The sequence below is a fragment of the Streptomyces sp. NPDC002144 genome (genome assembly GCF_053593695.1).
Window position 1 is genome coordinate 1 of the sequence record NZ_JBSFDB010000043.1, and the last position, 57,671, is coordinate 57,671.

General features: G+C 70.0%; 52 protein-coding genes and 1 pseudogene (1 of these 53 running past the window's edge). 42 read left to right on the top strand and 11 right to left on the bottom strand.

The features are described from left to right. The first annotated feature begins 947 nt into the window (after positions 1 to 947). From ACWCQ1_RS40585 to ACWCQ1_RS40670, 18 genes are all read left to right on the top strand, one after another. Positions 948 to 1,493: a hypothetical protein gene (locus ACWCQ1_RS40585; RefSeq protein ID WP_451028672.1), complete on the top strand. Its 546-nt coding sequence runs from the start codon at positions 948 to 950 to the stop codon at positions 1,491 to 1,493. Positions 1,494 to 2,002: 509 nt separating this feature from the next. Next, complete coding sequence (locus tag ACWCQ1_RS40590) at positions 2,003 to 2,410, top strand: DUF2958 domain-containing protein (RefSeq protein ID WP_451028673.1); 408 nt, start codon at positions 2,003 to 2,005, stop codon at positions 2,408 to 2,410. A gap of 66 nt (positions 2,411 to 2,476) precedes the next feature. After that, positions 2,477 to 2,842: a hypothetical protein gene (locus ACWCQ1_RS40595; protein WP_451028674.1), complete on the top strand. Its 366-nt coding sequence runs from the start codon at positions 2,477 to 2,479 to the stop codon at positions 2,840 to 2,842. Positions 2,843 to 2,868: 26 nt separating this feature from the next. Further along, the gene (locus ACWCQ1_RS40600; protein WP_451028675.1) at positions 2,869 to 3,156 is read left to right on the top strand and encodes a hypothetical protein; all 288 of its coding nucleotides are present in this window, start codon (positions 2,869 to 2,871) and stop codon (positions 3,154 to 3,156) included. Between the two features lie 192 nt (positions 3,157 to 3,348). Then, positions 3,349 to 4,041: a hypothetical protein gene (locus tag ACWCQ1_RS40605; RefSeq protein WP_451028676.1), complete on the top strand. Its 693-nt coding sequence runs from the start codon at positions 3,349 to 3,351 to the stop codon at positions 4,039 to 4,041. Continuing rightward, positions 4,034 to 4,486: a hypothetical protein gene (locus ACWCQ1_RS40610; RefSeq protein WP_451028677.1), complete on the top strand. Its 453-nt coding sequence runs from the start codon at positions 4,034 to 4,036 to the stop codon at positions 4,484 to 4,486. Before ACWCQ1_RS40605 ends, ACWCQ1_RS40610 begins: the two co-directional genes overlap by 8 nt. 36 nt (positions 4,487 to 4,522) lie before the next feature. Beyond that, positions 4,523 to 5,896 (top strand): DNA polymerase III subunit beta family protein, encoded by a 1,374-nt coding sequence (locus ACWCQ1_RS40615; protein ID WP_451028678.1) that lies wholly within the window; start codon positions 4,523 to 4,525, stop codon positions 5,894 to 5,896. Between the two features lie 103 nt (positions 5,897 to 5,999). After that, the gene (locus tag ACWCQ1_RS40620) at positions 6,000 to 6,803 is read left to right on the top strand and encodes a hypothetical protein (RefSeq protein ID WP_451028679.1); all 804 of its coding nucleotides are present in this window, start codon (positions 6,000 to 6,002) and stop codon (positions 6,801 to 6,803) included. A 64-nt stretch (positions 6,804 to 6,867) separates the two neighbouring features. After that, positions 6,868 to 7,314, top strand: a complete 447-nt coding sequence (locus ACWCQ1_RS40625; protein WP_451028680.1) for a hypothetical protein — start codon at positions 6,868 to 6,870, stop codon at positions 7,312 to 7,314. A 127-nt stretch (positions 7,315 to 7,441) separates the two neighbouring features. Continuing rightward, a complete protein-coding gene (locus ACWCQ1_RS40630) occupies positions 7,442 to 7,678 on the top strand; it encodes a hypothetical protein (RefSeq protein WP_451028681.1) in 237 nt (78 codons plus the stop codon). Between the two features lie 105 nt (positions 7,679 to 7,783). Further along, positions 7,784 to 8,152 (top strand): hypothetical protein, encoded by a 369-nt coding sequence (locus tag ACWCQ1_RS40635; protein WP_451028682.1) that lies wholly within the window; start codon positions 7,784 to 7,786, stop codon positions 8,150 to 8,152. A 130-nt stretch (positions 8,153 to 8,282) separates the two neighbouring features. Further along, complete coding sequence (locus ACWCQ1_RS40640; protein ID WP_451028683.1) at positions 8,283 to 9,953, top strand: ParB/RepB/Spo0J family partition protein; 1,671 nt, start codon at positions 8,283 to 8,285, stop codon at positions 9,951 to 9,953. Between the two features lie 185 nt (positions 9,954 to 10,138). Continuing rightward, positions 10,139 to 10,981, top strand: a complete 843-nt coding sequence (locus ACWCQ1_RS40645) for a hypothetical protein (RefSeq protein WP_451028684.1) — start codon at positions 10,139 to 10,141, stop codon at positions 10,979 to 10,981. 82 nt (positions 10,982 to 11,063) lie between these two features. Beyond that, on the top strand, positions 11,064 to 12,218 hold the full coding sequence (locus tag ACWCQ1_RS40650) for a DNA-processing protein DprA (RefSeq protein ID WP_451028685.1): 1,155 nt from the start codon (positions 11,064 to 11,066) through the stop codon (positions 12,216 to 12,218). A 289-nt stretch (positions 12,219 to 12,507) separates the two neighbouring features. Continuing rightward, positions 12,508 to 13,194, top strand: a complete 687-nt coding sequence (locus ACWCQ1_RS40655) for a hypothetical protein (protein WP_451028686.1) — start codon at positions 12,508 to 12,510, stop codon at positions 13,192 to 13,194. Further along, positions 13,194 to 13,319 carry a hypothetical protein gene (locus tag ACWCQ1_RS40660; protein ID WP_451028687.1) on the top strand — a complete coding sequence of 42 codons (126 nt, stop codon included), beginning with the start codon at positions 13,194 to 13,196 and terminating at the stop codon, positions 13,317 to 13,319. Before ACWCQ1_RS40655 ends, ACWCQ1_RS40660 begins: the two co-directional genes overlap by 1 nt. A gap of 81 nt (positions 13,320 to 13,400) precedes the next feature. Next, positions 13,401 to 14,021, top strand: a complete 621-nt coding sequence (locus tag ACWCQ1_RS40665; protein WP_451028688.1) for a hypothetical protein — start codon at positions 13,401 to 13,403, stop codon at positions 14,019 to 14,021. 270 nt (positions 14,022 to 14,291) lie between these two features. Next, positions 14,292 to 15,005: a hypothetical protein gene (locus ACWCQ1_RS40670; protein ID WP_451028689.1), complete on the top strand. Its 714-nt coding sequence runs from the start codon at positions 14,292 to 14,294 to the stop codon at positions 15,003 to 15,005. A gap of 149 nt (positions 15,006 to 15,154) precedes the next feature. Here the strand turns inward: ACWCQ1_RS40670 and ACWCQ1_RS40675 are convergent. Both ACWCQ1_RS40675 and ACWCQ1_RS40680 read right to left on the bottom strand, forming a co-directional pair. Then, positions 15,155 to 15,652 (bottom strand): annotated as a pseudogene (locus tag ACWCQ1_RS40675) (SigE family RNA polymerase sigma factor); the annotation flags it as partial. Between the two features lie 282 nt (positions 15,653 to 15,934). Then, positions 15,935 to 16,459: a hypothetical protein gene (locus tag ACWCQ1_RS40680; protein WP_451028690.1), complete on the bottom strand. Its 525-nt coding sequence runs from the start codon at positions 16,457 to 16,459 to the stop codon at positions 15,935 to 15,937. 286 nt (positions 16,460 to 16,745) lie between these two features. Here ACWCQ1_RS40680 and ACWCQ1_RS40685 point away from each other — a divergent pair, with 286 nt between their 5' ends. After that, on the top strand, positions 16,746 to 20,558 hold the full coding sequence (locus ACWCQ1_RS40685) for an nSTAND1 domain-containing NTPase (RefSeq protein ID WP_451028691.1): 3,813 nt from the start codon (positions 16,746 to 16,748) through the stop codon (positions 20,556 to 20,558). A gap of 857 nt (positions 20,559 to 21,415) precedes the next feature. Here ACWCQ1_RS40685 and ACWCQ1_RS40690 read toward each other — a convergent pair. The 4 genes from ACWCQ1_RS40690 to ACWCQ1_RS40705 form a co-directional block, all read right to left on the bottom strand. Continuing rightward, on the bottom strand, positions 21,416 to 22,738 hold the full coding sequence (locus tag ACWCQ1_RS40690) for a caspase family protein (RefSeq protein ID WP_451028692.1): 1,323 nt from the start codon (positions 22,736 to 22,738) through the stop codon (positions 21,416 to 21,418). Next, complete coding sequence (locus ACWCQ1_RS40695) at positions 22,735 to 23,139, bottom strand: effector-associated constant component EACC1 (RefSeq protein ID WP_451028693.1); 405 nt, start codon at positions 23,137 to 23,139, stop codon at positions 22,735 to 22,737. The genes ACWCQ1_RS40690 and ACWCQ1_RS40695 overlap by 4 nt, the downstream gene beginning before the upstream one ends. Positions 23,140 to 23,216: 77 nt before the next feature. Then, positions 23,217 to 23,783 carry a SigE family RNA polymerase sigma factor gene (locus tag ACWCQ1_RS40700; protein ID WP_451028694.1) on the bottom strand — a complete coding sequence of 189 codons (567 nt, stop codon included), beginning with the start codon at positions 23,781 to 23,783 and terminating at the stop codon, positions 23,217 to 23,219. 303 nt (positions 23,784 to 24,086) lie between these two features. Further along, positions 24,087 to 24,554 (bottom strand): DUF2690 domain-containing protein, encoded by a 468-nt coding sequence (locus tag ACWCQ1_RS40705; protein WP_451028695.1) that lies wholly within the window; start codon positions 24,552 to 24,554, stop codon positions 24,087 to 24,089. Positions 24,555 to 24,885: 331 nt separating this feature from the next. Between ACWCQ1_RS40705 and ACWCQ1_RS40710 the strand changes: the two genes are divergently transcribed. After that, positions 24,886 to 28,635, top strand: a complete 3,750-nt coding sequence (locus ACWCQ1_RS40710; protein ID WP_451028696.1) for an nSTAND1 domain-containing NTPase — start codon at positions 24,886 to 24,888, stop codon at positions 28,633 to 28,635. Positions 28,636 to 28,797: 162 nt separating this feature from the next. On the opposite strand, the gene ACWCQ1_RS40715 is transcribed toward ACWCQ1_RS40710, so the two are convergent. Continuing rightward, a complete protein-coding gene (locus ACWCQ1_RS40715) occupies positions 28,798 to 30,240 on the bottom strand; it encodes a hypothetical protein (RefSeq protein WP_451028697.1) in 1,443 nt (480 codons plus the stop codon). After that, a complete protein-coding gene (locus ACWCQ1_RS40720) occupies positions 30,237 to 30,833 on the bottom strand; it encodes a hypothetical protein (protein WP_451028698.1) in 597 nt (198 codons plus the stop codon). The genes ACWCQ1_RS40715 and ACWCQ1_RS40720 overlap by 4 nt, the downstream gene beginning before the upstream one ends. Positions 30,834 to 31,357: 524 nt before the next feature. Between ACWCQ1_RS40720 and ACWCQ1_RS40725 the strand changes: the two genes are divergently transcribed. From ACWCQ1_RS40725 to ACWCQ1_RS40830, 22 genes are all read left to right on the top strand, one after another. After that, the gene (locus ACWCQ1_RS40725; protein WP_451028699.1) at positions 31,358 to 32,275 is read left to right on the top strand and encodes a conjugal transfer protein; all 918 of its coding nucleotides are present in this window, start codon (positions 31,358 to 31,360) and stop codon (positions 32,273 to 32,275) included. Continuing rightward, the gene (locus ACWCQ1_RS40730; RefSeq protein WP_451028700.1) at positions 32,272 to 32,613 is read left to right on the top strand and encodes a hypothetical protein; all 342 of its coding nucleotides are present in this window, start codon (positions 32,272 to 32,274) and stop codon (positions 32,611 to 32,613) included. Before ACWCQ1_RS40725 ends, ACWCQ1_RS40730 begins: the two co-directional genes overlap by 4 nt. Then, positions 32,610 to 33,194, top strand: coding sequence for a hypothetical protein (locus ACWCQ1_RS40735; RefSeq protein WP_451028701.1), 585 nt, complete (start codon positions 32,610 to 32,612; stop codon positions 33,192 to 33,194). The genes ACWCQ1_RS40730 and ACWCQ1_RS40735 overlap by 4 nt, the downstream gene beginning before the upstream one ends. Beyond that, a complete protein-coding gene (locus tag ACWCQ1_RS40740) occupies positions 33,191 to 35,884 on the top strand; it encodes an ATP-binding protein (RefSeq protein ID WP_451028702.1) in 2,694 nt (897 codons plus the stop codon). Before ACWCQ1_RS40735 ends, ACWCQ1_RS40740 begins: the two co-directional genes overlap by 4 nt. Beyond that, on the top strand, positions 35,881 to 36,231 hold the full coding sequence (locus tag ACWCQ1_RS40745; protein WP_451028703.1) for a hypothetical protein: 351 nt from the start codon (positions 35,881 to 35,883) through the stop codon (positions 36,229 to 36,231). Before ACWCQ1_RS40740 ends, ACWCQ1_RS40745 begins: the two co-directional genes overlap by 4 nt. Before the next feature lies 1 nt (position 36,232). Beyond that, on the top strand, positions 36,233 to 39,013 hold the full coding sequence (locus ACWCQ1_RS40750; RefSeq protein WP_451028704.1) for a hypothetical protein: 2,781 nt from the start codon (positions 36,233 to 36,235) through the stop codon (positions 39,011 to 39,013). 41 nt (positions 39,014 to 39,054) lie between these two features. Beyond that, complete coding sequence (locus tag ACWCQ1_RS40755; protein WP_451028705.1) at positions 39,055 to 40,161, top strand: C40 family peptidase; 1,107 nt, start codon at positions 39,055 to 39,057, stop codon at positions 40,159 to 40,161. Further along, on the top strand, positions 40,158 to 40,796 hold the full coding sequence (locus ACWCQ1_RS40760) for a hypothetical protein (protein ID WP_451028706.1): 639 nt from the start codon (positions 40,158 to 40,160) through the stop codon (positions 40,794 to 40,796). The genes ACWCQ1_RS40755 and ACWCQ1_RS40760 overlap by 4 nt, the downstream gene beginning before the upstream one ends. Then, entirely contained in the window at positions 40,772 to 43,414 is a 2,643-nt protein-coding gene (locus tag ACWCQ1_RS40765) for an ATP/GTP-binding protein (RefSeq protein WP_451028707.1), read from the top strand. The genes ACWCQ1_RS40760 and ACWCQ1_RS40765 overlap by 25 nt, the downstream gene beginning before the upstream one ends. After that, entirely contained in the window at positions 43,414 to 44,334 is a 921-nt protein-coding gene (locus ACWCQ1_RS40770; RefSeq protein WP_451028708.1) for a replication-relaxation family protein, read from the top strand. The genes ACWCQ1_RS40765 and ACWCQ1_RS40770 overlap by 1 nt, the downstream gene beginning before the upstream one ends. Positions 44,335 to 44,697: 363 nt before the next feature. Continuing rightward, positions 44,698 to 45,297: a hypothetical protein gene (locus ACWCQ1_RS40775; RefSeq protein WP_451028709.1), complete on the top strand. Its 600-nt coding sequence runs from the start codon at positions 44,698 to 44,700 to the stop codon at positions 45,295 to 45,297. After that, positions 45,255 to 46,145, top strand: coding sequence for an ATP/GTP-binding protein (locus ACWCQ1_RS40780; RefSeq protein WP_451028710.1), 891 nt, complete (start codon positions 45,255 to 45,257; stop codon positions 46,143 to 46,145). Before ACWCQ1_RS40775 ends, ACWCQ1_RS40780 begins: the two co-directional genes overlap by 43 nt. A gap of 32 nt (positions 46,146 to 46,177) precedes the next feature. Beyond that, the gene (locus tag ACWCQ1_RS40785; protein WP_451028711.1) at positions 46,178 to 46,885 is read left to right on the top strand and encodes an SAF domain-containing protein; all 708 of its coding nucleotides are present in this window, start codon (positions 46,178 to 46,180) and stop codon (positions 46,883 to 46,885) included. A 2-nt stretch (positions 46,886 to 46,887) separates the two neighbouring features. Then, positions 46,888 to 47,790 (top strand): hypothetical protein, encoded by a 903-nt coding sequence (locus tag ACWCQ1_RS40790; protein WP_451028712.1) that lies wholly within the window; start codon positions 46,888 to 46,890, stop codon positions 47,788 to 47,790. A gap of 235 nt (positions 47,791 to 48,025) precedes the next feature. After that, a complete protein-coding gene (locus tag ACWCQ1_RS40795; RefSeq protein ID WP_451028713.1) occupies positions 48,026 to 49,387 on the top strand; it encodes a CpaF family protein in 1,362 nt (453 codons plus the stop codon). Next, the gene (locus ACWCQ1_RS40800) at positions 49,384 to 50,301 is read left to right on the top strand and encodes a type II secretion system F family protein (RefSeq protein ID WP_451028714.1); all 918 of its coding nucleotides are present in this window, start codon (positions 49,384 to 49,386) and stop codon (positions 50,299 to 50,301) included. Before ACWCQ1_RS40795 ends, ACWCQ1_RS40800 begins: the two co-directional genes overlap by 4 nt. Then, a complete protein-coding gene (locus tag ACWCQ1_RS40805; RefSeq protein WP_451028715.1) occupies positions 50,298 to 51,197 on the top strand; it encodes a type II secretion system F family protein in 900 nt (299 codons plus the stop codon). The genes ACWCQ1_RS40800 and ACWCQ1_RS40805 overlap by 4 nt, the downstream gene beginning before the upstream one ends. Positions 51,198 to 51,249: 52 nt before the next feature. Further along, the gene (locus ACWCQ1_RS40810) at positions 51,250 to 51,456 is read left to right on the top strand and encodes a hypothetical protein (protein ID WP_451028716.1); all 207 of its coding nucleotides are present in this window, start codon (positions 51,250 to 51,252) and stop codon (positions 51,454 to 51,456) included. A 2-nt stretch (positions 51,457 to 51,458) separates the two neighbouring features. After that, positions 51,459 to 51,875, top strand: coding sequence for a TadE family protein (locus ACWCQ1_RS40815; protein WP_451028717.1), 417 nt, complete (start codon positions 51,459 to 51,461; stop codon positions 51,873 to 51,875). Continuing rightward, on the top strand, positions 51,872 to 52,324 hold the full coding sequence (locus tag ACWCQ1_RS40820; protein ID WP_451028718.1) for a TadE/TadG family type IV pilus assembly protein: 453 nt from the start codon (positions 51,872 to 51,874) through the stop codon (positions 52,322 to 52,324). Before ACWCQ1_RS40815 ends, ACWCQ1_RS40820 begins: the two co-directional genes overlap by 4 nt. 53 nt (positions 52,325 to 52,377) lie before the next feature. Next, positions 52,378 to 52,764, top strand: coding sequence for a hypothetical protein (locus tag ACWCQ1_RS40825; protein WP_451028719.1), 387 nt, complete (start codon positions 52,378 to 52,380; stop codon positions 52,762 to 52,764). Positions 52,765 to 52,768: 4 nt separating this feature from the next. Continuing rightward, positions 52,769 to 56,203: a LysM peptidoglycan-binding domain-containing protein gene (locus tag ACWCQ1_RS40830; protein WP_451028720.1), complete on the top strand. Its 3,435-nt coding sequence runs from the start codon at positions 52,769 to 52,771 to the stop codon at positions 56,201 to 56,203. Between the two features lie 18 nt (positions 56,204 to 56,221). On the opposite strand, the gene ACWCQ1_RS40835 is transcribed toward ACWCQ1_RS40830, so the two are convergent. From ACWCQ1_RS40835 to ACWCQ1_RS40845, 3 genes are all read right to left on the bottom strand, one after another. Further along, on the bottom strand, positions 56,222 to 56,395 hold the full coding sequence (locus ACWCQ1_RS40835) for a hypothetical protein (RefSeq protein WP_451028721.1): 174 nt from the start codon (positions 56,393 to 56,395) through the stop codon (positions 56,222 to 56,224). Between the two features lie 295 nt (positions 56,396 to 56,690). After that, complete coding sequence (locus ACWCQ1_RS40840) at positions 56,691 to 56,855, bottom strand: hypothetical protein (RefSeq protein WP_451028722.1); 165 nt, start codon at positions 56,853 to 56,855, stop codon at positions 56,691 to 56,693. Between the two features lie 246 nt (positions 56,856 to 57,101). Next, a protein-coding gene (locus ACWCQ1_RS40845; protein ID WP_451028723.1) for a sporulation protein crosses the window boundary here: on the bottom strand, positions 57,102 to 57,671 show its 3' end. Its footprint extends 822 nt past the window's final position; the window shows 570 of its 1,392 coding nt (coding positions 823–1,392); its start codon lies off the right edge, out of view; its stop codon occupies positions 57,102 to 57,104.

Here is a 57,671-nt window from a genome sequence, read left to right on the forward strand (position 1 = left end):
CTGGCCCGGAGGATTCAAGGGAAGACTCGGAGACTGACACGCATGCACCAGGACGGCCGAATCCGCCATGGCGACAAACCGTGCGCGCGGTCTGCTCCGCAGACACGACGCGCCGTCGCTACGCGACGGGAACTCCCTTGCTCCGCAAGTGAGTTGATGGATCGTCACTCCGTGACGATCCATGGGAATTGCTCCGCAATTCCGAGAAATTCGCTCCGCGAATTTCTCAAAGGCACCGGCTAGGAGGCGGGGCGTCGGTTTCGCAGAACCTCGAAAAGAGAACTGACACATGCTCAGAAAGCTTCGCTCTGGTGACAGAGGGAGAATTCAGGGACCCCGGAGATCTCTGAAATCTACATGATGCCAGGGGTTGGAAGGAGCCTCTAATTTCCATTTCTGGCGCATTGAATTCACTGGTACTCCGTGGAAATAAACCACGAAGCACGTTGCTGAAGGGAAAGCCGGGCCCCGCAAAGCCCGGTATCCCGATCCACGGGTCAGCGCTGCGACTGCTTTGCCTCTACCCCAGACCCATGAGAGGCAGGACAACGGACAGGAGGGCGAGGGAGGGCCGTTGAGGGCCCATCAGCCGCCTTTCCTGCCGTATCTCCTCCCGTCAGTTACACGGCCAGCGCGGAGGCACCAGCCGACGCGCAACCACACCAGCCCAGCCCCCATCCCCGAGGCTCGCAGCTCACTACCCGCCTCCATTCCTCACTCATTCATCAACCAGCCAGGGACAGGCAGCAGCAGAGGGGATGTCAGCAACCCGACCAGCCATGCCAATGCACTGTTGACCAGGCACAACGCTGAGGCCGGCCAGCGCCCTTTCGTGACTGTTGAGGAGCCTGTTTTTGTGACGGTTGGGGTGACGGTTGTTGTGACGGTTGCTGTGAGAGCGTAGAATTAGCAATGTTGCTAACCGACGACCCGAAGGGACCCGAGGCATGTCAACTCCGTTGGAGCAGGCGCGCGGTGGACGCGCGGCGTTGGCTGCATTTGCAGCGCTGCGAGCCGAGCGTGAACCGTTCAGCATCGAGGGGTGGATAGCCCTAGCGCTGGCTGCCGTTGATGCGTACGCCAGTCACCACCAGGACCCGCCGTTTCAGGCCCAAGCGGAAAGGAACATGGCGGATGCTCTGTCCACTCTCGGAGAAACGGCAACTGACGTTCTCCATTACATGGACGGAAAGGCAAAGGTAGTCGATCTCTACAATGAGGCGGCGCGAATTGCCGCTACGGGGATTTGGGAGACCCTTCCATTCGGCGCTGAAGAAGCCGATGAGGAAGCTAACGCGGCAGCATTGCTTGCCGCGTTGTCGCTCGCATGCTCGGCCATGTGGGACGACACGCACAGCGTTGAAATGCTTGACGGGGTCTATCAGCGATTCACGACCGAGGCGGAAGAAACCCGGCTTGTGTTCGCCCGACGCGTCAGGCGACTGGTGGAAGCGGATGACCGCACGCGCCTGACAAGCCGTCAGCTCACCTGACACATAGCCGCTGCCGAAGAAGGGAGTGATCACCATGCGTAGTGCTTATCCGGACTTCCCCTCACAGCCCGGGGTGCCGCTCGGTTCGTACACGTGGTACGCCGTGACAGCCCGTTTCCCGAACGGGCGCGAGGTCGAGGTGGGCGAGTGGCTTGGGGACGCTGAGAGGGCCGGACGGGAGGCTTTGAAGGCGTACGAGCGCTATCACCGGGGCGCGTACGTCGAAGTGCTCTTGGACGGCTGCGCGTTCGCCTATGTGACGCACAACCCGCGTACGCACGAGAAGAGCCCGTTCCTGTGCCAGTCGGGGTTTTGCTGGCACCACGCGTGCGGTGAGGTTTCCCCGGAGGAGTGCGGGTGCGGTGACCGGATCCAGCGAAGTGGTGGAGTTCACCCCCGCAAGAGCGTATAGTTATCAACGTCGGGAACGGCGGCAACCGGTCCCGACGCAACCCACCAGTCGGGGCGGCCGACCAGCCGCCCCGCACCGACCGAAGGAGAACTCTCCTATGGGGCACAACCGTCCGACGCCCGTGACCTTGCCCAACGGCGTCGAGTGGTCCGTTCCGGCCGACACCCAGCGCACTCGGCGCGGCCACGACTTCTACCCCGCGCTCGCCCAGCGGGCAGCGATCCCGGCGCTGTACAGCACCGAGGACACCCCGACCCCGGAAAAGATCGTCCACCTGCACTACTTCGGGGGTGCCTGCATGAACTGGTTCGTGACCGAGCTCGACCCTTCCTGCGGTCTGGCGTTCGGATGGGCCCACATCGTCGAGGGTGAATGGGGCTACTTCCACCTGCCCGAGCTGGAGTCGATCAGGTACGGCCTCGGATTCGTCATCGAGCGCGACGTGTACTGGGAGCCCAAGCCGGTCCGTGAGGTCCCGCAGATCGCCCGGGCCGCCCGCTTCTGACCCGCACGGGCGGGGGGTGCCCGGCAAGGCATCCCCCGCCCCTCCAGCCCACCGCAGGGAGCATGTGTGTTCTACGAGGACGAGACCACGGCCGACGCGTTGCAGGCCGACCGCGAAGCTCAATGGGATGTCGACCTGATCCAGGCCGAGATGGAGGCCGCCGCCCGTCGTCTGGCCGCCCATGAGGAGGCAGGGTTTTGCACCCATCAGAGCGCCGTGGGATGCATCCCGGATCCGGTCTACGAGGAGCAGATCGGTTTGACGCCAGGTCAGCTCCGCTGCACCGCCGGTTGCGGCACGGTGTTCGAGTCGGACGAGGCTTGGGAAGCCGCTTCATCCGATCCGGAGTCACACCCCCTCCGCCGCACCGGCCACCGTGGCACCACACCGCTTAGCCCGTCGGACGGCGCCGGACAGCGCGGGGGCGCATGATGCGCGAGACGCCGTTTCCCCGTCCGATGACCAGTGCCGAGGCCCGCGAACTGTGGCAGATCATCGGTCGCGTCCTGGGCGACAGCGCCCGCGACGTCGCCAGCCGCATCGGAATCCCCCCTCAGCGCCTGCTCAAGACCGTCGCGCGTGACCTCGTCCTGCGGGATGTGACCGAAGTGTTCTTACGCGCCAACGAGCGCGGAGCGCTCCCGATGCAGTCCCGCGCCGAGGCCCACGCGTACCTGACGCACGCACTGCTCACCTTCGTTGAGCGAGGCCGCGCCACCGTCCATACGGCGCCACCCCACCCGTAGGCGAGCCGGAGCTCCACCGGCCGCCCACGAAAAGCGCGGAGCGCTTCTCGCCGCCTCCCCCGAGCGCGGAGCGCTCCGCGCCCCCTCTGCCGCGTAGCGGCAGCGCGACGCGTCTGCGGAGCAGACCGCGCGCACGCCAAACGTCACCGCGCCGCGCCCGCAGGCCGGCGCGCACATCCGAAGGGCCCTGTCATGCACTACTGGTGGAAGATCAAAGGAATCAGCGACGACCGTACCCAGTGCGACTGCTGCGGACTGAGCGGACTCAAACGCACGGTCGCCCTCATGCCATTGGACGCCGACGGAAACGAGAACGGCACCGCCGAAGACGTCGTCTATTACGGCACGTCCTGCGCCGCCAAAGCGCTCGGCTGGAGGCAAGGCCAGGTCACCTCAGCCGCCCTCACCGCCCAGCACCAGCGCAACGAACTCGACCACTACGCGCGCCGGATCATCAGTATCTATGCGCCGATAGAGTCCGCCCCCGCAGCCGTTCAGGCCCGCGTCTTCCACCAGCGCAACCGCTACCACCACCGCCCCCGAGCGGTGAGCCCCACGGAGGAGGTGGCGAAGCTTCTGGCCGAGGCGCGCGCCCAGCTCGGCGACACGCTGACCGCCCCCGCCCGCCCCGCGCGGATCGAGGACTTCCAGCGCTTCACCGTCGTTCTCAGCAGCACCGGCAGTGTCGACGGCGTACACCGCGTGCCGGACGAGGAGGACAGGCGCCAGGTGCACATCGCCGCCGCCAAGAAGCGCGCGGCCCAGATCCGCGGCAGCGTCCTCGTCGTGGCCGCACTGGACGTGGCCAGTGCTGGCGACGTGGCTATGGCCGACGAGCTGACTCGCGAATGGAACGAGAAGGCCTGGCAGGCCGCCCATGTCTGAGTCCACACCGCCGCTGTACGTCGGAAGCTACGTCACCTACACCGGGCCCTTTACCCGCATGCACGATCGCGTCCTGCTGGTCCTGCCCTGCGCGTGTGAAAGCCGCTGCGAGCCCTGCAATGAGTGGGCCCTGATCACCGACGACCCCGAAGCGGACCGTGAGCACTTCCTCATTGCCGACGAGGTGACGGGTGAGGCCGTCAAGCACGTCGCACGGGCACAGCTGAAGGTCCTTGCGTGGGACTGGCCCGAGGACGCGGTCGAGTTCAACATCAACGGCTACTGGTTCGCCGCCGCGTACACCGCGCCAGGAGGCAGCAGCAGGGCCCGCACCGTGCACTTTTACACCGCAGGCGCCCTCATGGGGCGCACTTGGTGCCACTTCCGCGAAGTGACCCCAGAAGTGCGCCGCCTGGACGAGCAGGCCCGCCGCCGCGCCCTGTGAGCGCGTCCTTTCCCTCTCCCAAGGAGTGATCCGCCCATGCCCGCACAGCCTCAGCCCTCATCTGCCGACGCCGCCATGCACACCGTGGCCGCTGCTGGACCCGAGAGCCCCACCGCCGCCCCGGAACCCGTCGAGGAGGCAACGCCCGATGTCCACGCGCGGGTTGCAGCCGGCCCCCTGCGCCGCGCCCTGAACCTTGCCTCCCTGGCTGTCCGCGCCCGTACCGAGCAGCCCGCTCACGCCGGAGTCACCCTCACCGCCCGGGGCAGCACACTCACCCTCGCCGCCTACCGCCCCTACGCGGACGGCGGAACCGACATCGCCGTCACGGTGTCCCTCGAGGCCGACCCCGGCGGTACCGGCCGCAGCACGCTCGACCAGCGCGAACTGACCCGTGTGCTGGACGCAGCCGTCAAGGGCGACGGTCCGGCGCAGGCCGCGCGCACGCCCGTCGATCTCCACGGCGCGAGCGTGGCCACGCCGGACGTCTGCGTTCCCGTCCGCTCGTACGTCACACCGGTGACCGCTGCGCCGCCCGTGGCACCCATTGTCGCCACCGTCGACGGCCGCGAGTTCTTCCGTCAGCTCACCCGCGTACTGCCGGTGGCTGCGAAGGACGAAACCTTGCCGGTCCTGACCGGCGTGGAACTGCGTGTGTCAGCGGGGACGCTGCGGCTGAGGGCGACAGACCGGCACCGCGCAGCCGAAACCGTCATGCCCGCCCAGCCCTGGGACCACCATGAGGACACCGCCGCGTACCGCGCGCTCATCCCCGGTGACGTTCTACGCCAGGTGGTGAAGTCCAGCGGCCCCTACGACGGGCCGGTGGCTATCGGCCTGCCCGACGAGACCGTGACGCGGGCCGATGTGCTCCAGAATCCGCACCTGTGTGTGGCCACCCTGGAGTTCGGGCCCGCCGCACTCACGGTGTGGCGGCTGGACGGAGTCGCGCCTCCCTCGGTGTTCGCCCCGGTCGGCGACGGCGGAACCCTCACCGTCGGCCGCAAGGACCTCATCCGGGCCGTCCGCAAGGCACGGGCGGTGGCTACGGCGAAGGGTGCCGCCGAGCAGTGGGCTCAAGTCAGCCTCACCCACAGCGCCGGGGAAGCAGGGGTGTTGCACGTCGCCCCGCGGCTGCCCCAGAAGGACGAGCAGGACCGGACGACCGGTACGGCCGTGCCCGCACAATGCGGAGAGCAGCCCGCACCGCTGGGTGGCGCGCCCCTGATCACCACGGGCGGCTATCTGCTGGAGGCTTTGAACGCGTTCGACAGCGAATCGGTCACCTTCCATCTGCCGCCCCAGCGTGACGGCCGCAACCACGCACCGTTCGCGATCAGCGCGCCCGGAGAGCAGTCCGAGGAAGGCCACCGCCAGCTGCTTGCACCCGTGCGGCTCTCCCAGGACTGACCAGGTTGCCTGCCCCTCTCGGAAGGGCGTAGAATTATCACTGTCGAAATCGGGCGGCAACCCGCTTCCGTCGCCGACCCACCACACCTCAGAAGGAGCCTGCATGGACCCGCAATACCTGATCATCGAGACCCCTTCGGGCCGCGTGCACGCCCATGCCGAGCCCCGGGGCGACGACGCCGTCATCTACACGCTCGGTGGCGCCCTGCGCGGCACCGTCCACGTCACCGGCACCCATCACCCGCACCACTGGGACCAGTTCACCGCCTTGCGTGCCACCTTCGGAGCTGCCGACGCCATGGCCAAGCTCCCGCCCGCCGACTCCCTGCCGCGACTGCGCAACAGCACCGCCCGGCACACCGGATACCTGCTCGCGTGGGAGGGCCCGGCCGGACCCCAGTGGGAGCAGAGCCGGATCGAGTCGACGTCGGGCAGGCCGCCTGCCCCCAAGACCGGTGACACGCTCAGGACCGTTCTGCATGCCGTCACCGAGGACGCCGCCCGCCGCCCGGACCGGCCCCGCATCCTCGACGCCTCACGCGCCCGCCAGACCCCCGCCCTTCTGGACTTCTTCGCTGCCTCCCGCCGCAACTCGGAAGCCGACATCGCCCGCTACGGGGGTCGCGCCGCCAGCGACCGGCGCCAGGCCCGGATCGTCACAGCCGCCTGGTGGACCGCAGCACGGTGGCTCACCGGACACCCCCACCCCGTCCTCGCCCTGCTGCTGTCCAACCGTCCCGGTTCACTCGCCCGCGAAGCCCACAGCCTCGCGCAGGCAGCCGCCGCAAACGAGGACGCCGCCGCAACGGAAGCCCGCCGCATGGAGCGCTTCGAGGCCGAAGCCGCCTCCCTGCGCTCCCAAATGCAGCCGCGCCGACGGACCACCCCCGCCAGTCCCACCCGCTGACCCCCAAGGCGGAGGTCCGCCAGCCCCTCACCGGGCCCCCGCCCGCTCACGGAAGGAAACACCCGTGCCCGAAGCGATCGGCGCCCCGCGCCGCGAACCCAGTGCCGACGAGGTCACCGTGACCACGGACAAGGGGGGACGCCCCATCGTGCTGCTGCCCGACGACATCGTCGCCGCCCTCAACACCTCATCACGTACGGACGTCAGGGACTACGGGATCGAAGGGTCCGAGTCCCGCCACTACGCCGCCGACTCCTGGGAGGCCCGCACCGTCCGGACGATCTACAGCGCCGTCACGGCCAGCATGGGCGTCGACGAGGACGACAAGCGCGGAATCCAGTGCGGCTACTTCTACGGCGCCGTGGCCGCCCACCGCCACTGGGACCGCGAGGCCCGCTGGTGGGCCGACTACGCCGGACAGCGGCACGAGATGCCGCGCAGAGGCCTGATCACCCAGCTGCGCTACCCCGGCCACCCCGAGCACCTGAGCGTCTACTTCGGCAACTCCTGATGCCCGCCGGGGCAGCCCGCCCACGTGCGTGCCGCTCCGGCCCCGCACTGCCACCGCCCACCTTCCCCTGCCGTCCGGCCGCGCCGGCCGATGACGCCGGATCGCGGCACCCCTCCGAAGGAGACCCGTGTTCCTCGTTATCCCAGATCCCGCCCACGGCCTCGTCGCCGCACCCGAGTCCCAGTCAGACCTCGATCCCGTAACCCGGCAGGCTCTCACCGCGGAGGGGTTCGCCTGGCACAGCGGCATCGAGGCCTACACGCGAACCCCCAGCAGCCGCGCAGGCGTCGACCGCACGGCCCGCATCCTCCGGGACCTGGGGCACTACGTGTTCGCTTCGTGGACGCCCCTCCCCGGAAAGTGACCCGGTCCCGTACACACCGCCTCACCCCTCCCACCCCCAGTCCGCCGATACCTGTTGCCACCGGCCGCACGCCGACACGCCACCGACCAGGAAAGAGCAGCCTCCATGACCGCGCACACCCCGCCACTCCCCAACGCGCGCCCATCCCGCGGCTTTCTCGTCACCCTCTCACTGCCGCCGACCGTCCCCGCCGCCCGCCTGCAGGACTGCGACGTCTTCGCCCTCCCCGAGCAGCAGGACCACCCGCTCACCGTCGCCGCCGTGCGCCAGCACCCCGACTTCACCGCCCGCCTCCTGATCGACCTGCACGGCACGCAGGAGCCGATCACCCTCAAAGCCAGCGAAGCGGTCCGGCCCCTGTCCATGCCCCGCCAGGTGGAAGTCTCCTGCCAGCTGTGCCGGGTCACGACGTCGACCGCCCTCGATCTCGTCGCGCACGGCGAACCGCAGACCTGGGTGTGCTCCGTGCACTGACAGCCCGTCAGGATCCCTTCCAGGTCAGCGGTTTGACACCACTCCATGAGCGCGTAGAATTATCACTGTCGATTCGGGCGGCAACCCGAATCCGGCACAACCCACCAAGTGATCAAGGAGCAATCCTCACGTGAGCACCACACCCCAGGTGACCGCAGCCCTGCTGCGCACCGATCAGATCCACGCCAACCCGCGCAACGTCCGTCACAGCCTCAATCTGGACGACGAATTCCTCACCTCCATCGCGGAGAACGGCGTCCTGGTCCCCGTCGTGGTCGTGCAGCTGAACGCTGACACCCCGGACACAGAACCCGTCTACGAGCTCAAGATGGGCCACCGCCGGCACGCGGGCGCCCGGTCGGGCGGGATCGAGTCCATTCCCGCGCTCATCCTGGACCCCTCGCTGCGCGAGGCGGGCCAGGACTACATCGAGCAGCTGATCGAGAACGATGCCGCATTCCGCCGCGCCCTCAGCCCGCTGGAACAGGCCGACGCCCTGTTCGGGGCGCTGGAGGAGGGGGCGAGCGTCGCCACCGTCGCCCGCCGTACCGGCCGCAGCAAGGAACAGGTCGCCCAGGCCGCCGAAGCAGCCAAGAACCTGGGCCCAGGTACCCGCACCGTGCTGGAGGCCAGCGACGCCTACGACCTCGACCTCGAAGTCCTCGCAGCCCTGGGCGAGTTCGACGACGACCCCGACGCCGTGGTCCGCCTGATCGAGGCCCACCAGAACGGCACCTTCACCTACCAGCTCAGCCAGCAGCGCGCCGAACGCACCGAACGGACGGCGCGCGAGGCCCGCCGCGCCGAACTCAAGCGCGACGGCATCCGGCTGTGGGAGGACGCCAGCAATCTCCCGCCGCGAGCGCAGTGGCTTGAGGACCTGGTCGACGCCGCCGGTGAGGACCTGGACGAGAGCGACCACGTCCGCTGCCCCGGACACGCCGTGGTGTGGGACGACACCGGCAGCGCCGACCCGGCCGCCGTCGCCGCCCTGTGCCTCAACCCCGCCGCCTACAGCCACTACATCCCCGGCACCGAACCCGCCGCCCAGACTGCGCCCGCCGCAGCGCACGCCACCAGCGACGAGGACGGCGCGGACGAGGAGGAGGCGCAGGAGCCGGGCGAGGACGACCAGGACGACGAGGAAGCGAGGCGCGCGGCCGCCGAGGAGGCCGAGCGGGCCCGCGCCGAAGCCGAGGCCAAGGCGGCTGCCGAGACCGAGCAGCGCAGGCGGGATCACCATCTCAAGCTCGCTGGGAACAAGGCCTACCGGGCCGCCATCGACGCCCGGCGCGCCTTCCTGCGGCAGCTGATCACGCGCAAGAGTGCGCCCAAGCCGCTCGCCGCATGGGTGACGCGCACACTGCTGGCCTGCCCCAAGCCCGTGCAGTCCTGGACCGGTGACACCGGCCGGTCGGCGATCCTGGCCGACCTGCTCGGCCTCAGCGCCGACGACGGCAAGGCGGCCAGCGCCGAGGACCGGGCCACGTGGATCGGCAGCAGCGCCACACCCACCCGTCTGCTCTTCGTCAACTTCGCGGTGATCGCCGCCAGTTACGAGAAGCGGATCGAGCGGGCGAACACCTGGCGCCAGGACCAGCCCGAGTGGGACACCGAGGAGATCCGGGCCGACGCGCGCGTGTACCTGAAGTTCCTCGCCGAACTCGGCCACCAGCTCTCCCCCGTCGAGCGCAACGTCATCGACGACACACCGTTCGAGATCGAGGAGGAGCCCTCCGCGACGCCCCTCGACAACGCGGACGGCGACGAGAACGACCAGTCCGCCGACACTCAGGACTGAGCAACCCACCCGGGGCGCCCCTACGGGCGCCCCGGCCCCTCCCTTGGCCGTCCGGCCGCCCGCAATGGCGGCGGCCGAGGCGGCGCCACGCTCGCGCGGCCGGCACCTGTCCGCAGCCCGCGCCCCCCTCGTCTTCCGCCGCGCGCCCCGTGTGCTGCGGTGCCCTGCCCGAAAGAGGAACTGCCGTGTACGACGACCTGTCCCTGATTCCCGCCGAGCTGCTGATTCTGGTCCGCGAGATTGCCGCCGACCTCGGCGGCGAGTGGACGGTCCAGGCCATCCTGAGCAGTCCTGTCGTGGTCCACCCCACCGGCATGCGCGTCATGGTCCACCAGGAGGCCGGTCACGTGCAGCTCACCGCCCGCATCAGCGTCAGCGCCGATCCGCGCAGGCCGCTGGAGAAGGTCACCGCCCGCCTCCCCGTTGCCGGACACTCCACCACGGCCCGCCGGGTCGCCGACGCGATCCGCACCCGCTTCCTGCCCCGCTTCGGCTGCATGAACGCCGTCGCAGCGCTGCACGTGCTCGCCCTGCCACTGCGCGACGCCGGTATCCCCGCCATCGCCCACGGCACCACCGAACGCACCATCGTCGAGTACCGGCGCGGGGACTTCGGCAGTACCGCCGTCGAGTTCCAGCCCGGGGAGCGGCGACCGCTCCACGTGGTGATCCGTTCCGCGCGCGAAGGCCACACCCGCGCGGAGGTCACCATCGCGCACCTGAGCCTGCCGGACGCCGTCAGGATCACCGCTGCGGTGCTCCCCCGTGTCTGCACACCGGTCCCGGTACCCGGCCACCTTCCTGCCGAGGTCCACGAACTGGCCGCCCGGCTGCCCGGGCTGACGGCACGGCATGTCGTCAGCGACGTGCCACGGCTCACCGACCTGACCGACATCAGCGGCCACCTCAAGGTGCGGCACTTCCTGTCCGTCAAGGACACCGGCACTCGCTCATGGACCGCCGTCGCACTGCATGACGCGCCCATCGCCACCGCCTACGCCCTGCTGTGCGCATACGCAGCCAGCTGACCCCACCGCACCCAGCCCGGGGCACCCTCCGCCCCCGCGACTCCGCGCCCTGGCCCGCACACGCACCGAAGGAGCACCGTCCGTGAACACCTCCGCCGACCAGCGGCTGAATGAGCGCGCCGCACGCGCCGCTCTGGCCGCCCACACCACCCCCGCCGAAGTCGGCGCCCATCTGCCCGGATTCGACGCCGCCGACGCCTGGGCCCAGCTCACCGGCCACGGCCGTCTGCGGCACGTCCATCCCGTCCCCGCGCTCAAGGCCGCACAAGAGACCGCCCGGTTCGTCATCCCCGGAGACGAGGACTGGCCCGAACAACTCCGCGATCTCGGCCCCGCCTGCCCGTTCGGCGTGTGGGTGCGGGGCACAGCCCCGCTGCGGCCTCTGCTGGAACGCGCCGTCGCCCTCGTCGGCAGCCGGGCCGCCACCCCCGCAGCCGTCCGAGAGGCCCAAGCCTGCGGCTACGACGTGAGCGCCGGCGGCGCCACCGTCCTCGCCTCCCTCGCCTACGGCGTCGAATCCGCCGCGCACCGAGGAGCCGGGATCGACAGCGCGCGCCTGGCCGTCATCCCGCGCGGACTGGACGGCTGTTTTCCCCGCGCCCAGGAGGGGCTCATGCGCACCATCCTCACCGGCCCGGGCGGCGGAGCCGTCGTCAGCCTGTACCCGCCGGGCACCGAGCCCACCGCCGTCACCCTCAAGGCCAGTGCGGAGGCCACCGCAGCCCTGGCCCGCGCGGTCGTTCTGGTGGAGGGCATACACCGCTCCGCGAACATGCAGGCCGCCGAAGCCGCCCAACGGATGCAGCGTCCCCTGTTCGCCCTGCTCCCCCGCGACGACGGGTACAGCAGCGGCAACACGCGCCTGATCGTCACCGGCCGGGCAACACCCTGCCAGGACGCCCGCGCAGCGATCGCCGCTCTGGAGGAAGCCCCGCACGCCGCCACCGAGCTGGTCACAGCCCTGCGCGCCCAGCAGGTGGCGGCCTGGCCCGACGCCTCCCCTCTCGCCCAGTGGATCACCGTTCAGGCCGACTCCCACCGGCGACTTCGTATCACCGCAGGTCACCCCACCACACAGCGAACCAACTACCCGCCCGCCGAGCACTCCGGCTGGCACGCCGCCGAGCTCGCACCGGGCGGCACCAGCAGGACCGTCTACCGCTCCGCCTCCACCGACCTCACCACCGACACCACAGCCCTGGTCTCGGTCGTACAGCAATGGGCCGCCCAGACCTGACCCGCAACCGGGCCCGGGCCCACCCGGGCCCGGGGCCGCCGGCGAACCGACAGCGGCCCTACACAACGCGCCCGCATCCCCGCCTACAGAAGGACCGCGGCCTGTAGCGCCTGCTCGCCCCAGGTGGTGGGAGCGCGGCAACGCTCCCACCACTCCGGCCCACCAAGGACCAGCACATGCAACCAGCAGACACCGCGCACACGCCCCGCCTCCCAGCCGCAGCGCGCACATCGCACCCGAGCGGCACGTCGTCCAGTTCAGCGGCGGGATCGGCTCGTTCGCCGCTGCCGTGCGCATCGCCGAGCGATACGGCACCGACCGCCTCACCCTCCTGATCGCCGACACCGGCATCGAAGACGCGGACCTGTGGCGGTTCGCCCGCGACACCAGCCGGCTCCTGGACGTCCCCGTGACCCGGGTCCGCGACGGCCGCACACCCTGGCAGGTCTTCCACGACAAGAAGTTCCTCGGCAACGACCGCCTCGCTCCCTGCTCCCAGATCCTCAAGCAGATCCCGTGCCGGGCCTGGATGGCCGAGAACACCGACCCCGCCAACACCCTGGTGTACGTCGGGATCGAGAACACGGCCCGCGACCGCGCCCGGATCCCCGCCATCGCCCGCAACTGGAAGCCCTGGCAGACACGGTTCCCGCTGTGCAGCCGGCGGCAGCCGGTCCTCACGAAAGAGCAGCTGCTCAGCGAGGCCCGGGCCTTGGGCGTCGAGCCTCCGAGGCTGTACGCGCTGGGATTTCCCCACAACAACTGTGGAGGCCGGTGTGTACGGGCCGGACAGCGCCAATGGCTGCACCTGCTCGAGGTCATGCCCGAGCGCTACGCCGAGGCGGAAGCCGAGGAGGACAAGCTGCGCGCCCAGCTGGGCAACGTCAGCATCCTGCGCGACCGGCGGGGCGGCACGGCCCGGCCGCTGCCCCTGCGAGAACTGCGCACACGAGCCCAGAAACGGACGCCAGCGTGATGAACGGCCCCGATCAACGGGGCACCGAACCCGCCAGCAGCAAACCGACCGGCAACGCCGCCGGCGTCAACACCGCGGACCGGCTGGACGATCGGTTTCCGTCCGGCCTGGCCACGGCCGCCTGATCCGCACCGCCGCAGTGTCCCCGAGCGGCAACTCCAGGACACCGCCCCGACCCACCGCCCAGCACCAAGGAGTGTTTTCCAATGCAGCTCGACCCGCGCCGCGGCCCCCTCTGCGTGGTCCAAGCGACGATCACCACCCCCTCGGGAGGTGTCGAATTCGCTTCCCTGTCCATGCCCACCGCCCCGTTCGGCACCCTCGCCTGGCAGCTGCCGAATCTTGTTTCCTACCTGCACGCCAGCTGCGACCGCCGGGAACCACCCACCGCGTCCTCGTTCATCGCCTACATGCGCAGCCGCACCACCCTGCCCTCGCCCACCGCCGACTACCCGTACGCCGCCCTCCACGACGACCGGGTCGCCTGCCTGATGAGCCTGGTGCTGGCTCCCGGGCGGGAGACCGCCTGGCCGCAGGCCTCGCTCGCGCTCGTCCAACAGGAGAGCCGGCCCGCACGCTGCAGCTGGAGCAGCCTCGAGCACGAACGCGGAACGCTCGCCGTGCTGCGCCGAGCCGTGCGGGAAGTGGAGGCCGAGCAACTGCGTCTGGCTGACCTTGTGCGGCAAGGCGCCCACCCGGCCGCGCAGCAACAGCACCGCCTCGCCGAGCGGGTCACCGAGTGGACGCGCGGCATGTACGGCATGGCCCGAGGCGCCCACACCGCCGCGCGCGCCGCCGCTGCCCGCCAGGCGCTGCGCAGCACCTGAGCCGCAGCCGGCCCCTGCCGACGCCGGTTCTGTCGGGGGCCAGATTGACACCAACCATCCGAGAGCGCATTATTATCAATGTCGCTTTGGTGCCGGCGTGCAAATGGCCGGCGGGAATCACCTCGCGGTGTCGGCCCAGGGCGGCAACCCCGACCGAACGTCCCACCGGCCATCAAGTACTCCAACCCACCAGGAAGGAGTACCCCCAGCATACGGGCAGCCCGCGGGATTTATCGCTGCTGGCTGCCCGCGACGCCCCGGAGGCATCTCATGGCACGTGCTCCCGAACCCAAGACCATCGAGGTCAACGGCCGCACCTACGCCAATCGCGCCTGGATCGCCGCGGAGACCGGTGCAAGCATGCCCACCGTCCGCTCGTGGTACGCCAAGCGCACAGAACAGCCCGAAGACGTTCAGCCGGCCGAGTCACGCTTCCCGGAGAAGGGCCCGCGCGTCGACCGCGAGGACTACTTCGACCTTGAGCAGGTCCGCGCCTTCCACCGCTGGTTGAAGCAGTCCAAGCAGGAGAAGGTGCTGCCCACCGATCCAGCACTGTACGAAGGCGACCCGGACGAGCTGGTCTCCATCAACGACGCCGCCGCCTACTTCCACTTCAAGAGCCCGTCCGCGATCCGCAAGTACCTCAAAGACAATCCCGGCTACTTCGCCCCCGTGGCCGGCCAGGTAGAAGGACCCTCCGGACGCCTCATCCCCGCATTCCGCCGCATCGACCTCCAGGACTTCGACCGCCGCCGCAACGGAGACAACACCGGCCACGCCGGTGCCCCCGGCGGCCCCCGCGCCGACCGCGGCACTCGATCCCCCGAAGTCCAGCAGCGCATCGACACCGCAGCCGCATACCTCAACAAGATCGGCGGACACCGCCGCGGCGTCGCCGCGGAGCTGGCCAAGATCCACGGGGAACCCACCTGGAAGTGGGAACGCGCCGTCAAGGTGGCCCGCGAAGAAGCCGCCGGCGCCTAGCCGGCCCTCTGAACAACCGTAGTTGGAAACCCAGACGCCCTTTGTCCGTTGGCGCCAGGAATGAGGTGCGCCCCCGCTCGTCCTCGCGCCCGGTGGCAGGCAGGCTGGTTCACACTGCAGGCCACAGGTGTCGAAGCCGAGCCGGGGGCGCGGTGCTGCAGCTCCTTGCGGAGCTGGGCGATTGCTCGGTGCAGTGCGCTCTTGACGGTTCCGGGTGCTATGCCGAGGGCGCTGGCCGTCTCCTCGGTGGACATCTGCTCCCAGTGCCGCAGCAGAACGACGCTGCGCTGCAGAGGCGCGAGCACCTTCATGGCGTCCAACAGTTCGGCGCGGTCCGCGTGCTGCTCGGCGCAGTCGGCGACGCCTGTGTCCGGGAGCTGTCCGGTGGGGACCTCCGTGAGCCTGCGGGCGCGCCACCACTCGGTGCGGGTGTTGATCATGACGCGGCGCAGGTAGGCGTCTGCCAGTCGCTTGTCCGCTATGCGCTCCCAGCGGAGGTACGTTCGGGTGAGCGCGGTCTGTAACAGGTCCTGGGCGTCAAGCGGGTCGTCCACCAGACGGCGGGCGATGCGCAGCAGACCGTCCTGCCGGATACGGACATACTCCTCGAAGTCCAGTGCTAGGTCAGCACGCCTGGCGTGATACATGGGTCGGGTTCCTGTCTGTCTTGGCGAGACCGTGCCGTCAGGCAACGGTCCGGGCCTTCCCCTCGTGAGGCCCGGACCGTTGTGGGTGGTGTCCTTGTCGGTTACTGCCGCTGCGCGGGACGACCTTGCCGTTGCGAGATCCGTCAACGCGGATCCAGATGGTTTGCACAAGAGGGATTCGACGGCTTCGTCCGCTTCAGACTCGCAATCAACGCTGGCAACGTGTGGGCATCAGCTACAGGCCCCCGTACGCGCACGACGGTTGAGCTGCGAAGTCGTCTCCTAGCGGAGGGCGCCGACGAGAGTGGTGTGTGCCTTGCCACTCGCCTGGAGAACGAATCGAAGGCCCTGGCCGCTCTTGTAGGAGTCACCCGTGACGGACTTGATCTTGTTATTGCACTTCTGGTACTTGCTGCTGCCTTCGATGAACTTGCGTGTCTCGACGTTGTAAATCCGGACCCTGGCCTTGCCGCCGTCGTGGTTGTTCCAGCACTTCCAGACAGCGATGACCCCGCCGCCCTTGGGCACGAATGTCCTCGAAACCCACTTCTTCCCGTGACTGTTGAGGTAGCTAGCGGGCACGGTGGTCTGCCAGAGAGTCGACTGAGCGCTGGCGGCTGCCGACGCACCGGGGGCGGTCGCGACCTGACGCCCGGCTTGTGCGTGGGAAGGAGCGGATGCGGCGTGGGCAGCCATCGAGTGGAGGGCCGGAACGATGTCCGCCTGGGCGACCGGCGCGGCCAGGGCCACTCCGACCGCAGTGACACCGACGGTCATCGCTAGGGCCACACGGTTGCGCATGTTCACGTGATTCCTCTCGTTGCAGGCAAACTGATCTGACGGCACTGGCTCCTTGGTCGCCCTGTGAGGCGGACCCGACCGGTGCTTGTCATCGAGTTCAGCGGGTCGCGGATTGAATGGGGAGCAGGTTTCGCTGCCCTGAACAATGGCCGCACTGCAGGTCAGGGCACGGCGCAGCGGCGGTGGCCAATAGAGGAGTCCTCGGGTTGCCCTCCGCCGCGAGGTTGCGTACCTTGTCCGGCCTTGCGCCGCGTCCACGGGGGAAGCGGGCGGCTGGAGGGGTGAGCTGTCGATGGCGGGACGTCCGGAGAGCCCACTCGATCCCAACAGCGGGCCGGTGGCGCGCTTCGCGGCCGAGTTACGCAAACTCCGGGCAGAGGCCGGAAGTCCGACCTACCGGGTGATGGCGCAGCGCACCGGTCAGGGGACAAGCACCCTGTCGCAGGCCGCCGCCGGTGAACGCCTGCCGACCCTCCCCGTCACCCTGGCCTACGTGAGGGCATGTGGCGGTGATCAGGAGGAGTGGGCGGAACGCTGGCGGCAGGCGGCCGCTGAAGCAGCAGCGGAACCCCGGGCCGAGGACGACGATGCGGAGCCTCCGTACCGGGGTCTGGCCCGTTTCGAGCCGGGCGACGCCGATCTGTTCTTCGGCCGCGACGAACTCACCGACCGCCTGGTCGAGCTGACCCGTGTCCGTCGGTTCTCCGCGGTGTTCGGCCCGTCGGGCAGCGGCAAGTCCTCTCTGCTGCGTGCCGGCCTCATCCCCCGCCTCCGCGCCCCGGACCAGGACACCCGCCAGCCAGCCGCGCTGCGCGTCCTCGCACCCGGTGAGCACCCCCTGCGCACCCACGAACAGCGCCTGGTGCCGGCCGACGGTGACGGGGACACGTGGCTGATCGTGGACCAGTTCGAAGAGCTCTACACGCTCTGCCACGACCCGGCCGAGCGCGACCAGTTCATTGACCGGCTCCTGACGGCCACCGATCCCGGGAGCAGACTGCGCGTCGTCATCGCCGTGCGGGCGGACTTCCTCGGCCGCTGCGCCGAACACCCCGCCTTGACCGCCGCGTTACAGGATTCGACTGTGCTGGCCGGCCCCATGAGCCGCGACGAGTTACGCGAGGCCATCACCAAACCCGCCCAGGCCGCGGGGATGATCGTCGAACGCTCTTTGACGGCGCGGCTGATCGAAGAGGTCTCCGGCGAACCCGGTCCGCTGCCCCTGTTGTCCCACGCTCTTTTGGAGACTTGGCACCGCCGCAAGGGCCGTGCCCTCACCGAAGCGGCGTACGAAGCGGCCGGCGGCCTGCAGGGCGCCATCGCCCGCACCGCCGAAGACACTTTCGACGAGCTCACCCCCGCGCAGGCCGGCCTTACCCGGCACATGCTGCTGCGGCTGATCACCCCTGGCGACGGCACGCCCGACACCCGACGGCCCACCGACCGCGACGAACTCGTCAGCAGCGCCCCGGACACCGCACGAGCCGATGCCGAGGTGGTCCTGGAACGATGGGCGCGCGCCCGGCTGATCACCCTGGACGACGACACAGTGGACCTCGCGCACGAGACCCTGATCAGCGCGTGGCCCAGGCTGAGCGGATGGATCGACGCCGAACGCGACCGCATACGAACCCACCGCCAGCTGACCGAGGCCGCACACGCCTGGCAGGACCTCGACCGCGACCCGGGCGCCCTCTACCGAGGCACTCGGCTGGCCATCGCCCAGGAGGCGTTCGCGGCACCACAGCGGCAGGCTCACCTCACCCCACTGGAACAGTCATTCCTGTCCGCCGGTCTCGCGGCCCGCGAGCAGGAGAAGCAGTCGGCAGCGCGTTCCGCCAGGCGGCTGCGCACCTTTGTGGTGTCCCTGTCGTGCCTGGTCGTCCTGGCGCTGATGGCCGGTCTGGTCGCCTGGCAGCAGAGCCGGGCCGGTCAGCGCCAACGCGTCCAGGACGAAGCCCGCCGGGTGGCGGCCGTCGCGGAAAGCCTGCGATCGTCCGAGCCCGCTATCGCGATGCGGCTCAGCCTCGCGGCCTGGAAAATAGCCGAACTGCCGGAGACCCGTTCGGCACTGATGGCATCCATGGCCCAGGGAAATGAGGACGCCTTCCGGATACCGGGGTCTTCCGACACCGACGCGACCTACCTCAGTGATGGCGGACGCATCGCCGTATCCGTCCGCAGCGGCCACGTCACGCGATGGGACGTGCACGCACATCACCGGCTCTCTTCCTTCCCCATCCCTGTGGCTGACGAGCAGAGCCCCATGAGGAGCGCTCTTTCACCGGACGGACGGACCCTGGCGACTGCCACCGGCCGGTACGTGAACCTGTACGACGTGCGCACGGGCCAGCGCATCGGGCGGCTGCCGGACGTCCCGGTGACATCGCCCTCTTTCGGCCCCAGCGGGCGCACCCTGCTGCTGTCCGCCACCGGAACCGGGACGGCCTCCGTGGCGCGCCTGTGGGACGTACGCCGCCACAAGTTGCTGTTCCAGGCCGGCAAGGCACCCGGCGCAGGAGGTCTCAACGACCTCGCCGGCGGCAGCGACGAAGCCATCGCCGTGTTCTCCTCGGGTCCTGGCGGCGCGGACGTCAGCGCCGACGACCGATACCTCGCACTCTGCGCCGACAACAGAATCGAGGTCTGGAACGTCGAGACGCACCGTCGCTCGCCGGGCCCATGGACAGCGCTGCACAGCGATCAGTGCCCATCCGCGGGCATCCGTTTCGTTCCCGGCGGCGACGAACTGGCGATCGCCACCGACAGCGGCATCCGCATCTGGGACGTGCCTTCAAGAAAGGCAGGCACCCGCATCGCACACCGCGGCCTCCAGGCCGCGGCGTACACATCGGACGGCCAGCTGGCCATCACCTCCGACAACAGGGAGATGGTCCTGTGGAAGCTCGACGCACCGCAAACCCCCTTGTTCCGGACCCCTGTGACGGCTCAGGTCTCCACGGACGTGCAACTCGACCGGCGCGACGGCCTGATCCGATACGTATCGAGCGGCGCAAGCACCACAGTGTGGTCGCTTTCGCTCGGCCACGCCCTGCAGCCGGGCTACCGACAGGACGTGGCGACGAGCGCCACCTTCAGCCCGGACGGGGGAATGCTTGCCGTGGCACGGCAGTCGGGCGGCCAGCATCGCCTGCGGCTGATCGACGTGACTCACGACAGGGTGCTCGCCGATCATCTGCCCACGGCGGCATGCCCCCTTGAAGACCAACAGCAGCCGGGCTGCACGGACAGGACGGCGTTCTCCCCCGACGGCCGGACCCTCCTCTACTTCTCCGGCGCCTGGGAGGAAGACGACGACGAACTGACTCTGCATGTCGTCGACACCCGCCACCCCACAGCGCCGACCACGTTCCGCGTCCCGGCACCGCCCGACGCAGTGGCGGACATCGACGCGCTAGCAATGGGCGACAGGCGGACCGCGCTGCTGTCGCTGTCCAGTGACCGGATCGAGAGATGGGACATACACCGCCATGTCAGAACGGGCCGATGGCCACACGTCTGGGGGGAATCCCTCACCACACCGGATGACGGCCGGCTGCTGGTGACCCCTGACGGGAAAGTCATCGACCTCGCATCGAGCAAGGCCACGCACCGCAGCCTTACCCAGGGAGAACCAACAGCGGTGGCCCTCAGCCACGACGGCCAGCGGTTGGCAGCCGGTGACGATTCCGGCTGGGTCACACTCTGGGACGTCCGCACCTGGCGGCGTCTGGGTGAGTTGCCCATCGGCTCCGCTGTCGCGGCGGACGGCGACGGCTCCGAGAAGGTATCCGCAATGACCTTTTCCCATGACGGCAGAACTCTGGCCGTGGGAACGGGCGACGGCCGCATTCAGCTGTGGGACGTCACAACCAGACTGGCGATCGGCGCGGCTCTCCACAGCTCAGGAGGCCCCGTCACGGCGCTGGCATTCCACAAGGACGACCGTACCGTGTACGTCGCGAGCCAACACGTACTCCTGGAACGCTACGACATCGCACCCGACCGGGTGGCAGATGAGGTCTGCCGACGCACTGGCAGAGGCCTCTCACGGTCCGAATGGCGGACCTACGTCCGCGGCGTGCCGTACGCCCCCTCCTGCTGAACGGGCGGATTCGCACACGCTGTGCCCGTGACGGTGCCGACCGGCTACGCCGTCGATTTCCGCACCCCCGCCAGCACCGTTCGGGCACTGGCGGACGGTGATCCACCTGCCCTCACGCTCGTGACGGATGCCGTCACCGGACATTTCAATGCAGCTCTGGATCCCGTCCGGCCGCAAGTGCAATGCGCGGTGGCACAGGACCTCGGCTGGCGATCACAACAACTCCACACAACCGGGTGGGAGGCCGTGCTGAGCACCCTGCATCCGACGGCAACCTGGTTGTCCGATCCTCGAAGTCGCCTTTTCCGCCGACCACGACATCCATCTCGGCGGTCGGACCCGGGTTCCGCAGAAGTCAGCTCGCCTAGAGACACAAGGTGCGCCGTGAGCTGCGACTTCACTGGCGCCTGTCCGAATCGTCCGTGTATCTAGGTGTAGACATCTTCGCTGGCCAGGACGCTGTCGAGTACGCCGCGCCGCCTCAACAATTCCGCAGGAAGTGGAGTCGGTTGATCCAACCTTGCCCCTTTCCTCACCCGCTTCAGCGGAGTGCAGCAAGGCTCGAAGAGCGCTACGTGATCGGGTAGCGTGGCAGCAACACGCCTGCGTAAAGGCCCACTTGGCGGCCACCAGCGCGCTGACCAGCGGAAACGTCTGCGCCTAGATACACGCCGTGTCGCTATGCCTCACTGTATTCTCCCTGGTCATCCCCTATGTCGTGACTCTAGGTGACCATAATTCTGCGGAAGCCGGGTCGGAGGCTGACGCTGCAGCCGTCCTTCTTCTGCTGGGGCGCGCTGACGACCCTGCTGGACACAGAACTTCCCCATTGGTGGCCTATCCGGTCGAGCGCAGCCTCAACTGGTTAAGCGCAGCCGTGGGTCCATCTCCAGTAGCTGTTGGTCGGTGCGGTAGATGCCGCCGGCGAAGTGCTCGATCGCCGAGCGCAGGCGCATGGGGTCGGCTCCGTAGGTACCCAGCGTTCCCGCGATGACGTAGCGCTGGTCCGGGAGACGTTGGTTGAGCTTTTTGTGGAACCCCGGTGGGCGCGGCGCGTCGGCTTTCAGGCGCACGATGAGGACATTGGGGACGGCGAGAGTCCCCGGCGCCCTGCGTAGTACGCCCACGTACTCGACGTCCTTCCACGGTACGTGAGCGGAGTGGGTCCCGTGCTCGGTGCCCAACCCGTCGCTGTTGACGACAAGGTCGTAGTGGACATCTCTTCGAAGCAAGAGCAGGAGGAGGACCGGACCGAGGAACAGGGCTATAACAGCAGCGCCAATCAAGGTCATGCGCCACCCACCGAACAGCACGCCCATCGCAAAAGGGACAGCAATCATCAGGACGGTCTGGATGATGTCACGGCGGCTTCTGGCCGACGGGGCGGGCGGCGCCTTACGGAAACGGATCTCTTCCTTGCTGTCGGTCGGTGGCCCTGCGTGCGGCTGGACGGGGCCACGGGCGAGGGCGAGGTCCCCGGCGGCGTTGACGGAGCGCCGCTGCGGCCGCGGCAGTCCCGCCCCCTGCAGCACGGTGTCGATGTGCTGGTGGATGCCGTCCAAAGTCAGCGGTTCCGGCTGGCTGAGGGCGTCCAGCAGGGCGGCGGTGAAGGCGGTGTGCCGTTGCCCGGGTGGTGCGTGGGAGGGGGCGGTGGCCGTGGTGGAGGTGAGGGTATAAGTGCCGCTCACGTCGAGTTGAGCCGACAGCAGGCTGCCCGATTCGGCCATGGCAGCCACCACGCGGCCAGAGAAGCAGCAGTCCAGCACCAGGACCCGCAGGCGCGCCCGGGCCCGGCCGAGGTAGCGCTTGATCAGGTCGGCCGGGACACCGGTGAAGCCGACGTGACCGGGATCCGTGGAGGACAGGGCGAGGTGGAGCAGCCCGTCCTCGTCCAGCAGCCCGTGTCCGGTGTAGTAGACGAGCAGCAGGTCCTCCGCCTCGCGTGCGGCTTGGGCGAGTGCCATGCCGACGCTGCGGTGATCGGCCGGATCGGCCAGCACCCGGCAGTGTTCCGGCGGCAGAATGCCGTGCGTCTGATCGGTGAGAGCGGACCGAAGGTCCGCGAGGTTGCACTTCACGGCGGGAATTGGGGGCAGATCCATGTCGGTGAAATCGCTGCACCCGATGAGGACTGCCCGGGAAGCGGCACCGTCGGGGAAGCGCGGCGCGCTCTGCCTCACTCCTGCCCGCCCTCCAGCAGCTGCGCGACCGCCCCGATCACCGCCTGCTCATCGCTGGTCCGGTAGACCTCCACGGTGACCTCCCGCCCATCGCCGCGGCTCATGCGCACGGTGACGTCTGCACGGCGTTGCACCAGCCAGGTCGACAAGGAACGGGCCAGCACGGCCCCCGCTCCGCCGGAGCCCAGCGCGACCGCCAGCACGTCCAGCGCGGCCCCCATCTGCCCCGGCTGAGGTCTCCGGGCCAGCAGCTCCACCCTGCCGCGCAGTGCATCCTCCGCAGCCAGCCAATCCCGCAGCGACACCAGATGCGCATCTGCCTCCACACCCGGCTCAGCTGATACCTGCAACCTCACGGTGCCGCGTGCAGACGACGTTCGGCTGTCCTCGCATTTCTCCATGGGGCCATGGTGCCAACAGCGGCGACTGAACACCCCAGTCGCCTCAAATCCGTTGGCGCTGCGGTGCGGCCCCTGCATCAGCGTGCCCGGCGGCTGGCCGGAGGGCTTCCACGGCCGGCGGCTGACGCCGAAGCGGAGTCGGGGTCGCGGCGCTGCAACTCCTGACGGAGCCGGGCGAGCGCCCGGTGCAGAGTGCTCTTGACCGTTCCGGGCGCCATACCGAGGGCGGCGGCCGTCTCCTCGGTGGACATCTGCTCCCAGTGCCGCAGCAGAACGACGCTGCGCTGCAGAGGCGCGAGCACCTTGATGGCGTCCATGAGCTCGGCGCGGTCCGCGTGCTGCTCGGCGCAGTCGGCGACGCCTGTGTCCGGGAGCTGTCCGGTGGGGACCTCCGTGAACCTGCGGGCGCGCCACCACTCGGTGCGGGTGTTGATCATGACGCGGCGCAGGTAGGCGTCCGCGAGTCGCTTGTCCGCTATGCGCCCCCAGCGGAGGTACGTTCGGGTGAGCGCGGTCTGTAACAGGTCCTGGGCGTCAAGCGGGTCGTCCACCAGACGGCGGGCGATGCGCAGCAGACCGTCCTGCCGCATACGGACGTACTCCTCAAATTCCAGTACCGCATCAGGGTGCCAGCTCGGATACACGTGGCATGATCCTTTCGTCTTTGTGGGGCCTGCTGCTTGCGCGAGTGGCCTTTGGGCGATACCGGGCGGGTCGCCTGTGACCGCCCGCCCGGCAGATTCCTTGCTTGGCGCTGCACGCCGCCCAGACGCAAATCGCCTTGCGTGCCTTGCCCGACAGTCGTTCATGGTCTGAAGCGCTGGCCGGTCCCCTCGCACCGGCCAGAGCCTCTGCCCGGCCGCGACAGTCGCGGCGGCGCAATTCGCGTCGGCAACCGTGGCGCTGCCGGACAGTCCGGCGTCGGCCGGCCCGTCCGGATCTCAGCGTCAGTACGAGCCCGTGCGCGCGTACATTTCGTGGGGATCGTTGCCGACGTAGGACCAGGCGGTGGCGAAGCCGGTGGTGTTCTTGTCGTTGAGCATCGGCGAGAGCCACTCGAGGGTGCCGGTTCGGTGCTTGCAGCCGTAGTGCTTCATGTCGCTGTTACGCCAGATGTTGCACCCCGCGCCATTCCATTTGTCCGTCGGGACGTTGGCGTCGACCATGGCCCACACGGTGCGGCAGCCGCGGCTGTACCACAGCGACGCGGTGACCGACACGTGCAGGTGGTAGCGCGAGCTGTAGTACTTGTCGGTCTTCTTGTGGACGAGGCGTCCGGTGTCCGCACAACCGGAGTAGATGGGATCCTTGCCGTCCCACTGGCGGCCGGCCGCGTCGGCGGGCCCGGTGAAGACCAAGGTCGTGCCCGCCGCCAACGCAAGAGCGGCCACCCCGATGGACTTGAGTGCGCGCACTTCGTCTCCTTTCTCGATGCCGTGCGAGAGTCACCGGACGAGCCTCGGACGAGAGCGCGGCCAGTGCTCGTTGCTGTCTCGTCATCGAGTTCAGCGGGCCGGGAATTGAATGGGCAGCCGGTTTTGCCGCCCTGAACAACTACTTCGCTGCAGGTCAGGGCACCGCGCTGCGGCGGTGGCCAAAGCAGACGCCTTCGGATTGCGCTCCTGCCAGGCGGCTGCGTATCTTGTCCGGCCTCGCGCCGCGTCCACGGGGGAAGCGGGCGGCTGGAGGGGTGAGCTGTCGATGGCGGGACGTCCGGAGAGCCCACTGGATCCCAGCACCGGGCCGGTGGCGCGCTTCGCAGCCGAGTTACGCAAACTCCGGGCGGAGGCCGGAAGCCCGACCTACCGGGTGATGGCACAGCGCGCCGGCCAGGGGACAAGCACCCTCTCGCAGGCCGCCGGCGGTGAACGCCTGCCAACCCTCCCCGTCACGCTGGCCTACGTCAGAGCGTGCGGCGGCGATCCGGAGGAGTGGGAGCAGCGCTGGCGGCAGGCGGCCGCCGAAGCAGCGGCACAACCCCGAACCGAGGACGACGATGCCGAGCCTCCGTACCGGGGTCTGGCCCGCTTCGAGCCGGGCGACACCGGTCTGTTCTTCGGCCGCGACGAACTCACCGACCGCCTGCTCGCACTGACCCGTGTCCGCCGGTTCACCGCCGTGTTCGGCCCCTCAGGCAGCGGCAAGTCCTCTCTCCTGCGCGCCGGCCTCATCCCCCGCCTCCGCAACCCCGACCGGGCCACCCCACCGACGGCCGCACTGCGCGTCCTCACCCCCGGCGAGCACCCGCTGCGCACCCACGAACAGCGGCTGACCCCGAAGGACGGCGGCGGGGACACGTGGCTGATCGTGGACCAGTTCGAAGAGCTCTACACCCTGTGCCACGACCCGGACGAGCGCGACCAGTTCATCGACCGTCTCCTGACGGCCACCGATCCGGCGAGCCGGCTGCGCGTCGTCATCGCCGTCAGGGCCGACTTCCTCGGCCGCTGCGCCGAACACCCCGCCCTAACCGCCGCGTTACAGAAGGCGACCGTGCTGGTCGGCCCCATGAGCCGCGACGAGTTACGCGAGGCCATCACCAAACCGGCCCAAGCCGCCGGGATGATCGTGGAACGTGCCCTGACCGCCCACATCCTCGACGAGGTCGAAGACGAACCCGGTGCTCTGCCCCTGATGTCCCATGCGCTGCTGGAAACCTGGCGGCGTCGCAAGGGCCGCGCCCTCACTCTGGAGGCCTATGAATCCGTCGGCGGCCTGCACGGCGCCATCGCGCGTACCGCCGAAAACATCTACGGCCGGCTGACACCAGCTCAGGCCGATCTCGCACGTCGGATCCTGCTGCGTCTGGTCACCCCGGGAGACGGCGCACCCGATACCCGCAGACCCGCCCGCAGCCAGGAGTTCGGCTTCGGCGAGGCCACCGACACCGCGACGGTCATCGAGCAGTTGGCCCGTGCCCGGCTGCTCACTCTGGACGGCGAGCAGGTCGACCTTGCTCACGAGGCGCTCATCAGCGCCTGGCCTCGCCTTAGGAGTTGGATCGACACCGATCGTGAGCGTCTGCGTGCCCATCGACGGCTGACGGAGGCCGCTGCTGCCTGGGACGCGCTGAACCGCGATCCGGGTGCCCTGTACCGGGGCACGCTCCTGGCCGCCACGGAAGAGGCGTTCCCCGCACAGGATCGGAAAGCGGTCCTGACGGCCCTGGAGGGAGCGTTCCTCGCCGCCAGCCTTCAGGCCCGGCGCCGCGAGCGCGCCCGTCCGCGCATCCTGGCCACCGTGGTGTCCGTCCTGGTCGCGCTGGTCCTGACGGCAGGAGTGATCGCCTGGCAGCAAAACCAGGCCAGCACCGTACAGCGCACCGAGGCGACCGCCCGCAGGGTCGCCGCCCTTGCGGACAGCCTGCGCTACACCGACCCGGCAACGGCCATGCGGTTGAGCGTCGCCGCCTGGCGGATCGCCGACACGCTCGAGACGCGGTCGGGCCTCATCGGTGCCCTGGCCCAGAAGGAACAGGACACTTTCGCGCCCTCCGGCGACGACGTCAGCCAGTACTTCATGACCCCCGACACCCGCACCCTGGTCGCCACCAGTGGCGACCGCGTGGTGCGCTGGGATGTCAGGACGCACCGCAGGACCGGCACGTTCCGCGGCCTGGGGGAGGACGGCATGTACGACGTACACGACGTGAGCCCCGATGGGCGCTACCTGCTGATGCTGGGCACCGACGCCCGCGTGTGGGACATCGTCGCGGGCCGGTACGCCGGGAGTGCCTTCCCGCTGCACACCGTCAGCTCCGGGGGGTTCGACGCCAGCGGGCACACGTTCGACGTCACCGACAGCTCCGGCGACATCAACCGCGTCCAGGTATGGGACTGGCGACGGCACCGGCTGCTGTTCGAACGGCAGGGCCGGCAAGTCCAGGACGTGAACATCAGCCCCGACGACCGCTTGGCCACTGTATGCGAGACGGGTCGGCCGATGGAGGTGTGGGATCTGGTTCGGCACCGTACCCTGCCCACGCCCGGCGGACCCAAGGGCGCCGAACTGGGATGCTCCGCCCTCTTCAGCCCCAACAGCCGTCAGATCGTCGCGGCCATGCCCGAGGGAGGACTACGTCTGTGGAACCTCCGTCCCGACGCCTCCGGCCCGCACAAGGGCCACGACATCCCCACCAGCTTCGGTGACGACGCCGGAGCCGGCTATACCGACGTCGCGGACATGTCTTTCAGCCAGGACGGCCGTTTCCTGGCAACCGCCAATGACCAGGAGATCCGGCTGTGGCGGCTGTCGGCAGACGCATCCGGCCCGGTCTTCCGCTACTCGCTGCCGTCCGGCGGCGACCAACGTCTGGGTTTCCTGGGGTCTCTCGGCGTGGATCCGGACGGCCGTACGGTCCGCTACATGACACAGTCCGGAGAGGACTCCGTCTCGGGAACCACGGTGCGCACTCTGTCGGTGCGTGACGCCACCGCCCCCGGTTGGCGTGATGAACAAAGGCAACGGGCCCAGTTCAGCCCGGACGGCCGGACGCTGGCCACCACGTGGCGCAGCGGGCGCATGAGCCGGTTCCGCCTGACGGACGCCCGCACCGGCCACACCCAGATGGACCTGCCGGGCATACCATGCCCCGTAAACCCGGACGAGCCGGGAGACGGTCCTCAGGACTGCGGAGAGCTGATGGCATTCAGCTCCGACGGCAGCACCTTCGCCTACACGGCCAGCACCGGCGAGGACTCCCGCACCACACAGCGGGCCCGCGTATGGGATGTACGCGCCCGCCGCGCCCGTGCAACCGTCGACCTGGGCCGCCCCACCCATGCCCGGGGCGTCGTCGACGCCATGGCTCTCGGCCCGGATGGCCGAACCCTGCTGATCTCCAGGTTGACCGACAACTACCACATCGAGTCCTGGGACGTTGAACGGGGTGTCAGCGCCGGAAGACCGTTCACCGGCGGAGGAGAACTTGCCGTCCGCCCCGACGGCGCGTCCATCGCCACCTCTGACGGACACATCGACGATCTTTCCTCCCGGCGCCTCACCAGTCGACGCCTCGCACCGGACACGACCACGGCTCTCGTCTTCAGTCCAGATAGCCGCTACCTGGCCGCCGGCGACCAGTCCGGCCGGGTGACCCTCTGGGACGGCGGTGCCACGCATCGACTCGCGGTACTGGCCGGCAGTTTCACCGGCGCCCGACAGGACTCCGGGGCAACCGTTCGGTCCCTGGCCTTCTCTTCCGACAGCCGCACCCTCGCCGTAGGAGGCGACGACGGCACCCTCCAACTGTGGGATGTCCCTTCCGGCCAACGACTAGGCGCGGCTCTGCCCACGGCCAACGAACCGATCTTGTCCGTGGGATTCGACGAGGACGGCAGAATGCTGCGTACGTCAAGCATGTACGTGCCGTTGCACGTCTATCCCGCCGACATGCCCTCACTCGCGGCGCGAATCTGCCGCCGTGCCGGGAAAGGACTCACTCACGCCCAGTGGAAGGAGTACGTCCCGGAATTGTCCTACCGCAGCATCTGCTGATCTGCCGCCAGAAGTCAGTCCCGTCCGACTGGAGACATGGGATCATCCCCGCGCCCGCGGGGGATGATCTCTCCTCCAGCTGCGCCGCCAAAGCGTCGGCTACCTGCTCCCCGCATCCGCGGGGGCCTGGCCTCTCTGGCTTTATCGAGCCGCTCCTCGTCCTCAGGTGCGCCGACCCACCAGTGGGGGCAGGAGGCTGTCCCCCGGCCAGAAGGGCTGCTCGGTCGCAATGCCGGTGAGGAACATGCCGACTTCGTCCAGGACCGCGGCACGCTCCGAAGCACCGTACACCACGAAGTCGTTGGTCGCGGCGTCATAGGCGCGGACGTGGCTGTGGGGGCCCGTGCAGACGAGGGCGCGCGCGATCTCGGGCAGGCCGAGGCTGAGGGCATCGCAGTCCCCGTCGCGGACCAGCTGCAGCAGGTCGGTGGTGACGCTCTCCCAGTCGCCGACACTCGGCCAGTCAGCGCCGCCGTTCAGTTCGTGGGTGAGGGTGGCCAGCGGGATGATCTCGCCCGGCTGCCTTCCCTGGGTGAGGAGGTCGTGGATGCGGGCACCGTCGGGCTGGCGCACCTGCGGGTGGAGCAGCGAGTCGGCGACCACCACCGTGGTGTTGATCTCCTGCGTTCCGGGGCCGGGGTAGTACGGCTCGTGCGCGAAGAGGAGATAGACATCCGGGGTGCGGCCGCCCGGGCCGGATTCGGGCTGGGGCATGAGCAGGGTTCCCTCAGGTGATGGGGCGGCCATGGGACGAGGTGACGCCGGCCGCACGCTTGGTGAATGCCGGTCGAGGGGCGCGAGGTCGCGGGTCTGGACGTCGTCGGCGGTGGCGTCCTCGTGGGCGGTCCGCTGGATGATCTGGGCGACCTGGTGGGCGAGTTGCAGCATCAGCCGTTCGCAGGCGACGAGGGCGTCTGAGACCGCGCGGGTGTCCCGGGCCTGAAGCAGTCTGGCGGCGTCCCACAGCAGGTTGTGGCCGATCTCGGCCGAGCGGCGCAGTTCATAGCGGTCACTGCCGGCGGCGGCCTGGACGAGTGAGTTGTGCAGGCTCGCGAGGTGCTGCAGGTAGCGGCAGGCATCGGCGCCTTCGACCGTGTGGACGTGTTCGCGGGCCCGGCTGTCCAGCCGGCCGGGCAGGTGTTCGGCGAGCAGCGGGGCGAGGAGCATCGCCGGCAGGGCGACGTCGAGGGGGACTCCGTGGTGGAGGGCGACCAGCCCGGCGATCAGACTGACGAGCACAACGGCCACGGCGCCGAGCCGCAGCGATCCGGGAACGGTGTCCACGGGGATGCGTCGGGCGGGGCGCCTGGCCAGCCAACGCAGCGCAAGGCGCTGCCTACGCGTTGCGCCAGGGACGAGCACCGCGATCCGGTGGGGGATCTCGGGCGGGCTGCCGTCACCGGAGACGGTCCAGGCGAGCCAGTCCCAGGAGGTGCGCTCGTAAACAAGCACCAACTCGCAGGCGGCCGAGCAGGTGTGGCCTGGGATGTGGCCGGTGCGCAGGGCGCGGGAGCGCTCCCTTTCGCACCGGCTCGGATCGCGGGTGAAGGGGCACTCGTGGTGCCCGGCCGCTGCCGGGCGTGGTGTGCGGGGCGTGGCCGTCACGGGCTGAGTCCTTCCAGTTGGGCGGTGAAGGCGGAGGCGCACGTGGTGCAGCGGCCGTCGCCGTCGGGGTTGGCGCGCCGAGGTGTGGGGCCGGGGCAGGTGCGGCACAGCGGCCAGCCGAGGCAGGCCGGGCAGAGGTCCTCGCCGGGGGCGGTTGCGGGCTGGCCGCAGCCGGTGCATTCGGTAAGAGCCCGGCAGGTCAGGGCCTCGCTCACCGTGCGCGCGGCGGTGGGGCCGGTCATCGGCTGCGGCGCCGGATCGTCCCACACGGGTGCGTCGTGGTGGTCGGCCGCGAGGGTGGGCGGCGGGGGCCGGGCAACGAGGTGAGCGAGGGTGACCTGCCAGCCGTCGCGGTGCGTGCTGACGTACCCGAAGATCCCCTTCGCCTTGTAGGACAGCCGCGCGTCGTGGAACAGGCCGTTGGCGATCTGGGTGAACTCATCGGCCGCCATCACGCCCCGGCGGACCCCTGCCCCGAAGCGGCTCACCGCCGTGCCCCCGCAGCGGAGCGCGCGGCGGCCAGGGCAGCACACCGGGCCCGCCGCGGTGGGGCGGTCGGCGGGCCCGGATGCGCGGGCGTGCGTGTGATCCATGCCGTCAGCTCACCCGCCGACCCCGACCAGGCTGACGGCCACGAGCCCCGACCATCGGTCACAATCCGGCAACGGCGCCCTCTAGCTGCGTGGTCGGGCTCATGGTCTGGGCCGACCACGGCGCCTTCCACCCGGGCTCTCGGTGATTGCGCAGCCCCGGACGGGCGTTGCGCGATCGGGCTGCGCAACCGGCCCGGGGATCCTGCGCAGTCGAGTTGTGCCAGGGCGCTGCGCAGTCCCCCGACACTCCTGATCTTCTCTTGCGCAGATCCGTCTGCGCACTGCGCAGGGACCTGTCGCAGCCCTGCCGGCTTCCGATGGCCTATCGCCGGTGCCCGGCTGACCCGTGGTCGGGGTCATGGTCTGGGCAGACCATGACCCCGACCACGGACTTCGTGTCCCCATCGTGACCGTGGTCGGGGGTTCATGGTCCGTGGTCAGGTCGGGGTCGCCGGGTTTCCTCAAGGTCAGCAACACCAGCAACGCCCGTTCTGACCTGGGAGTTGACCATGTCCCCTGGCACGATGGCCTCAGCCAGCGAGGCCTCTGCTCCGATGGCGCCCGGCGCCCGGCTGGAGGCGATGCGCCGCCGCGTACGCCTCTCACGCGTAGCAGTCTGGACCGTCATCGCGGCCGGCCCCATCGCCCTGGCCGTCGCCATCGCCTCCACCCCGACCACGGTCCAGGCGGCCACCCCGGCCAAGCCCACCGCCGTGCGCACCACGACGGCCGCCACCGATCCGAGCGGCTATGCGCAAGTGTTCGTCAGCGCGTGGCTGCGCAGCGACGCCTACGACGAGACGAGTGCGCAGGCGCGGCTTGCGCAGTCGATGGCGCCGGACGTCGAACTGCCCAGCCCGGCCACCGATGCGCAATCGGCGCTTCAGTCGGTGACGGCGGTGCGCAGTGCGCAGCGCGGCACCGGCGCGTGGACGGTGACGGTGGCTGCGCAATACGCCAGCGGATCGGTGCACTACTACGCCGTGCCGGTGGCCTCCGACCGCACGGGCTCCTCGTTCACGGTGATCGGTTCGCCCGGCGTGGTGGCCGGCCCGGCCCGCGCCTCGGTGGCGAAGTCGCCGTACGCCGTGAGTGTCCCCGAGGGTGATCTGTCGTCCGCGGTCGGAGAGTTCCTCACCGCCTACCTGACCGGTACCGGCGACGTGAGCCGCTACCTCGCGCCCGGCGTGCACCTCACCGCCGTCTCCCCCGCCCCCTACACCGCGGTCGCCGTCCAGCAGGTGTCCGCCATCGAGGAGGCCGCAGCCGCCGAGAAGGTCCCGGCGGACGGCACGACGGTGCGGGTCCTCGCCTCGGTGGACGCCCGAGATGCGACCGGCCGGTGGCCGCTGGCATACGAGCTCACGCTCAGGGCCCGCTCCGGCCGGTGGGAAGTCGCCGCCCTTCAGTCCGGCACGCCCCAGGACGGGGGCGGGCGATGAACACCATGCACCACCTGATGCTCGCCGGGCAGCTGGACGATCTCGGCAACTCCTGGATCAACATGTTCAAGGAGTGGGCGACGAAGGGCCTTCAGGCCGGTCTGATCTGCCTCGTCGTCGTCATCATGATCCAGAAGTTCTCACTGAAGGCGGGGATCGGTGCCCTGCTCCTCATGGTGATCGCGCTGGGTCTGTACAACGCGCGCAACGACCTGGCGAACATGTTCACCGACGAGGTGAAGAACCCGTCCAAGGGCGCGCCCGTCGTTCCTGGGGTCGTCCGGTCCGAACTCCCGGCCTCGCGCGACCACTCGCCGGGCGGCGGGGGCCGGCTGTGAGCGCGACCGCCGCGGCACGGGTGAGCCGCTTCTACACCGCCGCCCGCCGCCACCCCTGGGTGCTGGGCAAGGTCGCGGACTGGAGGATCCCGCTCGGCCCGTACACGCCCGCGCAGATCGCGGTCGCCGTCGGCGGCGGCTTCCTCCTGGTCAAGACGATCAGCTGGTGGTCGTGGATGGGGCCGGTCCCCATCGTCGGGTGGGGCCTGGTCATCTGGATGGTGCGCCGTCCCAAGGTCCGGGGCCGGGCCCCGATGCAGACCGCGTTGGGCTGGGTGCTGCTTCTCTGGCAGCCCCGCGGGGGGCGGATCGGCGGTCGGGCCGCCCGCGATCGCGCTCCGCACCCGCTGCTCGGCGGCTTCATCATCGAGGCCGCGCCCGCTCCCCATTCCGCTGTGCACGCCGCACCCGCCCTTGCGGTTCAACGGCGTCCATCCCGGGCGCCGCACCCGACTCCGGCCGCAGGCCGCTCGTCCGCACCCCGCCGCACACCGCCGGCTGCTCCCGCGATCACCGCAGGGCCGGTGTCGGGCGTGCAGCAGCTGCTCGCGCTCGCCCAGCAGAGTGGGGGTGCGCGATGAGGGTGCCGATCCGTCACATCGCCGGGCATCTGGTGTGGTCGACGCAAGGCAGCGTGTGGGCCGTCTACCGCCTGCACCCGGGCCCGGACGCTCAGGGTCGCCGTGAGGAGACCGTCCAGGGCACCTACGTGCCCGCAGCGGCCCGCGACGAACAGCTCGCCAAAATCACACACTTGGTGCGCTCCCTGTCTGGGGCGCCGCGGTTGTTCGGCCTGTGCGCGCAGGTCGACCCGGGTGAGATCGCCCTGCGCATGATCGAGGGCATCGAGCCGGCCGAGCAGGCACCCGGTGCGGGCCGGCACCCGTGGGTGGAGAACGTCGAGGCCACCCTCGGGCTGCTGGACGACCAGGAGATGCACCGCCGCACCCTGTGGCTGGCCGTGCCCCTACACACCCCGGCCGGCGGCCTGCAGGTCTCCGCGCAACTCGGCGCGGCCTGGGCCGAACTCGCGCCGATGCTGGGCATGCGGCCGGCGCCTGTGGCCCGGCGCGAGGTGAATGCGTATCGCGAGCAGGCCTCGCGGGTTCAGGCTGCGCTCACCGGCGGCATCGCCTTCCGGCCGGCCCGCCCGGCGGAGATCGTATGGATGATCCAACACGCCCTCCACCGTGGCCTCGTCGAGCCGCTGCTGGCGGAGGCCGAGACCAGCCAGCTGTACGGCGGGCAGCTCCGCGACGGGGTGCTGCGCTCCCCCAGCTACGCCGATCTCGGCCAGGTCCGCCTGCAGGAAGGCGGCATCGACCCGGAGCTCGACGACGTCGACGAGCTCAAGAGCGCGGGCCGGATCACCCGATCGGGGCGCACCGCCTGGTGGCGGGTGAACACCGGCTCGCCGCTGGGACGGCGCTGGCTGCAGGTCGAGTCCGAGACCGGGGTGGGCTACCAGGCGCAGTTGGCACTGGCGGAGTGCCCGCCCGCCATCAACCAGGATGCCGCGGATCTGTTCGCCCAGCTGGAGCTGCTCGATTTTCCTGTCGACTACACCGTTGACCTCACGCTCGTGCCGGCGGAGAAGGCCCGCGACCAGGTGCGGCGCAAGAAGAACGAACTCATCGACCAGGCCGACCAGTACGACGCCCGCCCGACCGGCATGCCCGCCTCCCTGACCGACGCCGCCCGCGACCTGGGCGAGCTCGATGCCCGTCTCTCCCGCACCAGCGTGGAGGTCGAGGTGCAATCGGTGACCGTGCTGACGGTGTGGGGTCCGACCGCCGCCGTCTGCGACGCCCGGGCCCGCGCCCTGGCCGCCCTGCTCGCCGGCGCCGACTATCGGGCCGTCCGTCCGGCCGGCCTCCAGGAGGCCCTGTTCACTCTGGGCCTGCCCGGCACCGTACGGCCGGGTGTCGTGCGGGAGTTCACCCAGCACCAGGTCTCCGAAGACTGGGCGCTCTCCGGGGCCTTCACCGCCGCGGAGGTCGGCGACCCCAACGGCATGTTCCTCGGCATCGACCTGGACTGCGGCACCACCCGCCCCGTCATGATCAACGTGGCGGATGCGCCCAAGGTCGACGCCTCCGCCTCCATGGGCATCGTCGGGGACCTCGGCGCGGGCAAGAGCGTCCTGCAGAAACTGATTGCGGAGGCGGTGTGGGCGCGCGGTGGCTGTGCGATCTGCATCGACCGCACCCCCGTCCGCGAATGGGCGAGCTTCGCCCGCACCGCCGCCACCGGACGCGTCCAGATCATCGACGCCGCGCAGGCCGAGGTATCCATCGACCCCTTAAGGATGTTCGACGGGCCGGAGGGGCGGCACTACGCCCTGTCCTACCTGACCCTGCAGCTCGGTATCGGCCCGATGAGCACCAGCGGCGAGGTCCTCCACCATGCCGTCGAGCAGGCCGCCCTCAGCGACGCCCCGTCCATGCACCGTGTCCTTGAGGTGCTCGAGGAGATGGCGACGCGTGAGGTGGGCAAGCGGCAGGACGCGGCCGCGACGCTGACCGGACTCATCCGGGTCGTCGCCACCAACTCCCTGGCGAGAATGGTCTTCGATCCGACGCTGCCGCCGGTCAGGCTGGACGCCTCCAGCGCCTCCGACATGATCGTGATCACCACCACGGGGCTGAAGCTGCCGCCGAAGGCCGCGTTTGCCAACCCGGAGGTCCTGCATCAGCAGCCGTTGGAGGCGCTGATCGGCCGGGCGGTGCTCTACCTGATCGCAGCTCTCGCCCGGCAGACGGCGTTCGAGGACCCCGCACGGTTCACCGCCGTGGTGCTGGACGAGTTGTACTGGCTGACCTCGTCCGCCGAGGGCACCGCCCTGGTCCACGAGATCCTCCACGACGGCCGCAAGCACGGCGCCGGCCTGATCGCCGGCTCGCACGACGCTGAGGAACTCGGGCCCGACCGGGGCCTGATGGCCTACCGGGCGCTCGCCCGCACCGCGGATCGTGAACGCGCCCGCCGGGGCCTGGAGTTCGTCGGCCTCGATCCGGATAACGGTGAGTTGCTCCGGCTGGTAACCACGGGCCTTTCCCCCGTCGGCCAGAAGGGCCGGGAGGGCGAGTTTCTGCTGACCTGCCCGCGGCAGAACACCGGACGCGTCAAGGTCTCCATCCCCCGCATCGAGCGGCTCACCACGTCCATCACCACCACGCCGGGACGCCGCACGAGCGCTGTCTCCCCCTCTGTGCCGGAGCCGCTTGCCGGTGAGGCCGTACGGCCCCGTCCTAAGGAAGCCTTCATATGACGACTTCGTCGTGGGACCGCTCGCGGCGCGTCGCCGCCGTCGTGAGCGTCCTCACCGTGATCGCCGTCGTCGTCGCCGCGATCGTGCTCGCCCTCGGGGTGGGCGTGCCGCAGGCGTGGTGGCCGCACATCGGACAGGCCTTCGCCGCCGACGCCCCACACCAAGATCCCTGCGCCCTGATCGTGGGCCCGGCCAAGGCCTACTGCGAGCGCGGCGCTGCGGCCAAGCCCTCAACCGCCCGGCAGGACGTGGCCGGCGGGGCGTGGAGGCTGGGGACTGCCGGTGCGGGCGTGGGGGCTCTCGTGGTGTGGCGGCTGCGCGGCAGCACTGGGCAAGGGCGGCGTTGACGTGCTGCGTCCAGACCGCGCGATGCTGCGTTCGGCCGGCTTCGTCGTGCTGCTCACCGGAGTGTTCCTCCTGGTGAACACCCAGGTCGTGTACGCGGCCGGCAGCAACAGCGAGACCGGGGACCTGCTTGCCCCGCTGAACATCTACTCGTCCGAGGGTGTACCGATCGACGGGTACGACCTGAACGCCTCTGGCGGCTCCATCGTCGATTTCAAGGGCCAGGCTCTCGCTTTCGCCCTGTCGGGCCTGTTCACCCTGATCCGGTTGCTGGTCGGGCTGGCCGGGTGGGCGATCGAGGTGGCACTCCGGTTCCCGCTGCTGAAGATCCTCACCAAGCCCGCGCAGAAGACCGCCGACGTCTACGGCCACGTCATCGTCGACGCCCTCGGGATCAAAGGACTGCTGCTGGCCTGGGCGTTCGTCTTCGCCGGTTTCATGATCGTGCGCGGGCGGGTGGGCCGTGGTCTGGGTGAAATCTTCCTCACCCTGCTCCTCGGGGCGATCGCCGCCTCCGCCCTCATCCGCCCCGACACCCTGCTCGGCCCGGACGGGCCGCTGGGACAGTCCCAGCAAATCGCCGCCGAGGTCGCCCAGCAGAGCGTCGACTCCTACGCCTGGGGCGGGAAAATCGCCAGCAAGAGACCCTGCGACGGCATGGCCGGCAATGCCGAGATCAGGTGCGAGGAGCTTGAGGCGCAAGAGCCGGTGTCCGCCGCGGATGTCGCGCGCCCCCTGCAGGATTCGATCACCAACGCACTGATCGTCAAGCCGTACATGCTCCTGGAGTACGGGCGCATCCTCGACCCCGCCAAGGCCTCCGACCGCAAGGCCTACGCCGTGCACCTGAAATGGGTCTCCGGCGGCTACCACGCCTCCAGCAGCGGCAGCGGCAGCGGGGACGCCGACTGCGATGCCCTCGCCAAACCGGCTCAGCGATACTGCGAAGAGCAGAGTACGCAAAAGGACCCCTGTCGCCTTGTCAAAGGCCCGGCGAAGCAGTGGTGCGAGGGCGATCACCGAGCCCGGGAGACCGGCAGTGCCCTGCCTGATCTGACCTCCGGCAGTTCCCTGCTGGACACCGCAAATCCGGTCCTCAGCCAAGACGACCAGGAGTTCGCTGCGTTCCTGGCCGACATGAAGAACGCCGGCGACGTGGGCAAGGCGTGTGCTGCCTACGCCCAACAGCCCACCTGGTGGCGGGTCGGCGGTGCATTCCTGCTGCTGATCGCCGCCCTGTTCATCTGCGGCATGCTCCTGTCGTCCGCGATCGTGCTGCTGGGCACCCAGGGCGTGTGCGCCGCCGCAGCCGCGGCGGGGAGTGTGACCTTCATTGCGGGCATGCTGCCCGGCCCGGCCCGCCAGAGCGTGTGGAAGTGGCTGTCGCTGTGGGGGATCGCGGTCCTGGCGATAGTCGGGATCTGCGCGTTCATTCCGTTCTTCGGAATCGCCGTCGACGCCACCATCACCAACGGCCCGGACCTGATGGTCGAGCGGATCCTCCTCATCGACGTCCTGGCCATCGCCGGTGCGGCCGGGCACCGCAGACTGCTGACCGGGATCGCTTCCTTCGGTCGGCGCATGGCCATGCGGATGCGCTACGCCAAGGTCGGCGGCACCCACCTGCCCGGCGACACCTCCGAGCTCGGCGCCGCCCTCGCCATGAACTCCCCCGCCACGTTGGGCGGATACGGCGCGGGCTTGCGCGCCTTCACCGGCGCAGGTGGCGGCCGGTTCGGGATGCTCGGGACTCGGCAGCGGCTGATGGGTGCGCTCACCTCCCTGTTCGACGGTGCGGGCCTGCCGGTGGACACCGGCCGCGTCCTCGCCGATGCCACGGCCGAAGCCGGGCGGGGGCTTGCCCCGTTGACGGCAGCCGCGGCCGTGGGCGGGCTGGGCGCACGGCTCGGCGTCAAGGGCGGGTACGGGCTGCTGATCGGACGCCGTCCGGACCGGGAACAGCTGGCCAAGTGGCGCAAGCCCACCGCCGACGGCGACCCGGACACGGGCGGGCCGTCGGACGGCGGAAACGGCGGTTCCGGCGGCACCGGGCCGCGCCGGCCCTCGGGCCCGCCCGACCGGCATCGCAACGAGGACGGGCAGGTCATCGACCGCGACACCGGCCAGGTGCTGCACGACCAGAACACCGACCGCACCCTGCTGTCGACCCGGGCCCACAACCGGCTGGTCCGCTTCCGCGGCTACCGCATCCTCCACCGGGGCGGCCGGGCAGCGTACGGAGCGACGGTCGGTCTGCCGGCCAATGTGCGCCGCGCACGGTCGGGGGGCTCGCGCTACTCCCAAGACGCCCGCCAGCAGGTACGGGTATGGGCCAACACCGTCCGCGAGGACGGCCGCGCCTGGGGCGACACCGGGCGCCACGTCGCCCGGGTCATCCGCGACCACACCGACGACAGCGGCGGACCGGGTCCGTTCACCAGCCGCCGTCTGCCGACTGCGACCGCTCAGACTGCTCCCCCTCGCCCGGCTCCTCCGCCGGGGCCTGCGCCCTCCGCTCGTTCCGTCCCTGCTCCCGCACGGCCGGCCGCGGCTGCGGTTGGCCCCGCATCGACTCCGGCCCCGGCACCCCTCCCCCGCCGGGACGGCCCTGTGCCGATGCCTGGCTCCGATCTTGGGAGGCCGCAGCCTCCTGTTCGCCCAGGTGACGGTGACGACACCGCAGACCCCAGCAACCAGGCCCAGATACAGGAGGCGATGCGGCAGGCCGAAGCGCTGCGCGACATGCGGGCCCGGTGGAGGACGGAGGACGGTGATAACGAGTGAGGCCGCCGGGGCGCCGGATGGCGCGGTGGGGGTGTGTGGTGATGCTGCTGCTGTTCGCCGCCGTGTGCTGCGCCGCACCGGTCGGCAATGCGATCAGTGCGTGTGTCGCGCTGACAACGGGCCAGCAGGACGACGGCGGGATCGCCGAGGACGGCAGTGCCGCGGACATCCCGCCGCGGATGCTGACCTCCTACAAGAAGGCCGTCCAGCAGGTCGGGAAGTACGTGCCGACGTGTCAGGGCATGCGCTGGCCGATCCTCGCCGGGATCGCCAAGGTCGAGTCCAACCACGCGGCAGGCCGCACCATCGCCGCAGGCGGCGACATCCACCCGAAGATTTACGGGGTGCTCCTCAACGGCTCCGGCCAGGGCGGCAACACCACTTCCCTCCCCGACACCGACGGCGGCAAGTGGGACGGAACCTCTCAGGGTGAGCGGGCGGTCGGCCCCTTCCAGTTCCTGCCCTCCACCTGGGAGTCGATCGGCAAGGACGGCAACGGCGACCACGTCGCCGACCCGCATAATGCCGATGACGCCGCGCTCGGCGCCGCAACCTACCTGTGCTCGGGCGGCCGCGACCTGACCAAGCGGAACCAGCTCCAGGCCGCGATCTGGCAGTACAACCACTCGAGCGAATACGTCGCCAACGTGCTGGGATGGATCGACCAGTACACGGCGGCCGCCCAGGACCCGGACCTGAAGAACCTCTCGGGGAAGGTCCGCACCGTCATCGAGGCGGCGCTCTCCCAGCGTGGTGTGCCCTACTCGTGGGGCGGCGGCAACGCCCAGGGCCCGTCCTATGGGATCTGCTGCTCACCCAGCGGCAAGAGCGGCATGACGGTCAAGGGCTTCGACTGCTCGGGGCTGACCAGCTACGCGTACGCCAAGGTCGGCATTCATCTGCCGCGCACCGCGGCCGCGCAAGCCGGCGTCGGGCGGCGTATCTCCGCCAGCCTCGGCACGAGTGCGCTCACAGTGGGCGACCTCGTCTTCTACGCCTACGCCCCTGGCCGCGATTCCACGATCTATCACGTAGGGGTCTATGCCGGCAGCGGTCAAATGATCAACGCCGCCCGCCCTGGCACGGTCGTCCGGCTGGACGCGGTCAACGCCATGTCGGGCTATGCGGGGGGAGCGCGGCTGCTATGACCACCCTCCCGCGCTCACCGCGTCTGCTGATGCTGAGCACCGCCCTGCTCGCCGTGGCCGGGTTTGTTCTGCTGGGCATGCCGCCCGGTCATCAGCTCTCGGCTCCGGCGCCGCCGCGGATCGAGCAGGCGATCGCCACTCCGTCATCCACGCCGCCCACGTCTGCACAAAAGCTGGCCCCGGCCGCACCCGCGACGGCCGCGGCGGGAACACCGCCGCTCCTCACCTCCCCTCTGCCGCCGCACGGCGAGGGTGTGGCCGGCGACCGGTTAATCCAACGCTCCCTGGAGGCCGCCTGGCCCGCCGAACTTCCCGCCACCACGGAGCGGGAGTTGCTCACCGCCGGCCGTGCGCTCCTGCGCGCGGATGCCACCGGAATCGGCCGCGCGACGTGGCGTGACGTCTTTCCCGACGAGGGCCAGGCGGTGGCGCCGGCGTTCGCCACCGCCCGCTTCCGCATCCAGGCCGCGATCGCCCGCCGCGAAGGCAGCCCGGACAAGGCGGTGGTCCATCTGGTGTGGGCCGGCATGGACCGCGGCGGCACCTTCACCGACGGCCGCATCACCGACTGGCACTTCACCCGGACAACTTCACCGAAGGGAACAGTGACGTGGACTCCGCAGCCCCCTCCCTGATGGCCTGGGGCGATGACACGGCCCCTGGTCACATCCTCGGCCTGGTCGCTGCACTCGCCGATGCCGTCGACTGGCTCTACGAGCATTGGTACCTGCTCGCCCTGGCCGTCGCCGTGTGCTGGGGCGCAGGTGAGCAGGTGGTACGCCGCCTCGCGGCCACGGCTTCAGCCGAGCGGATGGCCCTTGAGCTCGTGCCCGGCCGGCACTTTGATCCGGGCCTGGAGGAGATCTTCCGCCGCGGCGTCCAGCTCGCCCGTGCTTCCACGGCCATGCCCTGGTGGGCGCCGCGCCGGGCGAAGACCGTGCAGATCCGGCTGCGCGCCGACGGCAGCACGCCGCTGCGCTATCGCATCGAGGGCCCGGCCGGTGCCCAACGGCTGTTGTCCATCACCCCCTTCGGGCCGGACGTCACCGTCGGCCCGGCCCGGCCGATCGTCGACAAGCCCCGCGAGCATGTGGTGCGAGCCGAGTTCATTCTGCGTGGCAAGCTCGTCGCGCCGTTGCGTGAGGTGCCGCTCGAGCCCGACCCGTTGCAGCCCCTTGTCGACGCCGTCTCCGACCTGCGCGCCGAACTCGGTGACCTTGCCGAAATTCGCCTCGACATTCAGCGGGCCCCCAAGTGGGCGCTGCGGGCGCGCCGTTTGCAGTTGATGGGCGCCGCGCGCCGCGCGGAGCGGCGCGAGGCCCAACGCGCGGCCCGCTGGCTGCGACAGGACGCCAGCGGAGTCGAGGACTCGCTGACCTGGCAGCTGCAGCAGCTGGTCGGTTCACGGTCCGGTGTGGTCGGCTCCGGACGGCGGCTGGTCATGCCTCCTGTCCCCCGCCGGGTCGACCCGGCCGAGGCCCTGGGCAAGCTTGCCGACGACGACCACCTCGTGCGGGTGCAGCTGCTGGTGATGTGTGCCTCCAACGTCGAGGGGCGTGCACAGGCCAGGCTCGCTCAGCTCCAGGCCGCATTCGATGTCTTCGGCGGCCGAGCACGGTGGGCCATGCGTGGCTGGCGGCTGGGGCCCTGGCGTATCGGCGCCGATCACTGGCCAACCCGCGGCGCGTTCGAGCGGCGCTGGCTGCTGGGGCACTGTCAGCCCCCCAGGGCCAACTGGGTGCGACTGGAGGAGCTGGTAGGCCTGCTCAAACCGCCCACTGTGCACTGCCGGGTGCCGCTGCTGGTCAGCGACCTGCCGACCTTCAAATTCGGCGACCCGGATCTGCTGCTGCAAGGTACCTACCGCACGCCCGACGGACGCAGCCGTCTGGTGGCCACTTATGCCGCCGAGACCCTGTTCGAGGTCGGCGTGGGCAAGGCGGGCGGCGGGAAGACCGAACGAGCTCTGGCACAGGCGATCGGCTGGGCGCATGCCGGCGGCGGGCTGATGTTCCTCGATCCCCACGGTGACTCCTGGCCCCGCGCCGTGCCCTTCCTCGCTCACGACCATCTCATGCAGCGCATCGCGCTGGTCGACCTCAACGCCCACGGGCCCACCGCCCGGCTCAGCTCGTGGAATCCGATCGGCATGCATCAAGGACAAGTGGCGCATGAGGTTGTGGAGTCCACCGCGGATGCCTGCGCGGCTGCTCTCGGCTGGGACGATGCCACGGCGCCGCGCGCGCTCGCCATCCTCACCGCGGCCCTCACCGTCCTGGTCGCCGTCAATGAGGCCGCCTGCCGTGCCGGACGGCCCGAGGACCAGGCCACGATCTTCCAGGTGCGGGCGATGCTCACCGACGACTCCTTCCGCAACGTGGCGCTCGCGGCGGTGGAAAACAGGCTGGACGAGGAGACGCTCTCGTGGTGGGACACCACCTTTCCTGCGCTGCCCGCGGACGCCTACGGCGTCGTCCTCAATCCGATCGCCCGCCTGGCCGCCAATCCAGTCACCCGTGCCTTCCTGGGCCAGCCGGAGGGGGTCTACAACATCCGTGCCTCCATGGACGCACGCATGATCGTGTGGGTGTGCCCGGGCGGCAACGGGCCCACCGACCGGCTGCTGACCGCCCTGCTCGCCCGGGACCTGCTGCGGGCCGTGCGCTCCCGCCGTGACACCGCACCCGACCAACGCGTGCCGTTTCGCGCGTACTTCGACGAGCTGATCACCCTCACCGGTGCCGCCCCGGAAACGATCGCGTCGATGTTCGAGGACTTCCGCAAGTACAAGTGCCAGGTCCACGGCATGACCCAGTTGCTGTCCCGTCTTCCTGGCCCGGTACGCCAGTCCCTGCTGCAAAACGCCTCAACGCTGGCGTCCACAGCAGGATCCCGGTCGGCGATCGCACCCATCACCGCAGAGTGGGGTGACACCCCTGGCCCCGATGTCGTCGCCACCCTCAAGCGTTTCGATCACTACGTGTCCCTGACCGTCGACGGCCGCCGGATCGGACCCGCTCAGATCACCGGCCCCCACCTCGACGACGTCTTCGCCGGCATAGCCCGCCCCCGCCAGGCGGCGTCCCTCGAGCGCGCTGCTCGTGCAACAGCCCAGGCGGTACCGCTCGGGCAGCTCACTGCACGGGCCACCGCCCAACACGGCCGAGTCGAAGCCTTCCTCACCCAGCTCGCCCCCTCCCGCGCGAGCTCCGACGTCCAGCCGCCCGTCTCCTTGAAGAAGGAGTACTCCTGATGTCCGCGAAGACGTTCCACCCCACATCCTCCGGGCTGGCTCCCAGTCCCTCAGAGCCGCTGCACCACCAGATACTGGCGGCCCTCGCCCAGCACCGCATCGCCACCACCAGCCAACTCCTGCTGCTCCTGCGGCCGCAGGCGACCCGCTTCGTGCTCTCCGGCCCCCTGAAAATGCTGCGCGCCCGTGGTCTGGCCGACTACGTCGTGCTGCCCCAGTCCAACCGCACCCGAGCCTGGTTCCTCACCCCCGACGGGGCCCGCCTCACCCGGGACTGGCCTGCCCTGCGCGGCAGGCCGCCCTACCCCGTCACCTCAGCCACCGCCGCCTCCTTGCGCACCCCCCACACCCTGACGGTGCTGCGCACCCACTTGGCCTTCGCCGCCGACGCCCGGCGCCGCAACGACGAGCACGGCCCGTGGGACTGGACACCGGAGGTCTCCCACGCCATCGGCGACGGCGAACGTGTGATCGCCGACGCAGTCCTGCACTACACCGCCCTTGAGGGCACAGAACGCCGCAAGCTGCGGGCGTTCGTCGAAGTCGACCGCGCCACCATGAGCAGCGAACGCCTCGCCGTGAAGCTGATCGACTACGCGCGCCTATGGTCCTACCAGCCGCAGCTCATCGGCAGGCGACGTCCTCGCCCGAACGCAGTGATCTCCGGGCCGACATGGCTGCGTTGGTACCCCGTCTTCCCGCGGATCCTGTTCGTCCTGACCTCAGCCTCCCGACAGGCCCTCAACGGCCGGACCAGCGACCTGAAGGCCATGGTCGCGCAGCACCCCCTCGTGGCCACCATGGCCCGTCAGGTACCCCTTGGTGCCGCAATCCTGGAGGACCTCGAAGAAGAAGGCCCTGCCGGGCGCGTGTGGTCGCCGCTAACCGGAGGCGAGCCTCGCCCGTGGATGAACCTGTGACACGCCAACCGCACCCACAATCTCTTCAACGCTGCTTGCGCGAACGAACAACCGACGGGTGGAGATCTGCTTTCCCGGCATCGACGGAGAGGCACTCCACGAAAACCGGATGCTTACCCCCATTGGGACTGGTGGACCAAGCGAACGAGCGCCCGTACCCGGACCCCAGTTACGGAAGTGACCCGATACGTCCCCCGTTGTACGGGCGAACTGAAATATCTCAGTGGGAAGTTGACTCGCAGATGCATAACCTCCGATCAGGCAAACGCATTACCCGCAACCGGACCAGACCGCAGTTCTGGGTCTTCGCATTCGCGGACGCCGAGGGAGCGGTCGACCGCACCGCGTCGTAGGGGAGACCACGTGACACGAGCACTACGCAACCGGGCGGGGCTCACCGCTGTTCGCATCCGCAGGCACGCAACCGCCGTGCTTCTCGCGGGCAGTCTGGTGGCGCTCGCCAGCTGCAGCGACGACGGATCCAAAGCGCCGTCACCAGACCCCAGCGAGAGCCGCGGCGGGAGACCATCCACATCACCCAGTTCGACGGCTGATCCGGAGAAGGCCGAGATCCTCGCCGCGTACACCCAGTCCTGGGACGCCCGGACGGAGGCCTACAGCAAGGCGTCCGTCACAGGCACCGACCTGAAGAAGACCACCACTTTGCGTGCCCTGTTCGACATCGAGAACGATCTCACGACGATGCGGAAGGCCGGCCAGGTGGCCACCGGCAAGCCGGTGATCCATCCGCAGGTCGAAACGGTAACCGCCGGCAAGATCCGCACGGCGAGGGTCACGGACTGCGTCGACACAACGAACTGGACGCTGATCGACAAAGCCTCGAAGAAGCCAGTCCCGCTGCCCACAGCGCGGCTCATCAAATACGTCAGCACTGCAACGCTCGAAAAGTGGGGGAAGACGTGGATGGTCACGAAGTTCGCCGCTCAAGATCAGTCCTGCTGACCCGACGCCTCGCCGTACTCACCGGCGCCCTCGTCTTCGCTTCCACGGGTGTCGCCCGCGCCGGCGACGATCCAGGGGGTGCGAGTGCCGGCAACTGTCACGTCGTGATGTTCTGCGTCGGCGCCAGTGATGGTTCGGAAAACGGCGGAAGCCGCGGGCAGACGGGCGGCGCGCAGAGCGACGCCAGCAACAGCAAGACGAAGTGCCGTTACGAGAAGGTCGATCCGAAGCCGCCGGCCGCATGGCCTGGCTGGAAGGGCGCCGACCCCAAGAAGAACGACGCGTACTTCTATGGATGCACAGACGGCGGCCAGGCCAATCCAGACGGCTTCGTCATCGTGCCGGCCGGCCAGCAGCCCGCACCTCAGGTCGACCCCCGGGTCCTGGCCCAACGGGCAGTCGACTCGATGACATTGCTCGGTCCCGACATCAACATCAACCCCAAGCCCGGCGGCAAGGGCCTGGTGGGAATGCCGGTGTGGATGGCCGTCAATCAGTCGCAGACCACCTGGGGTCCGAACACGGCTACGGCGACAGCCGGCGGGGTCACAGTGACCGCCACCGCGAAAGTGGCGAAGGTCGTGTGGTCGATGGGTGACGGATCCTCAGTCACCTGCACGACGCCCGGCACCGTCTACCAGAAGTCCTACGGCCTGAAGAAGTCCCCGGACTGCGGCTACGTCTACACCCAGCCGTCGACCGACACATCGGGCGGCACCTACAAGGTCACTGCGACCTCGACCTGGGTCATCAACTGGAACGGCGACGGGATCAACGGCCAGCTGACCGAGGTCCGCAACTCCTCCGTAAACGTGGCCATCGTCGAGTCGCAGGCCGTCAACTCCTAAACGTCGCACGAGATCGAAGGGCCTTCAGGCCGATGGACAGCACACAGACCTCCTTTGCACCGCGCACCGACGCCCCGCGGCAGCCCGACCTGCCCGTCACCACCGGCACAAAGAAACGATCCGGCCGCACGTGGCCAGTGCCCGTCCTGCTGGCGCTGGTCACGCTGATCGGCGCGCTCGGCGGCGCGGTCGTCGTGGCGCGGGCCGGGGACCGGACCGACGTTCTCGCCGTCGCGCGGAATGTCCCGGTCGGCCAACAGGTCACTGCCCAGGACGTGAGGGTTGTGTCGTTCGCCGACGATCCGGGGCTGTCCCCCATCCCCGCCGCCGACCGTGCCTCGATCGTGGGCCAGCGCGCGGCCGTTGACCTTCACCCCGGCGACCTGCTCACCCGCTCGCAGCTCAGCGCGCGCGGCGGGCTGGGAGACACCGAGCAGGTGGTCGGGGTCGAACTGAAACGGGGCTACGTGCCGCGCGACGAGCTCCGGCCGGGCGACAAGGTAGCCGCCGTCGTCCTTCCCGCCCAGGGAACGGACACGGGTTCCACAGGCTCGGGGGCCACGGGCAGCAAGCCTCCTGCCACGATCGATGCGACGGTGAAGTCGGTCGGCACCCCGGACTCCACTGGCGCCCTGGTTGTGAACCTGGTGGTGGCGCCCGCGGACGGTCCCCTGCTGGCGACTAAGGCCGCGGCCAAGCAGATCGCGCTTGTACGGCAGCCCCGCCAGAGCGGGAGCTGACGGTGGCTCTGATCGCTTTGGTGTCCGCGAAGTCGGACGGCGTGACCACTTCGGCGGCAGCTCTGGCCCTGGCGAGTCGCAGGCCGGTGCTGCTGGCCGAACTCGACATGGCCGGCGGGACGTTGCGCCACGGCCTGTTGCGCGATGTTCCGCGCGGGGAACACCACGAACGCCTGGACGGGAATATCGGGCTGCACCGGCTGCCGCAGGCAGACTGGGAACGCGCCAGCGCCGAGCAGGATTTCACGCCGCAGGTCGCCCAGCATCTGTGGCCGTTGGACGACAGCGACTACCGGGTGGCGCTGCCCGGGCTGATCGATCCGAGGCAGGCCGCTTCCCTGACGTCGACCTGGCCGACGCTGCTGAACGTGCTGCAGCTGACGGACCAGCAACTGCGCTGGGATGTCCTGGTCGATGGCGGGCGGATGGTCCTCGAGGGCGGCCGCCTGCACCCGGTGCTCTCGCCCGCGCCCGTACTGCGTGAGGCCGACCTGGTGTTGCTGGTGGTCCGCATGACCGAGGAATCCCAGGCGCTCGCCTACCCGATGGTGCGCGCGCTCCAGGACGATCTCGCCACCCACGGGTCCGGCGCCCGGGCCCTGGGCCTGCTCGTCCTGGGTGAGGGCTACCGGCCCGCCGACGTCGCGCGGGGCCTGGACGCGCCGGTGCTGGCAGCCCTTCCGTGGGACGAAACTGCGGCCGCCTATCTGCGTACCGGTGGACGGGTGCCGCGCGGGGTGACGCGCTCGCGTCTGATGCGGGCCGCGCGCGACACCATGGCGCCGCTGCGGGAACACGCCGACCGGCGGCGCCTGCACCTGCAGATGCGGCAGGTACGGGCGGCCACTCCGGCGGTGGAGCGGATCGTCCAGCAGCTCGCCCAGCGGGGGGTGCGGCATGGCTGACTGGCGCACCCCGAACGGCACCAACGGACAGAACGTGGCCACCCGGCTGGGGGGCCTGCTGTCCGAGCACGCCGCGACCCGCCCGTCCGCGCCCCCCGCACCGCCTGCCGTCGCGCCGGGACCTGTCCCGGTGGCGACTCCGGTAGCCCCGGCACCTGGTCCCCCCGCCGCGGTGTCGCCGGGGGCTGGGCCTGCCGACATTGGGGCGGCAGCGGCGCTGCCCGGGGCGCTTCCTGTGCCCTGGGGGGAGATAACGAAGCTGCGGCAGCAGGTCGCCGACGACGTCGACCAGGTCAAGAAGGAGCGGCGCCAGGCCGGCGTGCCGCTGGGCGAGAAGGACCTGGAAGAGGTGGTGCGCGCCCGGGTGCGTTCCCGGGTCGCGGAGTGGGCTCAGGCATGGTCCCTGACGAACCCGCCGCTGTCGGGCGAGCAGTTGGAGCGGGTCCGCACCGAGGTCTTCAACCTGATTTTCCTGGCGGGTGCGCTGCAGCGGGTCCTTGACCGGCCGGGCGTGGAGGACGTCCTGGTCGACGGCGAGTGGATGTTCATCGACTCCCACGGCAGGCCGCGTGAGCGGGTTCGCTCCCCGTTCTCCAGCAAGTCGCAGGCCGTCGAGTGGGTCAACCAGATGGCCGCGACGTCCGGGCACGGCGAGCGGCTGCTGTCGTACGCCACGGGAAAGGTCGAGTTCGACCTACCGGACGGCTCCCGTGTAGCCGCCACACTGCTGACCGATGACGTGACGATCGCGATCCGCCGGCATGTGGCGGAAGCGGCCACCCTCGGCGACCTGGAGCAGTGGGGCACCGTCGACACGATCGTCGCCTCGTTCCTGTCGGCCGCGGTGAAAGCGGGCCTGTCCATCATCATCGCTGGCGACATGGCGACGGGTAAGACCACCCTCATGCGGGCTCTGGGCCGCGAAGTTCCCGCTCACGAGCGGCTGGCGACGCTGGAGAGCGAGCCGGAGCTGCGGCTGAACCACGACGACCCGGACCGGCACGCGCATGTGCTGGCCTTCCGCACGCGGGAGGGCAACGGCGAACGGGACGCCACCGGGCGGGTCACGCTCGCCGACCTGGTGCCCGTCTCCCTGCGCTACAAGGCAACGAGGGTCATGGTCGGCGAGGTCCGCGGCGATGAGGCCGTAGCCATGCTGGAGGCGATGATCGCGGGCGGGGCGGGGTCGATGTGCACCCTGCACGCGAAGGACCCCGAGGCCGTGGTCGACCGGCTGATGGTGCCGCTGGCCAGGGCCGGGCTGAGCGATCAGGCCGCCTACCGGCTGATCGCGGCCGCCGTCGACCTCATCGTGTACGTGGACGCGATCGACGAGACCGACATGGGCGGCCAGGTGCACCGGTTCGTCTCCCACGTGTGGGAGACGGCCGGCCGCAGCGAAGGCGGCGGGGTGGCATTGTCGCAGCTCTTTGCCCCCCGCGAGGACGGGGGCGAGCCGCGGGCCATGCCCACCCGCACGCCGATGAACGAGCGCCGGCTGCGCAAGCTGGAGCGCAAGGGCTTCCACCGGCGTTGGCTGATCGACTATCCGAACGGGCAGTGGCGGCCGCTGCGCCGGGCGGGAGGTGCAGCGTGACCCAGTCGTACCTGTCCGCGCTCGGCATGGTCGCCGGCGCGGTGGTGGCTTTGAGCCTGACCGGGCTGCTCGCCGCACTGCGCGGCTGGCGGCCGGCCACGCGCAGCGTGCGGCCCGGCCGGGTGCGGGGCCGTCTGCAGCGGGCCGTTGAGGACCTGCCGCCCGCCTGGCGGGACAACTACCGGCTGCTGCTGGCCGGGGCCGCGGTCGCAGGAACGGTGATGTGGGCGATCACCGGGTGGCCCGTGCACGGGCTGCTCGCCTTCGCGGTGGTGGCCGGGCTGCCGTTCGTGCTCTACCCCGGTGGTTCCGGCCGGACGGAGGTCGCCCGGCTGGAGGCGATCGCGGAGTGGCTGGAGCAGCTCGCGAGCGTGCGGGCCGGCGGCAAGCCGCTGGAGGCCACGATCGTCGAACTGGACACGGTTCCGGCCCTGTTGGAGCGGCCGGTGGGCCGACTGGCCGGCCGGCTGAGTGCGGGGATGCCCGCGCGATGGGCCTATCGAGGTCTGGCCGACGACCTCGCCAGCCGCATCGGCGACGACCTCTCCCAGTTGTTCATGGACCACGTCACCAGCCGCGGCCCCGGCCTGGCGCGCGCGCTGTCCGCGCAGGCCGCTCTGGTCGCCCGGCAGGCCGCCGATCTGCGGGACATCGATGCCGAGCGTGCCAAGGCCCGCTCGGAAGCCCGACGGGTGTCCTTGTTCGCGATCGCCGTGGTCACTGTGATCCTCGTCAACGGACGCTACTCCGAACCGTTCGCGACCCCCCTCGGTCAGCTCGGGCTGCTGGTGCTGGGCGTGCTGTTCGTCGCGTCTTTGCTGTGGCTGCGCAGGATGGCCGTGATGGAGGAAGAGCCGCGCACCCTGCTCACCGCCGAGGAACACGCGAAGGCACAGGAGAGTGAGGCGGCATGAGTCTGTCGGTCCCCGGAATGCTGCTCGGCGGTCTGACCGCGCTCGGCGGCACGCTCACCGTGCGCAGCCTGCTGCCCAAGCGGACCCCACTCGACCAGGTCCTGCGCCGCACCCACGCCCCGGCCCCGCGCACCTCGTCCACAAGGACGGCGGCGAAGGGGTCCGCCAAGTGGGCGGAGCGCGTGGGCGCCCGGCTGATGGAAACCGATGCGTTCGTGACGCGGCTGCCCGCCCGGGATCTGAACCTGCTGGAGATGGCGCCCGCCTCGCTGCTGGGCCGCTGCGCCCTGTATCCGCTGGGCGGATTCCTCATCCCGCAGTGGATCATTTTCCTGCTGCGCTTGGGTGGTCTGACCCTGCCGTTCATCGTCCCGGCGGCCGCCGGGCTGGGCGTCGCACTGTTCATGGTCTTCAAATGCCTCGACGACGTCCGCGACAAGGCCACCGACGCCCGCCTCGAGTACCGCTACTACATCGCCTCGGTCCTGGAGCGCGTCGCCCTGGCCCGTAACTCCGACGCCGGTGCGGCCGAGGCCCTCGCCCGGGCTGTGGAGTCGGGCGACGGACGCGCCGCGGTCCGGATCCGGGACACCGTCGAGCACGCCCGCCTGGCCGGGGTCAGCCCGTGGGATGCGCTCGGGGGACTCGGCACCGAGCTCGGAGTGCCCGACATCGCACGACTGTCCGCCAGCTTGTCCCTCGCGGGCGAGGAACAGGCCGCCGTCTACGACCAGTTGGAGTCCCAGGCCGAGGTCGTACGGCGGGGTCTGCTCGCGGACCGCAAGGAGAAGGCGAACGTGGCCACCGAGAAGATGCATGTGCCGTCGCTGGCCATCGTCTTCCTGATGGCCGTCTTCCTGATGGCACCGGCCCTCGTCCGCATCCTGTCGTTCTGACCCGCCCGCCCGGTGCCGTCGAGAGGGCACCGTGAACTTCTGGAGGAAAGTCATGCACAGCGTCCGCAACCGCCTCTCCCTCATGTTCGGTGCACTGCGCCGGCGCGGCGCTGTGATCCGCGCACATGCGACGGACCGTGGCGCGTCGGCACTGGAGTGGGGGCTGATCCTGGTCGCCGGGGGCACGCTGGTCGGCGTCGTGTACGCGGCGGCCAACACCACGGTCGGCGAGAAAGTCCAGCAGATCCTGGGTTTTTGACCATGCCTGCCATACGCATACGCCGAGGGCGGCACCTGGCCGGCCGACCGTGGTGGCGGGAGGACCGCGGCGCCACGGCCCTGGACATGTCGATGGTCGTCCCGCTCGCGTTCCTGTTGGTGTTCACCCTGATTCAGGGCGGCATCTGGTTCCACGGCCGGTCGGTGGCCCACCACGCAGCCCAGCAGGCCGTGGACGCGCAGCGGGTCTACGACGCCGCACCAGGTGCGGGAGAGGCAGCTGCCGACGCGTTCCTGGCTCGGATGGGCGGATCTTTGAAGGGCACTTCGGTGCGGGTCAGCGACGACGGCGACACGGTCAGCGTTTCGGTAGAAGGCGACGTGATCAACCTGGTGCCAGGGTGGAGCGGACACGTGCGCCAGAGCGTTCAAGCCCCCGTCGAGAAGTTCCGCCCATGAGGTGGCGACGGTGGCCCGACCGGCTGGAGCGTGACCGCGGCAGCGCCGCCTTGAGCCTCGCAATCTTCGTGCCGGTGGCGCTGGTGCTGATCGGCTTCACGATCGCCTGCGGGCGGGTGGCGCTGGCCGAGGGGGCCGCCGACGCGGCCGCCCGGGACGCCGCGCGTACCGCTTCGGTGGCGAGCGACCCGGCCTCCGGCGAGGCTGACGCCCGCCAGGCCGCGCAGTCCAGTCTGGCCAACTCCGGTATCCACTGCGCCAGCTTCAGCGTCGAGTTGGACACCAGCGGGCTGTCCGCGCCGGTGGGGCAGGCCGCCAGCGTGACGGCCACCGTCTCGTGCACGGCGCCCCTGAGCGAGCTCGCACTGCCCGGCGTGGGCGGGTCCAAGACGCTCACCAGCACCAAGACGTCCGTCGTTGACACGTGGGCAACTCGGAGCGGCTCATGACCAGGTGGCGCCGATGGCTTCGCATCCCTTCCGGCCGCCGGGACCGGGGCGGCATGGAACTGTTCTACGCGGGCACCGTGCTGATCGCGTTCCTCATCATCGGCCTGGTCATCGACGGCGGCCTGGCCCTGGACCGGATGTCGGACGCCGACTATGTCGCGCAGGAGGCTGCACGGGCCGGCGCCCAGCAGATCGACCCCGGCCAGGCCATCACCGGCGATGCGATCGTCGTCGACCCGGACTCTGCCCAAGCCGCCGCACGCTCCTTCCTCGACAGCGAGGGCGTCGACGGTGATGTCGCCATCGCCGAGGACGGGCAGAGCCTCACGGTGACCGTCCACGACACCTACCACCCCTACTTCGCCTCCCTGATCGGCGTCGGTGAGATGTCCGTGACGGGACACGGCACTGCCACCCTGCTTCACCAGCCCGGAGGCTGACCCCATGCCCCACTCCCCCACGCGCGTGCGCCGCCGAGATCGCTCGTGGCCACAGGTCGTCGCGCGCGGCCTGTTCGCGGTCGTCGCGCTGGCCGCTCTGGTCGTCGGCGTGCCCGCGCTGCTGCTCGCCCTCGGCACACTGCCCGCGACGGTGCCGAATATGGCCGAGGCACGCGCGGTGCTGCTGAGCCCGGACGATGACGGCTCGGGACTGCTGACCACGATGACCCTGGCGGCGTGGATCGCGTGGCTGTGGCTCGTGGTCCCCGTTCTGATCGAGATCGTCGCCGTTCTGGCGCGGCGTACGATCCCGCGGCTTCCGGGCATGGCGACCGGTCAGCGTCTGGCCGGGTTTCTGCTGAGCAGCATCGTGCTGGCCTCTCCCGCGGCCGCGGCCAGTGCCGCCACCCCGGCGGTCGTCGCCACCTCGACCCACGTTCCGTCGGCCGGCCAGGCAACCAGCAGCCGGCCGAGCACCCCGGCCCCGGGTACGGCGGCGGAGAAAACGGCAACGGCTTCGAACTCCCGGGAGTTCACCGTGGGGGCGGAAGACACCACCTGGTGGGAACTGGCCGAGCAGCTGCTGGGGGACGGCAGGCGCTACACCGAACTGCAGCGCCTCAATCCGGAAGTACCCACCACGGCCACGGTGGTGCCGCACGGCACGACTCTGCGCGTGCCCGGCAACGCCGAGGTGCCCAGTGAGGCGGCCGGCTCCGGCATCCGCACGCAGCTCGCCTCCAGCACGCGCGATACGGCCGACGCGGATGGCGATGGGGACGTGGTCACCGTGGAGGCCGGCGACTCCCTCTCAAAGATCGCGGCCGAGGAACTCCACGACGGCAACAAGTGGCCGCAGTTGTTCGAGGCCAGCCGGGACACCGCGCAGCCAGACGGCCTGCCGAAGATCACAGACCCGAACAAGATCTTCCCGGGGCAGCAGGTCACCATTCCCAAGACGGCATCCGAGCAGCCCGCGCATCCCCGCGAGCACATAAAGCACGGCTCCGGGACCGAACGCTCCGCTCCCCCGGCACCGGACGACACCGAGAAGGACTCGGGCGCCGGCACCGGAGGTGGCGAGTCGGCGGCCCCCAGAGGCTCCGCCACCTCGGGAACGCAGACTCCGGCTCCCAGCCAGTCGAGCCGTCCGGCCGAGCATCCGAGCCAGGGTGCTGGTGCTGGCGGCCCGTCGACCGGCAACCATCCTTCGGCCGCACCCGAGTCGGGCATTCCGTCGGCATCACACACGCCCACCACGCCGGCGTTCGAGGCACCCTCCTCAGATGCCCCTGCGGCGTCGCCAGCAGGCCACGTGCCGCAGTTGCGGATGGTGCTGGGCGCTGGTGCGCTGCTGGCGGCCGCCGTGACCGGTGCGCTCGCCACGCGCCGCATGCTGCAGCGCCGTCGCCGCAAGCCAGGTGAGACCATCGCGATCTCCCCCGCGACTTCCTCGGCCGAGGCGCAGTTGGCGGCCGCCGCCGAGCCCGACGGATCGGCCCGTCTGGACGTGGCCCTGCGCACGATGGCCCACCGGCTGGAGGGCGAAGCCGGACTGCCCAAGCTCCGGGCCGCCCGGATCGGGGCCCGCACGCTGGAGGTGCTGCCCGAGGACCCGGCGTTGAAACCGTTGGCGCCGTTCTCGGCAGGACGTGACGGTTGGTGGGTACTGCCGGGGGACGCCGAGCTCCTGGACGAAGAGGCCGCCCATGAGGTGCCGGCACCGTATCCGGGGCTGGCGACCGTGGGCAGCACCGCGGACGGTGACCTCCTGCTGGTGAACTTGGCCCAGTTGCCCGCGCTGCTGCTCGACGGCGATCCGACACGCGTCACGGAAGTGTGCACGTCGCTCGCCGTGGAGATCGGGATGAGCCCGTGGGGCAGCGTGGTCGAAGTGGTCGCCGTCGGATTCGGTGAGGACCTGCCCCGGCTGCTGCCGACCTCGCGGATCATGCACATGCGTGAGGCCGTGCACGCCCTGCGGGATCTCTCCGAACGTCTGCTGGAGGTCCACCAGATGCCGGAGACGAGCCACCATCCCTATCTACTGGTGTGCGCCGCCTCTCTCGACGAGGACACGGCCTGGCAGTTCGCCGACGTCATCGACAAGGCCCGGATCCCGGTCACGCTGATCGCACCGACGGCCGCGGCGGCCGCGCACTTTCCCAATGCTGAGATCCTCAACGCCGAGCTCGACGAGCCACAGCAGCTGGACTGCGCGGGCATCGAGATCACGGTGCAGCGGCTGGAGCGCGCCGCGTACCAGCAGATCGCCACGGCGCTCGCCGTCTCCGGGCAGCCTGCCATGCCGGCCGAAGGGCCCTGGGAAGAGGTCCCGGACGAACCCGAGCCCGAGATGACGCCCCGGCCCGCCAGGGACGAGACCAATGACCAGGCCACCGGCGCCGGCACCTACACCGCGAACAAGGCCTCAGTTACACCGGTCGCGTCGGCGACGGTGCATGAGAACGAGGGTGACAGCGAAGTGTTCCCCGCCCTGCTGGCCGCGTCGGCGGACCCGGCCGGGCTCCGCCTCCTGTCCACCGCACCGCCTCAGGGGCGGGACGATCCCGAGGACCAGGCGCTCACCGAAGACTCGGCAGAGGATGAAGCACCGGAGGAGCCGCCCGTTCAACTCCCGAACCCGGACAACAGCGGGGCTGCAGAGCAGCCAGAGGCACACGACCTGCATGCCCCGGAGATCCGTGTCCTGGGCCCGGTCGAGGTGGACGGCGTTGCCACGTCGGGGCACGGCCCGAGGATCGCGCAACTCGCCTCACTGCTCTACTTCCGGCCGGGTCGCTCCGCCGATGCGCTGTGCAACGACATGGACCCGCTCGCCCCATGGAGTTCGAACACCCTCAACTCCCGGCTGCGCGGCCTGCGCAGCGCTCTGGGCAATGACCCTGCCGGCAACCCGTACGTTCCGCGCCGCCGCACGGTCGACGACCCCTACCGCCTCTCCCCCGCAGTGCGGTGCGACTGGACCAGGTTCCTCCAGCTCGCCGAGCGCGCACTGCCCCAAGGACCAGCGGGGCTGCCGGATCTGGAGAAGGCCCTCGGGCTGGTGCGAGGGCGGCCCTTCGGTACAAGGCCGCTGCCCTGGGCGGGACCCTTCCAGCAAGAGATGATCACGAGGATCGTCGACGTCGCCCACACAGTGGCCACGCACCGCACCCCGAAGGGACCGCACCACGACCTCACCGCGGCCCGGCAGGCCATCTCGACCGGCCTCGAAGCTGACAACAGTGCCGAGCTCCTTTACAGGGACTGGATGCGGATCGAACATGCTGCCGGGAACCGCTCCGGCCTGCACACCGCGATCACACAGGTTCAGCAGGTCAACCGGTCACTGGACTGCGATCTTGAAATGGAGACGGAGCAGCTGATCAGCGATCTCCTCAACGCAAACGGCTCGGCGCTCCGCAAGGCCCTGTAGCCGGGTGCGCAGTGTGCTCTACCGGTGGGCGGTCACGTCCCGGGCTGCGTGGGCGAGCAGTTCGTTCAGGGCCGCCTCGTTCGACGCGGGCGGCTGGGTCTGCCAACTCTCCCGCGTTTCCCGTACGGTCTGCGCAACCGCGTGCACGTGCGCGGCGATCGTGTGGCGTTCGTGGCGCGGTTCGTTGAACATCACGGCCTCCTGCGGATCGAAAAGGTGTCCCCTCCGGACAGCACGGCGACCGTGCCAGTCGGCTGGGTAAGCCGCGCAAGTCACGAGCCCACCGGTAACAAGGGACGAGTGATGCAGTAAGTCGTGCGGCAGCAGGAAGTCCACGGCGACTGCGTCCGGCGAAGTCGGGCGGCCTGAGCTATTGGACTGCTTGCACAGGGCAACGTGCGCCCGAATCACCTTGTGCCGACTGGGGACGCAGCTGTCGGGTCGCGAGGGTCTGCCCGACGGCAGCGCCACCACGGGAAAGCCGTCCTCACCGGGTGAGGATCGGTCCGACGATGGCGGCCAGCACCGCGACGCCGGACAAGCCGAGGAGCAGCGGCTCGCGCGCAGACGGGTGGCGATAGGCGAGGCCGCCGAAAACCAGGGCGACGACCAAGACGAGCAGCAGGCCGGCGAGCAGATCGAGCGTTGACACGGCACGGTCTCGTACGGTGGACGCCCAAACCGGTAAGCACCGCTGGATCTTCCACACAAGCCGATCCTTGTCCTCGTCGCCAGCGGTGGCCGACGGCGTGGTCTACGTCGGTAGCGACGACGGCAACCTGTACGCCGTGCAGACATGACGGCAGGCGCCACGGCACAGGCAGGGGCGATTTGGCGTGCAGGGCTCAGACACATTCAGTGCCGCGCACCTCGGTAAGTGGCTCTGCGTCCTGGAGGGTCACGTGGTCCTGCTGAGGGCGATGGCTTGGTGGGCTTGCTGGGAGAGGCTGGTGACTCTCGGATCGCGACGCCAGGGCGCCATAGCCCGTACGACGCCGGTGAGGTAATCGATGGCGCGGGCGGAGCGGACGTGGCTGAGGATGGTGACGGCGCGTTGCCCCTGGGCGAGGGCCTGGTCGAGGTCGCCTTGTTGTAGGTGGGTGATGGCGAGCACGGTCATTCGCAGGCCGACGGACCTGGTGTAGTGGCGGGCGGACATGGGGGCGGCGCGGTCGTTCCAGCGCAGGGCGGCGGCGGGCAGGTTGAGGTCGCGGTGGATCTCGACGGCGTCTGCGGCCAGTCGTGCCGGGGTGTAGTAGCTGATCCATGCAGGCTCGTCGGCGGCGTTGTTGGCGTGTTCCAGGAGTCGTTCGGAGACGGTGAGTGCAGCGGCTGCGGAGCGGGCGTCGTTGAGGCGGGCGTGGGCGCGGGATTCGATGAGTTTGGCAAAGGCCAGGACGCGGGGTGCTGCGTGGTCGCGCGCGCGGTCGTAGGCGCCCTGGGCGATGTCCACGGCCTCGTTGGGGTA

Excerpts from the sequence above, each read along its gene's own strand:
- ACWCQ1_RS40830 (WP_451028720.1), top strand. The coding sequence starts at position 52,769 with ATGCCCCACTCCCCCACGCGCGTGCGCCGCCGAGATCGCTCGTGGCCA.
- ACWCQ1_RS40745 (WP_451028703.1), top strand. The coding sequence starts at position 35,881 with ATGACGACTTCGTCGTGGGACCGCTCGCGGCGCGTCGCCGCCGTCGTG.
- ACWCQ1_RS40660 (WP_451028687.1), top strand. The coding sequence starts at position 13,194 with ATGAACGGCCCCGATCAACGGGGCACCGAACCCGCCAGCAGCAAACCG.
- ACWCQ1_RS40720 (WP_451028698.1), bottom strand. The coding sequence starts at position 30,833 with ATGGATCACACGCACGCCCGCGCATCCGGGCCCGCCGACCGCCCCACC.
- ACWCQ1_RS40670 (WP_451028689.1), top strand. The coding sequence starts at position 14,292 with ATGGCACGTGCTCCCGAACCCAAGACCATCGAGGTCAACGGCCGCACC.
- ACWCQ1_RS40770 (WP_451028708.1), top strand. The coding sequence starts at position 43,414 with ATGTCCGCGAAGACGTTCCACCCCACATCCTCCGGGCTGGCTCCCAGT.
- ACWCQ1_RS40760 (WP_451028706.1), top strand. The coding sequence starts at position 40,158 with ATGACCACCCTCCCGCGCTCACCGCGTCTGCTGATGCTGAGCACCGCC.
- ACWCQ1_RS40730 (WP_451028700.1), top strand. The coding sequence starts at position 32,272 with ATGAACACCATGCACCACCTGATGCTCGCCGGGCAGCTGGACGATCTC.
- ACWCQ1_RS40615 (WP_451028678.1), top strand. The coding sequence starts at position 4,523 with ATGCCCGCACAGCCTCAGCCCTCATCTGCCGACGCCGCCATGCACACC.
- ACWCQ1_RS40805 (WP_451028715.1), top strand. The coding sequence starts at position 50,298 with ATGAGTCTGTCGGTCCCCGGAATGCTGCTCGGCGGTCTGACCGCGCTC.
- ACWCQ1_RS40635 (WP_451028682.1), top strand. The coding sequence starts at position 7,784 with ATGACCGCGCACACCCCGCCACTCCCCAACGCGCGCCCATCCCGCGGC.
- ACWCQ1_RS40740 (WP_451028702.1), top strand. The coding sequence starts at position 33,191 with ATGAGGGTGCCGATCCGTCACATCGCCGGGCATCTGGTGTGGTCGACG.
- ACWCQ1_RS40610 (WP_451028677.1), top strand. The coding sequence starts at position 4,034 with ATGTCTGAGTCCACACCGCCGCTGTACGTCGGAAGCTACGTCACCTAC.
- ACWCQ1_RS40600 (WP_451028675.1), top strand. The coding sequence starts at position 2,869 with ATGACCAGTGCCGAGGCCCGCGAACTGTGGCAGATCATCGGTCGCGTC.
- ACWCQ1_RS40835 (WP_451028721.1), bottom strand. The coding sequence starts at position 56,395 with ATGTTCAACGAACCGCGCCACGAACGCCACACGATCGCCGCGCACGTG.
- ACWCQ1_RS40590 (WP_451028673.1), top strand. The coding sequence starts at position 2,003 with ATGGGGCACAACCGTCCGACGCCCGTGACCTTGCCCAACGGCGTCGAG.
- ACWCQ1_RS40820 (WP_451028718.1), top strand. The coding sequence starts at position 51,872 with ATGAGGTGGCGACGGTGGCCCGACCGGCTGGAGCGTGACCGCGGCAGC.
- ACWCQ1_RS40665 (WP_451028688.1), top strand. The coding sequence starts at position 13,401 with ATGCAGCTCGACCCGCGCCGCGGCCCCCTCTGCGTGGTCCAAGCGACG.
- ACWCQ1_RS40620 (WP_451028679.1), top strand. The coding sequence starts at position 6,000 with ATGGACCCGCAATACCTGATCATCGAGACCCCTTCGGGCCGCGTGCAC.
- ACWCQ1_RS40810 (WP_451028716.1), top strand. The coding sequence starts at position 51,250 with ATGCACAGCGTCCGCAACCGCCTCTCCCTCATGTTCGGTGCACTGCGC.
- ACWCQ1_RS40815 (WP_451028717.1), top strand. The coding sequence starts at position 51,459 with ATGCCTGCCATACGCATACGCCGAGGGCGGCACCTGGCCGGCCGACCG.
- ACWCQ1_RS40755 (WP_451028705.1), top strand. The coding sequence starts at position 39,055 with ATGCTGCTGCTGTTCGCCGCCGTGTGCTGCGCCGCACCGGTCGGCAAT.
- ACWCQ1_RS40825 (WP_451028719.1), top strand. The coding sequence starts at position 52,378 with ATGGAACTGTTCTACGCGGGCACCGTGCTGATCGCGTTCCTCATCATC.
- ACWCQ1_RS40695 (WP_451028693.1), bottom strand. The coding sequence starts at position 23,139 with ATGGAGAAATGCGAGGACAGCCGAACGTCGTCTGCACGCGGCACCGTG.
- ACWCQ1_RS40785 (WP_451028711.1), top strand. The coding sequence starts at position 46,178 with ATGGACAGCACACAGACCTCCTTTGCACCGCGCACCGACGCCCCGCGG.
- ACWCQ1_RS40605 (WP_451028676.1), top strand. The coding sequence starts at position 3,349 with ATGCACTACTGGTGGAAGATCAAAGGAATCAGCGACGACCGTACCCAG.
- ACWCQ1_RS40685 (WP_451028691.1), top strand. The coding sequence starts at position 16,746 with ATGGCGGGACGTCCGGAGAGCCCACTCGATCCCAACAGCGGGCCGGTG.
- ACWCQ1_RS40585 (WP_451028672.1), top strand. The coding sequence starts at position 948 with ATGTCAACTCCGTTGGAGCAGGCGCGCGGTGGACGCGCGGCGTTGGCT.
- ACWCQ1_RS40725 (WP_451028699.1), top strand. The coding sequence starts at position 31,358 with ATGGCCTCAGCCAGCGAGGCCTCTGCTCCGATGGCGCCCGGCGCCCGG.